Genomic DNA, 44,974 nt, shown 5'->3' with positions numbered 1-44,974 from the left:
CAAGGTCAGGAGCAAGTCCTGCCTTCAGGAGCGATCGGTCTCCCCCAGAAACACATCTTCGTATGTCCGCACCAGCGAGCTTAGATCTCAATTGACTGGTGTGAGGGCAACATACAAGGAGCTGCCGAAGGCTGCGATCTTTTGATTTTGCATTTAAAAGCGAAGATCAAAAGATCGCAGCCTTCGGCAGCTCCTACAGTGGGGGTTAATTTAACGCACGGATTGGATGACCAGCCGACCAAGCCTGAATATCCTCGATCATCTGCGAAAAGAACTGCTCATAGTTCTGCCGGCTGACATACCCGACATGCGGCGTCGCCAAGACATTGTCCAGCGTTCGAAACGGGTGCATCGCGGGCAGCGGTTCCTGTTCGAACACGTCCAGCGCCGCCCCGGCGATCTGCTGTTTCTGCAACGCCTTGATCAGCGCTGCCTCATCGACAATCGGCCCGCGGGCGGTGTTGACCAGCAGGGCCGTCGGCTTCATCCAGCCCAGTGCCTGTGCATCGACCAGCCCGCGACTGCGCTCGCTGAGCACCAGATGCACCGACAACACATCGGACTGTTCGAACAGTTCCTGCTTGCTCACGTACATCACGCCAGCCTGTTCAGCGCGTTCGGCGGTGAGGTTTTCGCTCCAGGCAATCACCCGCATGCCGAACACCTGACCAAACTGCGCCACGCGTTGGCCGATGCTGCCCAGACCGAGAATGCCGAGGGTCTTGCCGTGCAGGTCACCGCCCAGCCCTTGCTGCCAGTGACCGTCGCGCAGGGCATTGGCTTCGTTCACCAGATTGCGCGTGGCCGCCATGATCAGCGCCCAGGTCAATTCCGGCGCGGCATGCTTGTAACTGTCGGTGCCGCAAACCTTGATCCCCAGCCTGGCGGCCGCTTGCATATCCAGCGCTGCGTTGCGCATGCCGCCGGTGACCAGCAACTTCAGATGAGGCAAACGCTTGAGCAAATCCTCATCGAAGCGCGTGCGCTCGCGCATCACGCAGATCACCTGGTAGCGGCCCAGTCGCTCGGCCAGTGTGGCATTGTCCGCCGGGTAATCGTGTTCGAACGTCACTTCACCGAGGCCATCGAGCACCGACCAGTCGACCACGTCGCGGGCTACGTCCTGCCAGTCATCGATCACTGCAATCTGCACCGCCATCAGCCTTACCTCATCAACGAACGGGATTGGTTGTATTCAGCCAGCCGAGCAAGGCCTTGTGGAACTGCGCCGGCTCTTCCATTTGCGGCGCGTGGCCCATGCCGGGAAATTCCACCAGCGTCGACTGCGGGATTAGCTTGGCCACTTGTTTGCCGAGCACGTCGTAATGGCCGATTTTCGCTTTCACCTCAGGCGGCGCGAGATCCTTGCCGATGGCCGTGGTGTCGGAGGTGCCGATCAGCAGCAGGGTCGGCATCTTCAGGTCCTTGAACTCGTAATACACCGGCTGGGTGAAAATCATGTCGTAGATCAGCGCTGAGTTCCATGCGACCTGAGTCTTGCCCGGGCCTTTGCTCAGCCCGGCGAGCATGTCCACCCAACGGTCGAATTCCGGTTTCCAGCGGCCGTCGTAGTAAGTGGTGCGTTCGTAATCACGGATGCCTTGGGCGCTGACTTTCAGCTCACGCTGATACCACTGATCCACGGTGCGATACGGCACGCCGAGGGCTTTCCAGTCTTCCAGGCCGATCGGGTTGACCAGCGCCAGTTGCTCGACCTGCTCGGGGAACAGCAAGGCATAACGCGTGGCGAGCATGCCGCCGGTGGAATGACCGAGCAGCGTGGCTTTTTGAATGCCCAGCGCTTTGAGCAACTGCTGAGTGTTGGTCGCCAGTTGCTGAAAGCTGTATTGATAGTTGTCGGGTTTACTGGAGGTGCAGAAGCCGATCTGGTCCGGTGCGATCACCCGGTAACCGGATTCGCTCAAGGCCTTGATCGAACTGTCCCAGGTGGCTGCGCAAAAATTCTTGCCGTGCATCAGCACCACAGTGCGGCCGTTGGCCTTGCCGTGAGCGGCGACGTCCATGTAACCCATCTGCAGGGATTTGCCCTGGGACTGAAAGGCAAAGTGTTTAAGGGTGTAGGGATAATCGAAGCCTTGCAGTTCCGGGCCATAGGCCGGGCCTTCCGGCGTCGCTTCGCTTGGCGTCGCAGCCTGCGCCGACAGGGGCAGGGCGGCGCAAAGAAACAGGCTAGGCAGCCAACGGGAAAACATGACAGACATAAGGTCAAACTCCGTTTGAAATCGGCCGATGCTGGAACGAGCGGATTACGCCGACGTTAAACACAGGCAATGCCCGCGCCTGAACGTTCAACCCAGCCACCCCAGCGTCAGCAGGGTCAGCACGCCGTAACGTACACCTTTGGACAGGGTGACGATCAACAGAAAGCGCCCTAGCGGTTCGCGCATCACGCCGGCAATCAACGTCAGTGGGTCGCCAATGATCGGCAACCAGCTCAGCAGCAACGACCAGTGACCGTAGCGCTCATAGTGTTTGCGCGCCCTCGCCATGTGCGCGGCGCTGACCGGAAACCAGCGCCGATCCTGAAAACGCTCGATCCCGCGCCCCAGCCACCAGTTGACCAGCGAGCCGAGTACGTTGCCCAGGGTCGCCACCGCCAGCAGCCCCCACAGCCAGTAACGCTCGCTGACGATCAGGCCGACCAGTAACGCCTCGGATTGCAGCGGCAACAAGGTCGCCGCGCCGAAAGCGGCGAGAAACAGGCCGCCGTACGCTGCGGTGATCAATGGGCCGGGTAATCCGCCACGACCACGTCAGCCCCGTCTTTCTTCAGGCCGATAACCTGATAAGCATCACTCATGCCGTCCATTTCCATGCCCGGCGAGCCCATTGGCATGCCCGGTGCGGCGACGCCGAGCAGATCGTCACGCTTGCTCAGGGCCAGAACCTGTTCCGCGGGCACATGGCCTTCGACGAATTTGCCGCTGATGATCGCGGTGTGGCACGAGGCCAGACGCGGCGGTACGCCATGTTGCTGCTTGAAGCTGCTCATGTCGCTTTCGACGTGATCTTCGACTTTGAAGCCATTGGCTTCGAGGTGGCTGATCCATTTTTTGCAGCAGCCGCAATTGGCATCGCGATGGACTTCGATCGGAATCAGGTCGGCGGCCTGGGCCATTGCGGAGATGAACAGGGCGCTCAGGGCGAGCAGACGCAGGTGGGTTCGCATAACGGATTCTCGGCTCGGGTGACAATCGGAAAGCACGCATTTTGACCGGTTTTTGCCGCCGGGCATCAACGCAATGTTTCCAGTTGTTGCAAAGCGCAGCACCAACCTGTGAGAGCGAGCCTGCTCGCGCATGCGGTAGTTCAAACACTGAAGCGGGGACTGAAAGATCGCTTTCGCGAGCAGGCTCGCTCCCACAAGGGTTATCTGTTGAGCAGAAAACCCTTGTGGTACGCAGGGATCAGCGCACTTTGAAACGCCCCATGATCGCGCTCACCCGGCTGTTGGCTTCGAGCAACTGGTGAGTATTGAGTTCGCTGGCTTTGCCACTCTGCACCAGCTCATCGACCATGTGGCGGATCTGCACCATGCTGCGGTTGATCTCTTCGGTCACGGCGCTTTGCTGCTCGGCGGCAGTGGCGATCTGGGTGCTGAGGCTGTTGATGTGGCTGACCGAACCGGCCATTTCGTCCAGACCGGAGTTGACCCGTGCGGTCGCGTCGGCGGCGGACTGGCAACTGGCCTGGGTGTTTTCCATGGCGCTGACCGATGAGCTCACGCCCTGAGTCAGACGCGTCAACATCTCGTTGATTTCCGAGGTGCTGGCCTGGGTGCGCGCGGCGAGGGCACGCACTTCATCGGCAACCACGGCAAAACCACGGCCCTGTTCACCGGCGCGTGCTGCTTCGATGGCCGCGTTGAGCGCCAACAGGTTGGTCTGCCCGGCAATCGCGCCGATCACCCCGAGAATTTCGGTGATGCGCTGGGCGTCCTGCTGCATGTTTTCAACTTTGTGTGTAGCGCTGGCCACTTCATCGATCAACGCGACCACGCTGTTGGTCGCTTCGCCCACCACCACCCGCGAACGGTCGGCATTTTCATTGGCGCGCTGGGTAAACGCGGCGGTTTCGGCGGCGTTCTGCGCAACGCTTTCTGCCGTCGAACTCATTTCGGTGATGGCGGTAACGGTCTGATCGGTTTCCGAAGCATGGCGCAACAGAATCTGGCTGGTCTGCGCCGAGGTGCGTTGCAGGTTATCCAGGCTGGAGGCCATGGCGCCGGTGGCCTGGGTGACTTCGCCGATCATGTTTTGCAAGTAGGCAATAAAGGTGTTGACCGAATGACCGATGGCGCCGAGTTCATCTTCGGCGCGAATGGTGATGCGCCGGGTCAGGTCGGCATCGCCGCTGGACAGCAAATCGATGTTGGCTTTCAAGGCTTTCATGCGTTGCACCAACTGGCGAATCGCGTAGACCTGCAACAGCACCAGCAGGATCACCAGCGGAATCTGCAACAGGCTCAAGGTGCTGAGGACGTCATCACGCTGGGCGGTGAGCATTTTCGTCGGCAGCGCCGTGGCGAGGAACCACGGCGTGCCTTCGATAGGACGCATGAAGAAAGTGCTGGCTTCACCGTTGTTATCGAATTCGATGCGCTGCGCCTGATCGCGGTTCTGCAACCCGGCTTTGACCTGGCTGGCGAAGGTCGACGTACCGGCCAGTTCGCTGATGTTCTTCAGCACGATCGGGCCACTGATGCGCGAGCTGTTACTGATGACCTTGCCGTCGGCTTCAACGATCAGCATCTCGGCGTTGAGGTCTTTTTCCTTGCGCGCCACCAGGTCGTTGAAGAAGCCAAGGGTGACGTCAATGGTCGACACGCCCCACGCATTGCCGTTTTTCTGGATGGCCATGGCGCAGTTGGTGCGCGGCTCGGCGCTGGCGTCATCTTTATAGGCCGCCGCCCAGGCGCATTGACCGCGCGGTGTGGCCATGCCGCCCTTGTACCAGCTCTGGTCGTAGTAGTTGGGCGCCGCGTCGCTGTTCCAGAAGGTGTTGACGGCGAGTTTGCCCGAAGCGTCGCGGTGCCAGAACGTACTGAATTTGTTGCGCCCGGCTTCACGTTGCCCCGGCAAAGGCCAGATCCCGCCGCCGAATACTTTCAGCTCGCCGTATTGATCGACCAGACCTGGCAGCACCGTGTCGATGGCAGCGCTGTCGAGCAGCGGGATGGTCTGGGTGATGCTGCGCTGTTGCGCCTGCACTTTGTTCAGCTCGCCCTGAATCTGCTCGGCGACTTCGGCGATGCGGTTGAGGACGACTTGTTCTTCGGTGTGACGCAGCTTGGGGGCGACCAGTTGGCTGATGCCGACCACGGTCAACACCGACAACAACAGGATGAACAGAACCAGAAACAGCGTGTAGCGAGCCTGAATAGTGCGGAATGCGGGCATGGAGTCCGGTCCTTGAGCAGCGTTTCTTATTAGGGGCAGGGATAAAACAGTGCGGGTATCTCCAGCGTATCGTCGTGGTGCCCGGAAGCTTTAGGTACTCGCGTCCTAAAAAGCAGCAATACCGATGACCGGCCGGTATCGAGATCGATACACAGGTGTTGATCAGCGCGCGTCGATAAGCAAAAAAGTGATTTTCGTTACCTTGTCATGACAACTTTGGATCAGTGAACGCGGGCCATTGGGCTTTTGTATCGAGAATGTACAAGAATTGTAAAAAAGTGCAGAAATAGGTTGGTGCCATCAATTCGCCCGCCGATACTCGCGGCCATTATTGCCGTTCAACACGGATATTTTTTTGTTCATTTCACAGGGAGTCTTCTCATGACGATCGGTATTGTCGGCGGCTGGGAGAGCAAAGCAGGCGTTATGGTTCGTAACACCGGCGCGAAAAAACAAGTGGCCCAGAGCATCAAAGTGCAGCAGATGCTGACCAAGGTCGGTACCAATCCCACCGCGCTGAATACCGCTGAAATGGACAAGCAGGGCCTGCGCAAGGCCATCAAGGGCTTTGATCCTGCAAATGTTTCAGTAAAACAATTGGGAAATCTGAGCGAGATGCTGCGCAGCCGTGGCCTGATCTCCGAGATCACGTCGTTTACCTTGAAGAACGCCGGTGACAAGTTCGACCGTTTTGGCGTGACCAAAGATATCGATGCCAAATTCAACGCCCTGGAGTATTTCGCGACCCAGCTCGACGCCATTCAGAACAATGGCCTCAATGGCAACGCTTACGGCCAGAGTCTGATTCCCGAGTTCAAGAAAGCGATCTATGTCCTGCAGAACCTCAAGACCTACGGTGAAGGCAACGCCGCGAAACCGGTCGATGAAGGTGTCAAAGCCAAAGCATGAGGCTGACCGTTTAGCCCGCTCAACGCTTGAACGGGCTGGTTGATGTGCAAGAACCCGGCAACGCCTCGCTTCAGCGTGCCGCGACGCGTTGTTGAGCCTGATCATGCAGTCGTTGCAGGTGTGGGCAGCGCAGCTCCAGCGATCGCGCGCGATAGCCCCGATGAAACAACGCCAACCATCCAGCGCCCCGTTCATTCGGGGCAATCCCGGTGAAGACGAAGCCCATTGCCGACAGGCTATCCACGGCATTGGCGAAGCCTGTTGCCAGTCTTAGCCTGATCGAGATCAACCAGTGTTCGGGCAGTCGTCGTAGCTGTTGAAGCAAGCCGGCGTCGAGTTTTTTCAGCACCACGTCATAACGCCCTGAGTATTGTTCAACCTGCATCGGCTCTCCCACCCAACGCGCTTCTTTGTCTTGTGTTCCGTATACGCCGCACAAATGCGCCATGAAATCGTGACAGCTTTGCGGCCAGGACAATGCCGGGAGCGGGCGGCGATAGCCTTCGACGGGGGTGTAGCCGATGACGATGGACTCCGGCAGTGGCTCGCCAAACGGTGAGGGGACGTAGTCGAGCAACAACCCGGTGCTGCAAAAACCGAGTCGGTCAGCCATGCGTTGGGTGTAGAGATGCTGCGTCACCTGTTTGATGGTCACGCCGTGGCAACCGAGTGCCTGGGCATGGATCAACAGCCGCATGCCCAACTGCGTCGCGATGTTCTGCCCGCGTGTTGACGGATGGACCACGCTCAACGCCAGTTCCGCCGTAGACGATCCCGCGTTTCTGCACAACGTGGCGTGGCCGAGGATTTTTTTCCCGGATTCCGCCACCAGCGAATGCCAGCGACCCTCGCCATGGTTCTGATTGATCATCAACGGCAAATACACGTGCGGCTGCACGTAGTGGTCACCATAGATTTCCCGAAACAGATGGCTGATGGCCCTGGCGTCGGAACGGCGATAACTGCGCAGCGTCAAGTTGTCCATGGACGTTGCTCCGGTCCGGGCGTGGCGTAGACACGCAGATCGACGACGCGTTGGCGCTTGCCGGAACGCGGATGGCGAGCGAGTTCATCGGGTGTGCAATGGGTAATCTGCAACTCGATCAAGCGCTCAGCGCAGAGTTGCTTGATCAGCGGGTATTGCTCGATCAGTGCGCGCTGCAAGGTCGTGTTGGCGTCAGCGGTCTCGGCCTTAAGCGCGTTGGGGAGCCATTTCAGGCACACGATATCGATGTTGGCCGATTGGCTGATGACCAGTTGCCAGTCGTCGCTGGCGGTGATGCGTGCGACGATTGCGGCAATGTCTTCGATCAACAGAGTCAGGCTGCTCACGCGCACCCGCTGACTGCTGGCGCTGCGGCCCATCAAGGCGAACTTGCGCATCGACGCGGTAGCCGGCTCTCGCCAGCAAGCGAGATCACCCACGGGGTAGCGGATCAGCGGCATCAGTCGGCGGGTGAGGTTGGTGATCAACAGTCGTCCGGTTCGGTCGCATTCTTCGATCACTTCACCGGTGTGTTCATCGACGATTTCCAGCACGCTGTGGCTGGCCAGCATCCGGTGCTCGCCGAGTGCGCAATCGCGGCTTGCGGCGCCGATGAAACCGGCATCGACACTGGCGTAACCGATCGAGGCAATCCGCGCGTTGGGAAACACCCGGTGCAACACCTGCAATTGTCCGGTGAACAGGCTTTCTCCGCCGTAAAGGATTGTCTCGACTTCACCCAGGGTTAGCGCCTGACGCTCCAGCACGGCGGCGAAGGCCAGCAATTGCGCGGGCACGCCGGCCAGCACATTGATCCGGTGTTGGCGGATCGAGTCGGCCAGCACCGCAGGGTCGACGTCGCCGGTAAACGGGTATTCGGTAACACCCGCCGGTTCGTGCGCCAGGGCGTCGTGGATAAAAATGAAACTGGCATACAGGTCGCCGACGAAAAACAGGTTCGCCACCCGGTCGCCGGGATTGAGTTGACCGGCGAGATGGCTGCCGAAGTCCCGCACAAGTGTCTGCCATTCTTCGCGGGTAAATACTGAAAGTTTACCGGCGCTGGTTGTTCCACCGGTCTTGAATACCAGGGCGCGTTCGACCGTTGAGGTCAGTACCGGCCATTGTTTCAGATGCTCGCTACTTGCCCAGTATTGTTGAGGATCGATTACCGGAAGTTCATCCAGGGTATTTGTCTGCCGCGCGACGTTTTGCAAGTGTCTGGCGTAATACGCTGAATGTTCGCGGGCAAAAGCGAACAACTTGCCAAGTTCTGTTGTTGTATTCATGTTGTTCTCGTTAATTGTTTTGGCCGTGGCTGACGATCGCTGTTAACGGCGCGAGTCGATTACGGGCGGAATCTTTCCGCTGTGTTTGTTTCTGTCGAAATGTTGCGGCTCGCAGGTTTGCGCCTGCACGGTGAGAAGCCCGGTGCGCACGAGTGTCGCCAGCGTCGCGTAGCCCTCGAGTCGGCAGAGAATGTCTGCGGGTTCGCCAGGGCTGTGAATCAGCAGGCGCTCGAGGCCATCGGGGGCGTGATCGAGGTGTAACTGAAATGGCGTTTGCAGGTGCCGGGCGAGTTCGTTCAGACAGATGAAATCGCTGCCGATGCGCAGCAGTCGGCCGTGTCGTTGCAGCAATTCGAAACGTGGCGAACTCAGCGCGCACGGGCAGTCGCCGGGCAGCCAGCGGCCGGTGTCGCCGACTTCATAGCGCTGCACCTGTTGGCCTTCACGTGCTTTGGAGGTGAACAGCAAACGGCCGACTTCAGCGCCAACGACCGGCTTGTCCTGCTCCAGTGCGACGATTTCCAGATGCTGGATAGCGTCCATCAAATGGAACACACCGTCGCCAGTGGCGGCGCAGGCATGCCCGAATGGCCCCGCATCGACACTGCCGTACACCGCCGAACGGATACTGGCGACGCCGCAGCGATGCAGTAATTCGCGGCACTGATCGCTGATGTGCTCTCCGCCGAGGAAAACCTTTTCAATCACCCCATAACGACTCAGACGCGGCCCCTCGTTGAGGAACAGTCGATGCAGGGTGCTGGGCATGCCGATCAGCACGGTCACGCGCTGCTCGATGATCACTTGCGCAATATCGCGGTAATCATCGTCGGCCGGTGCGCCCATGGGCAGGTGCGTCGCACCGAGCAATTCCAGGACTTTGGCAAAACTGAAGAAGCCGCCGTACAAGCCGCCACTGAAGAACAGGTTCATCACCTTGTCGCGCCGCGGATCAAGGCCCGCCGCGAACAACCCATCGGCCGTCGCGCGCATTTGCCGTTGAAAATCGCGGTAACTGAAGCCCGACAGCGCCGGTGTGCCGCTGCTGCCGCCGGAGCGGAAAAACAGCTGCGCCGCCGCTGTCGTCGGTCGCGCGATAAACGCTGCTTTGTCGGTGATCGGCAGACCTGTCAGTGTCAGTGCGCAAGGTGGCTGGTCGAGGTTCATGTGGGTGGGCAACTGCGTTGGCGCGAGGCTGACCGACACGCGGCGGCTCAGGCGTTGCAGTGCGTAAACGCCGTCGTGGGGCTCGCCGTCGTAGCCGTCGTGGATCGCGTTGATCGGCGTAATTCGGCTGACGCCCGCTGCAATCAATGTGCGTGCGAGCTCATTGATCTGCGCCTCACCGCAGACCAGCGCGCAACTCTGTAACACGTTGCGCCAAGGCAGCAGTGTTTGCGTCAGTCGCGCCCGTGGCAGTGGTTTGAGCAGCAACGTGCGAAACAGCGGCGAAGGCGCCAGCGACTGATCATGGCTCCAGATCACCCGCCAGCCCGGCGCGCGCCAGACCTGCCCGGTGTTACCGGAAAAGCTCTGGCCCAGACGCGCCATCAGGGTGTGGCTGGTGATCTCGCTGGCTTCCTGAACCGTCGGAGTCAGCGCCGGCCATTGCCCGACGCGACGCTCGAATGCCTCGGCCAGTGCGCTGCCGATGCCTTGCACAACGGCGGGATCGTCGCTGTCGACCAGCAACCATTGCGGGCTGGAGCAAGCTTGTTGGTCCAGTCGGCAGACCTCATCGACAATCGCGTCCAGTGCTGGCGGCGAGGCCGCGTCTGACGTCAGGTAGGCGAAACTGATGCGGTGCCCCCAGTCGATCCAACGGCATCCGGGTGGCAACTGTTGGCGGATGGCTTGCAGCGCGGTTTCGCCTCCCCACGCCGATACGCCATTGGCCATTTTGCACAAGCGGCCGATCTGCTCCGTCGCTACGGGTAACACCGCGACGTAATAGCGGAGTTGACCGCTGGGGTCGCATTGCACCAATGCGTGCAGCAGGCGTGCGGTCAGGCCTTGGTCGCTGCGGCTAGGGCGTAGCCAGTTGAGGTTACCGGCCAACAGGCTTTCGAGCATGGCGCAGCAGGCCAGCAGTGGTGCGTTGGCCGGGGTGACGTGAACCACCAGGCCCAAAGGGCTCCAGCGCTCAAAGCGCGATTGCTGATAATCAACACGCCGCAGTGAATCGGCCTGATCACCCAGTTCGCGTTCAAGTTTGGTTTGCAGGGCGTGAGGCTGACAGAAGTCAATCAGCGCCAGGCGTTGTTCCTCATCCAGCGGCAGTTCGGCGCTGTGCAGATGCTGCGCAAAGTTGCCCGCGGCGGTCAGAACGACGGCGCTATCCAGCGGTGTGCTGAGGTGGTGCGGCAAGGTCTGATGCAGTTGCGCCAGTGCGTTGACGAGGTCGATTTCGGCGCAAAGCTCTCCGTTGAGCAGGTACATGTCAGTGCCTCCCCAATAATTCGGAGGCGGCCATCGCGCAGCTCCTGCCGGCGGTGGTGCCTGCACGGCCATGCAGTTCGAACCAGTCGCTGGCGAGGCCGCAGCCGCAACTTGAGCCCGGGTGCAGCGTCGCCAGATCGCTCATCACCACCGCATGCGCCGGGCTGGACGAAATGTAGGGCGAGACGAATCCCAGCAAGCCTTGCTGGCCGTAGGGCTGGATGGAAAAATCCTGCGGATTGCGCACGTACGCCTTGGCGTAAACCGGCACATGAAAATGATGCCGGTCACATTCGATGTACGGCACCGCGTGCTCGACTGCACCGTAACCGTCGCGGCACCGTGCGGTTTCGATGCCCAGTTGCCGGGCGATGCGTCCATACAATTGCTGTTTGGGAATTTCCTCGCTGGCCCGGGTTTTCCAGCCACCGCCAAAAAATGCCAGCGAACCTGCCGGCAGTTTCAGCTCAGGCACGCCGGTGGCCTGCATGTGTTGCAGGGTCTGCCAAAGGAACGCCGGGAAACCGAAAATGCGCACGGGCAGGCCTTCTTCGGCGAACGATTGCAGGGCCGTGATGACGCCGAACACATCGAATTGATGGCCGTCGCCGTTACTGCGTAACGCGTAGGCGACGCGGTTGACGGGAGCAAAGCGGCACAGGAACTGATCGGTATACGACGTTCCCAAGGTGATCGCACCTTGCGGTTCGTAGCTCAGCAGCAGGTAATTGCAAGGCGTATCTGGTGAGTGCCAGCCGTAATGGCTGAAGATCCGCTCGACCATGAACTGAGCGCCCGCGAGGCTGCGCGGGTCATAGCGCATACGGCTTTTCTGGCCGCTGGTGCCGGACGATGTCAGTTCCAGGGCGCGCGCTCCGGTCGGACTGAGCAGCAATTGCTGTTTGAAGAAGTTCGCCAGAATCGGCGGCAGACGGGCCCAGTCATCAAGACTGTCCAGGTCCTGTTCGTCGAGGCCGTTGGCGTTCAGCCAATGGGCGTAGCCGGGGGTGTGCCGGCAATGAAACCGACTGATCTCGGTCATGGCCTGATCGAACAGGCCCACCGGCACGGAATCCGGGCAATAGGGGTGTGGCAACGCGCAAAGCGCATCGCTGGCGGGGAAGTGATGCATTCAATATTCCTTTACTGAGCAGAGGCGGAGTCGGGAGGGGTGCGTTGCAACAAACCCTGCAACAGAGGGAGACACATCAAGCCGCTGAAAGCGGCGCAAAGCGCGAAAAGCTCGAGCCTTGCGCCACCGCCGATGGCAGCAATCAGCAAGCCGCCGAGGCCCATCACGGCAATCGAAATCATCCCGATCAGTGCCGATACCAGACCTTTACTGTCATCACTGGCAAACAGCGCCAATCGATACAGCGCGGCATTGCTCATGCCCAATCCGACTGCGTACAACGCCAGACTGGCGACCACCGGCCCGAGTCCGGCGCCAGCCAGTGCGCAGACGATCAGGGCCAGAAGCCCCAGGCAAAACGGCCAGAGCGCCAAGCGGATCAGTTGCGGCAAGGCGTGCGTGATCAGCAACCGGTCAAGGATCAGATTGCCGACAATCACCGCAGAGAAAATCGGGATTTGCCAGACGCCGTATTCAAGCGGCGTCAGCCCGAGCAACTCGATCAGCAGCAACGGCGCCAGGCCGATCCAGGCGATCAGCGGCAGGCTCATCAGCCCCAGCGCCAGGCTGGCGGCGAGGAATCGGCAATTACCCAACAGGGCGCGGTAACGTCGGCAGGTTTGCTCCCAGGAAAAGCGCACGGCAGGTTGCATCTGTCCGTCTCGACGGGCGACGCCAACCGTTTCCGGCATCCATGCGAATAGCCCCAGCCAGACCATAGACGCGGCAAGGCCCAGGCCCAGAAACACTTCGCGCCACGACAGCCATTGCAACAGCAGAATGCCCATCAGCGGCCCCATCAAGGGGGAAAGCAGGGCGATATTGCCGAGCAGCGCCATCAAACGCACCGCATCGGCTTCACAGAACACTTCCTGGAGGGCCGGATAACTGACCGCCACAACAAAACCCAGGCCCATGCCCTGCAGCAGTCGCAGTAGATTGAAGGCTTCAATGCTTTCGGTGCTGTAGGCCCCCGCGCAGGCGGCCGCAAATAACGCGCAGCCGATCAACAATACCCGCCTTCGACCCCATTGATCGGACAGCGGGCCAATCAGCCATTGCAGGCAGACACCGCCAAGCAGATAAAGATTGAAAGCGTTCGGTACGTGCCGCACATCGGCATCAAGTTCGGTGGTAACGCTTAACATCGCAGGCATGATCAAGTCGCTGGCCATATACGTCAGAAGTTCAAACGCGCTGATCACCAAACAAAATCCGAGCGCTTTTTGCGGCTGGATCTGTATAAGAGTTCTCTGCATAAACGTTCCTGTTAGTGAGTGAAAGGAAGTTGCCAGAGACTAGTTGCAGAGGTGCGCCCGGCCTATTGTTTTGCTGCGACATTAGATTTCAAATGCTTGCAACTTATTTAGTGATCGGGTTTTGCGCAGAGCACGAGTTAGAGCGATTTAAGGAAGCATTTGGCAAAAACAGAAAAGCCCGCAACGGGGCGGGCTTTGTTTGAAGTTGATCGGACTTGTTGATTTCCTGCCACGGTCTGTTCATTGGCAAGCGGGCAGGGCGAACAATCCTGTTCTAGCGATGTTGGTAATAACCAGGGCCACCCTGGTAGTAACGGTGGTGATCGTCATGCCAGCCGCCGTGGGGGAAGATGATGCAGCCACTCAGGGTCAGCAGGGCAAGAACGGGAATCAGCCAGGTGATTCGACGCAGCATTTTGAAAATTCCTCATGGTTACGCCGTCATGAAGCCAAAACTCTTCATCGGCTGTAACATGAGACCCCGATTGCAGCGGCGCATCCCCGTAGAACGGTAAGTGCATGGCATGCAAACGGATACAAACCGGATACATTTCAAAGTTTCAGGAAGCCGCAATGACCCACAAGCAACGCTTGATTTATTCGATTCTGATCGCCGTGTCGGTCCTGGCCATCATGCTCGGCCTGTCCTGGCTGCAAAATGCCGGCATGATTTCGGAGAAGATGTTTCAGTTCGTCGCCATCGGTGTGGCGGTGATCGTGGTGGTGATCAACGGCGTGATGCGCCGCAAGGTCAAGCCTTGACGGCGATGGCTGCACGCTTCAATCGTGGTTGAGGACAGCTGCAGCCTGTGGATGCAGGCTGTAGCTCTTGTCGTCATTGAAGGTGATCACACCTTCGGCGCACAGGCGCTTGAGCACCTCACGCACACTGAGGAAGGACAGCGGAATATCGAGGTCGAGCAATTGGCTGTGGACACCGCGAACGCCCAGGCGCCGTTCGCTTTGTGCGGCGACCAGTAAGGCGTCGATGACTTTCAGACGAATCAGGCTGGTGCGCAGCCCGAAACTTTTCAGCAGCAAGCGGATGCGTTCGTTACCGTGACGCTCGACGCGTTGCCCGAAATCGCTCGCGTGAGGGCTCATGGAAACTCCTTTGGGTGCCTGGCTACCGTCCGTTGGTAGTTGCGAGTTGTACATGCGATTACTCCTTTTCAGAGTCTGATCGGGGTGGTTTTTTTGCGCTCTCTAGAACAAGACGTATCAGCACGACAAATCATGAAAGAAAAAATGTAGAAATTTTGTCGGGGATTTGTCTTTTCCTTGTGATTGTGGGGTGGCCTTGGCGGCCTTTGGGCCGACCAGGTTCTTTGGGTTTTGTGTGTATATCCGTTTTTTTGGGGGTTGCGGCTGGCGGTTTCGCTCTTACAGCGACTCACTTTTCCAGACGCCGAAAAGTAAGCAAAAGGCTGGGCCCCGGCGTTCGGCCCGCTCGCTGGGGCTCGGGGTTCCTTCGCTCCGGGATCGGTCCGGGCGCAGCGCCTACGGTTTGCTTCGCTGCACCTCCTCTCGCTGTGTTTGGCTTCGCCAAACGGTCGCTGCGCTCCCACCCCCGGATCAATCCCTCCACTCAGCCTACCGAAGGGGCCAGCACGGCAAGATCAAGAGCTGCAGCCGAGCTAACGCTCATCCTGTGGAGTGGTGAGGGGCGGGGGGTGGTTGGGTTTGGTCACCTCAGATCAGTTCCCTCTCCCTCAGGGAGAGGGCTAGTGAGGGGCTTTTGATCTGCTTTTGGATTTGAGTTCGGCTCGGTATTTCACGTCGGCGTAGCTCTGGCAATCACCTCGATCAGTTCCCTCTCCCTCCGGGAGAGGGCTAGGGTGAGGGGGTTTTGATCTACGTCTGAATTTCAGTTCGGCTCGGTATTCCACGTCGGCGCAACTCTGGCAATCACCTCGGTCAGTTCCCTCTCCCTCCGGGAGAGGGCTAGGGTGAGGGGCTTTTGATCTGCTTCTGGATTTGCGTTCGGCTCGGTATTCCACGTCGGCGCAACTCTGGCAATCACCTCGGTCAGTTCCCTCTCCCTCCGGGAGAGGGCTAGGGTGAGGGGCTTTTGATCTGCTTCTGGATTTGAGTTCGGCTTGGTATTTCACGTCGGCGTAACTCTGGCAGTCACCTCGGTCAGTTCCTTCTCCCTCCGGGAGAGGGCTAGGGTGAGGGGCTTTTGATTCTGCTTCGGGGATTGCGTGGAGAGCCTAAATTTTTTCCTCTGACTTCGTTTCTTGGACAGGCTCATTGCGCGTGGACGCGTGGGTGTTTCCAGAGCGGATCCGTGCCAGCGCCGGGTTCGCTCTTTGGCATGTCGATCAGGAGCGAGCGTGATAATTTCCAGACAGTTAACGGGACTGACCTTGGCCGGCGTGGCTTTCGGGCTGAGTTGTTCGGCCTATGCGTTCAGTCCGACCACGGATGTCAGCGCCGATATTCGCCGTACCGCTTTTGGTGTGCCGCATATTCGTGCGCAGGACGAGCGCGGGCTTGGTTTCGGCATCGGGTATGCCTATGCGCAGGACAACCTCTGTCTGCTGGCCAATGAGATCGTGACGGTCAATGGTCAACGTTCACGCTACTTCGGCCCGGACCAGTTCACCGTCGAGCAGCGTGAAAACCGTGTCAGCGATGTGTTCTTTACCTGGCTCAACACGCCGGAAGCGGTCAAGGCGTTCTGGCAGGCGCAACCTGCGCAGGTGCGTGATCTGGTCGAAGGCTATGCCGCGGGCTTTAACCGCTATCTGGGCGAGCGCCGTCAGCAAGGCTTGCCGCCACAGTGTCAGGGCGAGTGGGTGCGTGAAATTGCACCGCAAGATCTGGTGAAGCTGACCCGCCGTCTGCTGGTCGAGGGTGGCGTCGGGCAGTTCGCCGAGGCGCTGGCCGGGGCTACGCCGCCGCAGGCGAGCGCGGTGATCGAACACAATGTGCAGGCCTATCAGTTGGCCGATGCGCGTCAGCAACGCTTCGCTCTGGACCGTGGCAGTAACGCTGTCGCGGTGGGTCGCGAGCGCTCGTTCAACGGGCGTGGGATGCTGCTCGCCAACCCGCATTTCCCGTGGGTCGGTGGCATGCGCTTCTATCAAATGCATCTGACCATCCCCGGCAAGCTCGACGTCATGGGCGCTGCCTTGCCAGGCTTGCCGATGATCAATATCGGCTTCAATCAGCATCTGGCGTGGACGCACACGGTCGATTCGTCGAAACACTTCACCTTGTATCGTCTGCAACTCGATCCAAAGGATTCCACACGCTATATGCTCGATGGCCAATCCTTGCCGCTGAACAAGCAGACCGTGACCTTGCAGGTCAAACAGGCCGACGGCCAGGTGGTGCCGGTTTCGCGTGATGTCTACAGCTCGCAGTTTGGCCCTATCGTGCAGTGGCCGGGCAAGCTCGACTGGGACAATCAGTTCGCCTACAGCCTGCGCGATGCCAATATCGACAATGATCGCGTGCTGAACCAGTGGTACGCGATGAATCAGGCGTCCACGCTTCAGGAACTGCAGAATTCGGTACACAAGATCCAGGGCATTCCGTGGGTCAACACCCTGGCCGTGGATGACAAAGGCCAGACGCTGTACATGAACCTGTCGGTGGTGCCGAACGTCAATGCCGAGAAACTGGCCAAGTGCAGTGATCCGCGTATCGGTACGCAGATGATCGTGCTGGATGGCTCCAACAGTGCGTGCGCATGGGACATTGATCCGCAAGCGGCGCAGCAGGGTATTTATGCTTCCAGCCAATTGCCGCAATTGCTGCGCAAGGACTTCGTTCAGCACTCCAACGACTCGGCGTGGCTGGCCAACCCGGCGCAACCGCTGACCGGTTTCTCGCCGCTGATTAGTCAGGATGGCCAACCATTGGGCTTGCGCTCCCGGTTTGCTCTGGATCGCTTGAGCACGCTGAGTAAAAAAGGCCCGCTGGCAGTGAAGGATCTGCAGCAAATGGTGATGGACGATCAGGTGTACCTGGCGACTCAGGTGGTGCCGGATCTGTTGAAGTTCTGTGCTTCTGACCTCGGTGTCGATGCGCCAGCGCTGAAGCCGGTTTGCACCAGCCTCAAGGCATGGGATGGCCGCGCTAATCTTGATTCGGGTATGGGCCTGATGCATTTCCACAACATCATGCAGGCCTTGCAGGCTTCGCCGGATGTCTGGCGTGTCGCGTTCGATCCCAAAGATGCGCAACACACGCCGCGTGGTCTGGCGATCGAGCAGCCAACCGTGGCCAAGGCACTGCGTGAGGCCATGTTGGCATCGGTCGAGTCGAGCACAAAAATGGGCCTCAAGCCGCAGACCCGCTGGGGGGATATCCAGGTCGTCAGCAGCGGCGGGCAACAGACGCCAATTCACGGTGGGCCGGGCACGTTGGGCATCTACAACGCTATCCAGAGCGTGCCGCGTGAAGACGGCAAACTCGAAGTGGTCAGCGGCACCAGCTACCTGCAAGTCGTGACCTTCGACGAAAAGGGCCCGCACGCCCAAGGGCTGCTGGCGTTCTCGCTGTCGAGCGATCCAGCGTCGAAGTATTCGCGGGATCAGACCGAGGCGTTCTCGAAGAAACAGTGGAGTGTCCTGCCGTTTACCGAACAGCAGATTCAGGCTGACCCACAGTATCAGGTGCAGACTGTGCGCCAGACACTGGACAAAGCGGGGAAGGTCGCCGCTCAGTAACCCCGAGCGTCAATTGCGTTGAGCCAGAGGGCCGCATCCTGCAAGGGGTGCGGCCTTCAGCTTTTTGGCGGTTGTTGCGGTATCGAGTTGATCACCGGGTTACCTTCCTTGTTACGGGTGAGGTAGACCGGCAGCGCCTTGGGCAGGCTGTTCGCGAGATTGTTCAGCTCTTTGATGTTGTAGATGCCACCCACGCGAATCGTACCGGTGCTGTTGTCCGCCAGCTCCAATGGATTGCTCAGATAGCGGTTGATCAGTGGCAGCGCTTCGCTCAACGCGAGGTTATCCAGCACCAGTTTGCCATTGCGCCAGGCCAGCGAGGTGTCACCAGGGTAAGTCTGGCTGATCTGGGGCATGTAATCGCCCTGTTTGTAGCGCGCCTGCATCGACGGGCCGAGGCGCAAACCATCGCCCGGCAACGAGCGATTGCTGGTGACCAGCACCGAACCTTCGATCAGGTTCACACGCACTTGGTCCTGATACATCCAGACATTGAAACGTGTCCCGGTGACGCGAATCCTGCCTTCGCCTGCGCGGACGACAAACGGGTGGGCCATGTCGTGGCTGACCGTAAAGAACGCTTCACCTTTTTTCAGGGTAACGCGGCGTTCGTCCTTGTAATTGCTGAAGGTCAGATCAGTGTTCAGGTTCAGTTCGAGTTGGCTGCCGTCACTCAGCGTGACCTGGCGGACAGTATCGGTAGCGGCGAAATGCTGATAGCTGTTGGGCAGCCAGCCCAGATTCCAGCCGGTGTAAGCCGCCAGCGGCAGGGCGAGCGCACAGACGCCGGCCGCTACGGCGAGTTGACGCCACGAGCGCGGTGCCTGACGGGCCGGCATGACCGGAACGGATTGTGGGCGTGGCAAATGTTCGGCCACCTCCCAGACTTCCAGCATGGCCTCGTACTCGAATGCATGCAGGGGATGAGCGTCGTGCCATTGCTTGAATGCGCGACGCTCTTCGTCCGTGCAGTCATCGGCGTGCACCCGCATGCACCAATGCGCGGCGGCATCGGTGATCGCATCGTATTCGGCTTCCGAGAGAGTGTCTTGGGTCATTGACTCGTCCTGATTTCGCCCATTCTAACCTTGTCGGGAAGTGACCGAGAACAACCGTCATGGCATTTACCCATCAAAGTGGAACTTATTTTTCCCTCAGACACCCAAAAAGCAGGACGACCAAGACCACTATCCACAAATGGAGAAAACAAATGATCAAGAAGACATTCGCAGCGTTGATCGCCACGGCCGGTTTGCTCAGTGCTGGCGCAGCGTTGGCCGATCGCCCCGGCGCTGGCTGGGTCACCATCGAAAAAGCCATCGAGATCGTCAAGACCAAGGCCGGTTACGTCGAAGTCTATGAGATCGAAGCCGACAACGACGGCTACTGGAAAGGTGAAGGACGCAAGGCTGACGGCGTGGTTTACGAGTTCCGCATCGACGGCGCATCGGGCAATATTTTGCGCGACCAGAAGGATTGATCACACGGTAAATACTCAGTGTGTTCCTGAAAAATGCGCCGGCCTCAGACCGGCGCATTTTTTCTCCCGTGGTCACGGTGACGCTTGCACGGAATCCGCCTGGCTTGAAGTTGGCGCCGGCAACGGTATCGGCGCCGTTCGCGGATCCAGTTGTCTGCCCATTTCGCTGATGAGTAAGGCGATCGAGTCGGCGTTGGCCATCAGCACTTCGATGCGCGCTTCATCAGCGAGCGGATTGCGAAAGGCTTTACGTGCCTCTGCAAGGTTTCTGGTTTTGGTCAGACTGAGGACTTTTTTGTAGACATCGGCCTGCTCCGGCAACTTATCCAGATCTACCCACAGCCCTTGCTCATTCCTGGTCGCGAATAACTGTTCGGGCGCAGCGGAGCGTGACAAGGATTTACGATAACGTTCCAGACTCGTTTTGAGCTGTTGCCCGTCCGCGGTGGTGGTATCGATAAGGTCGGGGTAGGGACTCATCGCCTCTACGGAGACGAAATCTTCGCTATCGTTGATCAGGTGCGAAAGTTCGTGCAGCAGCGTGATCGCGCGAGCATGGGAATCAACATTGAACCTGGGTGGCAAAAAGGCGGTGTAGACATCCAGTTTCGGATTGAAAAAATGCTCGGTGAAGTGCACGACTTTTCGCCGGTCTTCCTTGAAGACAAAGGCAACCGTGTCATCGTCGTAGCGCGCATTGAGGCCAGCGAAAAAGCGCTCTGTGTAAAGCAAGTCATCCTTTGGGTCCGTCAGTTCGCGGCAAATCGGCAGGATCACCTTCTCGATTTTCTTCAGCAGCATCGGCGTGATCTGTCGCACGTCGAAAAAATCTCTGAGGACCGTTTCCACACGAGTGCCCCCGAGGTTGTCGCGATGTTCGACGAAGTTATACAGGCAATACAACGCGTAGTTTCTTGCCCGGGTAACCGCTTGCTGAATCACGAAGGCTCTGGCGGGGTATCGGCGGTTGATCTCTGCCATCCCTCGCGCCTGGATCAGCATCAGAATTGAACAGTGCTGCTCCACTTTGGTTTGCAGAGCCAGGGGCCTCCTCGATCGACAGCGATGCACGGCCTGACTGGCGCGGGCAAGCACCAGTCGTGAGTTTTTCTGTTCAAGCGCCGGCCCACGGCCTCCGTCTTTTTCGCGCAAGTACCAGGCTTTTTCGGCCTGGATCACCGGATATACCTTGCCGGCAATCGCTGCATATTTGTGCGTGCTGGATGAATCCCCGTAAACCAGTTTATTGCTATCAAGTGTGAGGTTGTCGAGTGCGGTGGTCGTTTCATAAGACTGCAAGTTCGCGCGCGAGGTGCTAACCGGTGGGACTTTTGACCAGCGAGCGGCGGTTTTTTCCGTGGTGTTCGCGCCGGTTTCGGCAACCTTTGCTCCAGTGGTCTGCGTCTCGGAGGCAAATTCAGCTGTTTGCGCCTCTGCCTCTGTTTCCCAGGACAGCCGACCCAGACTAAACAGAGATAACGCCCCGGCGATAAAGCCTTTCAGAGCGTTGGCCCAATGATGATCCTGAAGGTCTTCGGCGGACTCCTTGAACTCGTTGTAGCTTTTCCAGAGAAAAAACAACGAGGCGATTTTCCCCGACAAGAGATGGGGAACCAGGCGCACACCGTGACTGAACAGAGACTTCGCGGTTTCCCAATCGGCTTGTGCGTTGATCTGCGGCTGGCACGCGAGCAGTTGCGGTAGAAGGCTGAGCGTGTCCTTGTGCAAATGCTCCAGCAGATTGCCGGTGATGGGCGTGCGGTGAAGTTTGATTTCACTGGTCTTGCCAATCGTCGTGTTCAGCAGATTTTTGAAGACGGCTTGTTGCCCGGAAGGCAGGCGCCGGATGATCAGGTCCTGAAAATGCCCCGGTGTATTCAAGGCCTCGATCAATAGCGCTTCGTCCTCGAATTCACGAAATACGAACCGCGAGTAGGGTGCGTAGAGCACGCGTGGCCCTGTATGTCCCGCCCCGGGGCCAATGACATAAAGTCCGAGGGCGTCGACGAAATCGCTACCGGGGGTCTTGATCAATGACAGCGGGCAAGCACTGGCGTGAGCACCCTCTACGGTGGCGCGCGCTACCCCGTCGGGCATGTCCAGAACCTGGCAAACGTAGTCGAAACCGCTTTGCGACAACTGTTGTTGCAACTTCAAGGCGTGCGCGTGCTGCATCAACTGCCAGGGCAACTGACGAAGGAACCGTGCTTTGCTGGTGCGTGCCGGCTCAGTGTCGGATGAGAGCGCCTCGGTGACTTTCCGGGTGTAGGCGGTGGTGATGTCGAGGGATTGCAGCAGTTGCTGAACCGCAGACTGATTGAGCGTTGCTGGCAAAGCGCTGGCGATGGTCGAGGCGACCTTGAACCCGGTGTCCTGCACGATGTTGTAGTGATGCAAGGCAAAATCGAGCAGGTTGCAGGGCGGGCCTGCCAGCGTGAGATTCGGGGTGATCTGGATCTGCTTTGGTTTGAGATCGGTGCCAGGGAATCGGGCGTCGAGCAGTGTTTTCAGCGTCTGCTCCACATGGCTGGCTAACGCGGGGACGTCGTGGAGAAAATCCTTGCCATCGATAACGCTGCGCCGCACTTCATCCAGCAGTGCCAGTTGTGTGCGTTGTTCCGTGACCGGCGCTATGCGTAACCAGTCAGGGAAATCCTGCTGGCGGACGAAAGCCCGGGCCAGGTCGATGGCCCGGCGCAAGTTGGTATCGATGGCGGTGTTTGTTATTCGAGTAAGGAAACTGGCGAGTACATCCTTGTCCGTGATGCAAACGCGTAACGCCTCACAATGGGCCAGGAAGTGTTCAATGGCCGATTGCATGCGATCGTTCAACACGTTGCCTTCAATCAACTGGAACGGGCCCAGTGTGTATTGTTGATCCAGCTGATAGTGCGCCGTTGACAGATTTTCCAGCAGTGTCTGAGACTGGTTATTGTCGTCCAGGCGCTGTTGCAGTTGCTTCTGCGCGATGGCGATGTCGTCGAACGATTCCAGACCCATGGCCGGCGTCCACAGGATCGCACGCCCGGAATGCTCGACGTCCATGCCTCCGCGCTCGGTCAACAGTACGCAATGCGCAAGCGACAGTGCATCGGCTTTGCCTGCGCAGGTAACGCTGAGCGACCAGGCATCCGGCCGGAAGCCATTGAGCGACTGACGATCCCTGCGTTTGGCGTGTTTTGCATCGAACACGGCGTCGACAATCTTTCGTTCGGCCGTCAGCCAGGAACCGCTGAGATTCCTTATGTGTGCCTCAGCGCGCACGCCATCCTCAAAGGCCTGTGCCAGTTTCCATCGAATACCTTCGAGAAACACGCGTTGTTCGGCGTTGCTGGTGGTCGGCTGATCCTTGAAGTGACTGCCAAGATTCTCCTCGGCGCGTTCAAGCTGTATCGCCAGTTGCCTGGCCTTGTCGGTCTGCACCCGTGACGACAGCGGTGCACTGGAAAACAACGGTCGGGTACTCCAGCGCTCGTTGACGTCGAGCTTGAGCAGACGCTCATGAATCATCGAACGGATATCCAGCGCTTTGTCGAAAAGCGCATGGATGTCGGTGGTGCGTTCACTCTGGCGGAAGAGCTGCAAGACGAATTCAATGTTTTGCCGTTGTTTGGTGAGGACCGCTTCAAACAGCGTGCTGATGATGTCGCCGCCGATGTTTTCCCCGGACACTTGCGCGTGGACAAATCCGAGATAGCGATTGCGCTCTTCCAGGTTCATCAGTCCGTACAGCTCGTCTTCATGGCCGGCGGCATTGAGTTTGGCGGTCAGCGTCTGTTTGAGATCGGCGTAGTTGGTGAGGACTTGCAAGCCTTGGGTAGGGGTGTAGAGATAAGCCTTGTCATGGTTGATCATCAGCGACCCGGCCAGTTCGATGTAGGCGGTGTCCTCGCGCAAACACACGGTTTCGAAGTTGGGCCGCCGGGACGCCACATTCGGTTCGCGGATCACGCTGTGCAGGGCGTCGAATTCAGTGGCAGACAGGATTTCCGCTTCGCGCTTGAGCATCAGATCTGCACGCATTTGATCCTTTAACGTCTGGCTGAAGTACGTGCGCCTGGGCGAGCCCTCGAATGCAGCGGCATTCCAGTAGGCCTCCAGCTGTCGAAACAACAGCATGGTCAGTCGTCCCGATGCGGACTTGATCGCATCGCCCCAGGCGGTCTGGTCAGCCGCCTGGCTTGCGCGGGCCGGGTGGGAGAATTCCACGGTGTGGCCGCGCGGCCAGCCCTGACGGCGAAAGTGCAGCAGCAGCGCTTCACTCAATGACAGCGAACTGACCCATTGCCTTATCTCCGCGGACATCGGGGCGCTGTCGAGGTAAAAACCGACGCGGGTGCGCGACTGCGGCAAATCGGCAAAATGCGGCTCGAGCAGTTCGTCGAGAATGTTCTCCAGCAAGGTGGCGAGCGACGGCAGACGTTTCAGCTCATCCAGCACATCGCGGGCGCAGGTGTCCTGAGACTGGCTGATCGCCGCTTTTTGATCGTCAAACACATCACCTTCGATGGTTTCGCGGGTGAGGGTGATGCCGCGTTTCTCTACCAGTTCCTTGCGCAGCAAGACACTGAGAAAGGCCAACAGATCATCGGTTTCTTCAGCGTTATCGAGGCGTGTTTGCAGCGCGTCCATCAGCGTCTGGTAATCGCTGTATTTTTTCAGACCGTCGTAAGGTGTGTACAAAAACACGCCATGGTCATCCGGCCCGGTGCCGAGAATAAAACTGCCGGGCAGGGGGATGGCGAGTTGCTTGTCGGCGTTTAGCAGAATGCGTTCGGCCAGCATGGGTGGGGTTTGTTCGCTGCGCAGGGCGTGGGTCGCCAGTTGCACATGCGCGAGCCAGCTGAAATCTTTGCTGTTGAGGCCGTGGGTCGGACCCAGGCTGGCATGCCGGCCCGGGGATTTGAGTATCTCGGGGAATAGCAGGAGGCTGGACATCATTGGAACTCTGAACGGGGCGCCGTGGGCGGGGAGTTCAAGAGTAGGTACGCAGGTCGCTGTGCAGGCGGTACATAGTTACCGCACACGTCGAGTTGAAATGTGCCATGAGCCAATGCCCGTCATCGCCAATACAAGGGTTGACAGCCGACAGCTGTGGCATGGTTAATCGGCGGGCAAGTCGTCCGTACGCTGTTGTTCCCTCCAATAATCATTCTGGAGCTTCAGATGTCTGCGCCACACGATCATGTGTCCTCTGCTGTCTCGTCCTCGTTGTCTCTTGAAGCGCTGACGCAACTGCTTGAAACGATTTTTCTGCGCCACGGCACTTCCGCCGAAGTCGCCCGAGTGCTGGCCGCCAACTGCGCCGGCGCCGAGCGCGATGGTGCCCACAGCCATGGCGTGTTCCGCATACCCGGGTATGTCTCGACCCTGAACAGCGGCTGGGTCAACGGCCACGCGGTGCCGCAAGTCGAAGATGTCGCTTCCGGTTTTGTGCGTGTCGATGCCGGTAACGGTTTCGCCCAACCGGCACTGGCCGCCGCCCGGTCGTTGCTGGTGGAGAAGGCGCGTAGCGCCGGGATTGCCGTGTTGGCGATTCGCAACTCGCATCATTTCGCCGCGTTGTGGCCGGACGTCGAGCCATTTGCCGACGAGGGGCTGGTGGCGCTGAGCGTGGTCAACAGCATGACCTGCGTGGTGCCGCACGGCGCCGACCGGCCGCTGTTCGGCACCAATCCGATTGCGTTCGCCGCGCCACGGGTCGGCGCCGCGCCGATTGTCTTCGACCTGGCCACCAGCGCAATCGCCCATGGCGACGTGCAGATCGCTGCGCGCAAAGGCGAGCGGTTGCCCGCCGGAATGGGCGTGGACAGCCTTGGTCAGCCGACTCAGGATCCCAAGGCGATTCTCGAGGGCGGGGCGTTGCTGCCGTTCGGTGGGCATAAAGGTTCGGCGCTGTCGATGATGGTTGAGCTGCTGGCGGCCGCATTAACGGGAGGGAATTTTTCTTTCGAGTTCGATTGGGCCAATCATCCCGGGGCGAAAACGCCGTGGACCGGGCAATTGTTGATCGTCATCGACCCGAGCAAAGCCGCCGGGCAGAGTTTCGCCGAGCGCAGTGGTGAGCTGGTGCGGCAGATGCACAGTGTCGGCCTCAAGCGGTTGCCGGGCGATCGCAGGCATTGGCAGCGCAGCAAGTCGCTGGCTGAGGGCATCGTGCTGGATGCACAGACGCTGGCGCAGTTGCGTGAGCTGGCGGGGACGTGATCAAAGATCAAAAGCCCCTCACCCTAGCCCTCTCCCCGAGGGAGAGGGGACTGATCGCGGTGAATGGGGGATGTGCGCCGATGTGAAAGATCGAGTTGAGTTTAGGTTCTGAAAGCCCGGAACTGGGTCAAAGCCGGTAAAAACACGCAGGCATAAAAAAGGCGAACCCAGTGGGTTCGCCTTTTTTGTGTGCCTTGACTCAGCGACGGCCGAGCAGCAAGCCAACCACCAGACCGAAACCGGCGGAGATCGCCACGGTCTGCCACGGATGACCGCCGATGTAGCTTTCGGTGGCATCAACCGCCGGTTTGGTGCGATCACGTACGCTCGATACCGAATCCAGTGCCTGTTGCAGTTTCAGGGCGATTTGTCCGCGCAGCGTCTCCGCTTCTTCGCCGACCAGTGAGGCGCTGCTCTTGAGCAGTTTGTCGGACTCTTGGATCAGAGCCTGAAGTTCGCTGAAGGCCTGATCCTTGATTTGATCTTCGGCGGCTTGCACGGCGGATTTGCGGGCCATTGGGTGACTCCTTGCAGTTGAATGGACAGTGATCAATGGAGTGTGGCGCTTGCTGAAAAGTTGCACTGAATTTAGGTCAGAAATAAAAACCTGCGCGGGAGATTTCCGTCGAGCGTGTAAGATGTCGCCATTTTACGCAGCAGGATAATTCCCCATGAGTTTCAATCTGGCCGACAAATCACTCGCAGAGCGCGCTGCGCTGGAAGACGAGAAATCCCGTCTGTTCGAACTCTGGCAAAACAATCTGGGCAAAGCCAAAGGCGAAGCCGCGCGTTTGTTCGGCGAGCGCGGCAAGCGCAAAGGCAAATGGGCCGAGTGGGTCCGCGCGGAACTGGACGGCATGTCGCCACCAGAATTCGCCAACATGGTGCGCAGTGAAGTCAATCGCCTGATGGCCGCAAACAAGTAACGCTTCAGGTGAACGTCGCGGCAATCGCTTCGCGGACTTTGACCACCACCGGATCGATCTGCGTGCTGGTACGCCAGCCCAGTTCGATCGGATAACGCGGCAGTTTCAGCGGGCAGGGCAGCAGCGCCAGGCCGCTGAGCTCAGCAATACTTTCGGCGGCATGCGTCGGAATTGTCGCCACCGCCCGACTGCCCTTGAGCAAATACGGCAGCGCGGCGAAATGCGTGGTCGACGCGCACACCCGTCGAGTCAGGCCCAGCGTCGCCAAGCCCTCATCGGTGATCCCGATAAAGCCGCCGGACGACACCAGAATGTGCTCGCGGTCGACAAACTCCTCAAGATCGATCTGCTGCTGACCGGGCGCAAGGCTCGCCGGATCGATCAGACATGCATAACCGCCTTCGCCCAACACCTGACGGCTGAGCAAGCGCTCGGCAAAGCCTCCGGCGGTAATCGCCAGATCGATGCTGCGCTCCATCAGCGCGCGGGCGACGATCTGGCTATGGGTCTGACGAAAGATCAGGCGCAACTTCGGAGCGCTGCGGGCAATTTCCTCGATCAGGCGGCGACCGTAGGCAATTTCGAAATCATCCGACAGTCCTACGGTGACCGAGCGGCCGTCGTACTGGTTGGCCGCCGGGTCGACCATCGCCAGGCTTTGCCGGCACTTGTTCAGCGCTTCGCTGATCACCGGTTTCAATTGATTGGCCTTGAGCGTTGGCGCCAGGCCGCGCCCGGTACGCACAAACAATTGATCGCCGTAGACCTCGCGCAAGCGGCGCAGCGCCGCACTGACCGCCGATTGTGTCACCCCCAGTCGCAATGCCGCGCGGCTGGCACTCGACTCTTCATGCAGGGCTTCCAAGACTTTCAGCAGGTTGAGGTCGACCGTGGCGATATTCATTTGGGTCATATCATTCAGCAGTGAATGGGGCTTTATTCATGATCGCGTGGCGCCGCAGAATCGGCAACCACTGAATCTGATGGAGTTATCGCGATGGCCAAATCAATTGTTGCTGCGCTGCAAATCGGCGCTTTGCCCGAAGGCAAAAGCGCGACCCTGGAGCAGATTCTGAGTTGGGAGGGCGCGATCATCGAGGCGGGCGCGGCACTGGTGGTGATGCCGGAAGCGCTGTTGGGTGGTTATCCGAAAGGCGAGGGCTTCGGCACGCAATTGGGTTATCGCCTGCCCGAGGGGCGCGAAGCCTATGCCCGATATTTTGCCAATGCGATCGATGTGCCGGGTGCCGAAACGCAAGCGCTCGCTGGTCTGTCGGCGCGCACCGGGGCCAACCTGGTGATCGGCGTGATTGAACGGGCTGGCAGCACGTTGTATTGCGCGGCGCTGTATTTCGATCCGCAGGCCGGGCTTGTCGGCAAACACCGCAAACTGATGCCCACCGGCACCGAACGGCTGATCTGGGGCAAGGGCGACGGCTCGACCTTGCCGGTGTTCGACAGTCAGGTTGGCAAGCTCGGCGCGGTGGTGTGCTGGGAAAACATGATGCCTCTGCTGCGCACGGCGATGTACGCCAAAGGCATCGAAGTCTGGTGCGCACCGACCGTCGACGAGCGCGAGATGTGGCAGGTCAGCATGCGCCACATCGCTCATGAAGGCCGTTGCTTTGTGGTCAGCGCCTGTCAGGTGCAGGCGTCACCGAATGAACTGGGCGTGGAGATTGCCAACTGGCCGGCAGACCGCCCGTTGATTGCCGGGGGGAGCGTGATTGTCGGGCCGATGGGCGATGTGCTGGCCGGGCCGTTACGGGGCGAGGCGGGGTTGCTCACGGCGCAAATTGACACCGATGAACTGGTGCGGGCGCGGTATGACTACGATGTGGTCGGGCACTACGCGCGGCCGGATGTGTTTGAGTTGAGTGTGGATGAGCGCGCCAAACCGGGTGTGCGATTCAACACTTAGGGTACTGCCTGACACCGAACCCTGTAGGAGTGAGCCTGCTCGCGATAGCGGTGTGTCATTAACAGAGATGCCGGCTGATCCGCCGCTATCGCGAGCAGGCTCACTCCTACAATGGATCGGTGGTGTGTCTGGAAATCAGTGGCGTTGCTGCCATTCTTCCCGGGAAATTTCCCAGATTTCTCGTGGAAAACGCCCACCGACGAAATCATCTTCATCGGTCCGGATCAAGCGCATCCCGGCGCGTTCCGAGAGTTTGCGCGAGCCGGTATTCGGCGCCGCTTTCGGCACACGCATCAGTGGGCGTTGAAGTACGTTGAACCAGTAATCGGTCACCACTGCGCTCGCTTCAGTCATAAAGCCCTGACCTTGCCACGCCGGTGTCAGCCAGAATCCACGGTGGTTGTCAGTTTGATCCATCAGGCTGATGTTGCCGATCAACTGTTCGGGCGCGGACTTGCGGCGAATCGACCAGTGCCATTCCTTGCCCGCCGCCACGGCCGGCAAGGCAACATCGCGCAAATAGGTGAGGGCGCCGTCCTCGGGATACGGCCATGGCACCGCCGCGTTCAGATAACGCACCACATCCCAGTGGGGAAACAGTTGCTGCACGGCGTCGGCATCGGCCAGTTGCAACGGGCGCAGGATCAGCCGTTCGGTGTACAGCGTCGGTGTGTCTTCCATAAACCTGCAGCCTCCCTGAATGCCTTTAATGAACGGAGCAGGCTAACGCATTTTTACCAGGTCGCGGCAGTGGCCTTGGGCAGGCTGAGCTTGCCGCTGTCGACAAAACGCATGGTGCCAAACAGGCCGCCGGCTAGCTTGCCGCGCAGCACATAGGGCAGGTTGTCGAGGGTTTGCGTCTGGCTCAGGCCCAAGGTCTGGCGCAGTACCGAGAACGCCGAGATGCTGACCGGAACGCTGACAATGGTTTCGGAGAAGCGTGGGATCGAACCGCTCTGATCGCTGACACCCGAGGCCAGTGAATGACCGTTGACCTCCAGATCCAGCGCGATGCCGTTGTAGTCGATGGCCGTCTCATTGGGGTTCTGTACGCGAATCTTGATGGCGAAGCGCACTTCCAGATCCTGGCTTGGCAACGGTTCGAGGCCGACTACGTTGATGTTCACCGGATCACGGTTGGGGAATAGCGCACAGGCGCTGAGGGACAGCAGAAGCAGTGACAGAATGACGGCTTGAAAACGGCGCATAAACGGTCTCTCAACAAAAAAGGGCTGAACCGTCGCCGGCTCAGCCCTTTCTATTGAAGGCCAGACGTTAGCGGTTCAACTGTGCGACAGCCGCCGCTGGGGCAGGTTCACCTTTGGCCGGCATGTCCGGGTTTTCCATGACCTGAAGAATAGAAGCTTCCGGGTCGAAATCGTCTTCTTCCAGCTCAATGAATTCTTCCGGCAGGAAGATGTTCAGCACGATAGCGCACAACGCGCCGACAGTGATCGGTGATTCGAAGATGTTGCGCAGCGCTTGCGGCAGTTCGCGCAACACTTCCGGCACCGCCGCGATGCCCAGGCCCATGCCCAGCGAAATCGCCACGATCAGCATGTTGCGCCGATGCAGACCGGCTTCGGCGAGGATCTTGATCCCGGCCACCGCCACAGTGCCAAACATCACCAGTTCGGCGCCGCCGAGTACCGGTTTCGGCATCAGTTGCAACACCGCGCCGATCATCGGGAACAGTCCCAGCAGCACCAGCAGACCGGCAATGAAGAAGGCCACGTAACGGCTGGCCACGCCGGTGAGCTGAATCACGCCGTTGTTCTGCGCGAAGGTCACCATTGGCATGCTGTTGAACACGGCGGCCATGGCCGAGTTGAGGCCGTCGGCGAGCAGGCCGGACTTGATCCGCCGGATGTACAGCGGGCCTTTGACTGGTTGCCGGGAAATCATCGAGTTGGCGGTCAGGTCACCCGCAGCCTCCAGCGGCGACACGAGGAAAATCACCGCCACTGGCACGAACGCCACCCAGTCGAAGTTGAAACCGTACTTGAACGGCACTGGCACGCTGACCAGTGGCACCTCTGGCATCGAGGCGAAATCCACGGTGCCCATCAGCCATGCGACTACGTAGCCAAGGGTCAGGCCGATAACGATCGCGCCCAAGCGCAGAAACGGCACGTCGACGCGGTTCAACACGACGATGGTTCCGATCACCAGCGCCGCCAGAAACACATGGCTGGCTGCGCCCAAGTCAGGCGCGCCGAAACCGCCGGCGATGTCGGTCATCGCCACTTTGATCAGCGACAGCCCCATCAGCGTGATGATGGTGCCGGTGACCACCGGGGTGATCAACATGCGCAGTTTGCCGATGAACTGGCTCAGCACCACCTCAATGAACGCGGCAAAAAAGCACACACCGAAGATCGTCGAGAGGATTTCATCGGTGCCGCCACCGCGCGCCTTGACCATGAACCCGGCGCTGAGAATCACGCTGATAAAGGAAAAACTGGTGCCTTGCAGACACAACAACCCCGAACCGACCGGGCCGAAACGCTTGGCTTGCACAAAGGTGCCAAGCCCGGAAACGAACAGCGCCATGCTGATCAGGTAGGGAATTTCACTTTGCAGACCGAGGGCGCCGCCCATGATCAGGGTCGGGGTGATGATGCCGACGAAGCTAGCCAGCACGTGTTGCAGTGCGGCAAACACTGTGGCGGTCAGGTGCGGACGATCGTTGAGGCCGTAAATCAGGTCGTTGTTGCGCGGGGCTTTTTCAGAGGCGGTCATGGTGTTTTGCGCGCCGCGAGGCGGGGCCGGGTCAGAAAATGGAGGCGCAGAATGCCGGAAGAGGGCGGTAAGGGCAACGAGCAATAACTGCCTGAAAGGTCAGGTTTTATGGGTCGCTATCAGCAAACTCCCCTGTAGGAGCTGTCGAGTGAAACGAGGCTGCGATCTTTTAAGATCAAAAGATCGTCCGATCGCGGCCCGAGCCTGCGGCAGCTCCTACGGATAGATGTATCAGGAGAAAGCGCTGAGCAAATCTTCTTCAAAAGCTTTTTGCGCATCCCCCGGCACCTGCGCCCGATGCCGGGCCAGATGAAAGTCGACTTCGAAACTCAACTCGCCCTCACGGATCGGCTTCAGTAGGCCCTTCGCTTGCCAGCTCCGCGCATAGTGATCCGGCAGATACCCCACGTGTTTACCCGACAAAATGAAGGTCAGCGTGCCTTCCACCTGTTCCGAGCGCGCCGAGCAGACCTTGCCCTGAAACGGCTCGTCACTGCGAAAAAATCGATAGGGGTGATCGACTCGGTCGCAGGCCTGCAACGCGGCATCGCTGGGTGCGTAATCAGTGAACAATGGATGGCCGGCAGCGCAGTACAAATGCTGGGTTTCGCTGAACAACTGGCGATAGTCGAAGGCACTTTGCACCTGCGAAAAATAGCCGATCGCCAAGTCCAGCCGCTGTTGCAACAGCAGCCGTTCCATTTCGCCGGGCATGGCGCTGATCAGTTCGATGCGCACCGACTCATCACGCTCGCGAAAACGCCGGATCGCCGCCGCCACCCGCTGCAGCACCGATTGATCCACCGACTCGGAAATCCCCAGGCGCACTTCACCGATCAAGCGCCCGGCGACGCCGTTGGATTGATGGCGGAACGTTTCAATCGATTCAAACAGCGTGCGCACCGCGATCAGCAACTGCTCGCCCTTGGGCGTGACACTGAAACCGCCCTTGCCACGGCTGCACAGACGATAGCCGAGGCGAGTTTCGAGTTTGGCCATTTGCTGGCTGATGCTCGACTGGCTCAGGCCCAGATCACCCTGGGCTGCACTGAAACCACCGCACTCGACCACCCGCACAAACAGGCGCAACAACTGCAAGTCCACGTCGTGGAGTTGGCCCAACATCACATTACTCCGGGGTAAAGTCAGGATAATTATTCGGCTATTTTTCTAATGTATCCGACGGCGCATCCTGCAACCACTTCCTCCGGTCAGGTGTTCGTCATGGCTCCCGTGTTCAAGCTGTGTTTCCCCGCGCTTTTGTTGTCGGTGGCTGTTCAGGCTCAGGCCGAGGACAAGACACTCAATCTCTACAGCTGGGCCGATTACGTGCCACCGCAAACCCTGCAACGGTTTGAGGAGGAAACCGGTATTCATGTGCGTTACGACACCTTCGATACTTCCGAGGTGCTGGAAACCAAGTTGCTCACCGGCGGCAGTGGTTACGACGTGGTGGTGCCGTCGTCCAGCGTTCTGGCGCGGGGACTCGCGGCCGGCGCGTTGAAGGAAATCCCTCACGAGGGCCTTAAGGGCTACGCCAATCTTGATCCGGATTTGCTGGAGAAAATGGCCGCTGTCGACCCCGGCAATCGCTATGGCGTGCCGTACACCTGGGGCACGCTGGGTCTGGGCATGAACGTCGAGGCCGTGAAGCAGCGGCTGCCTGATGTGCCGCTGAACAGCCTCGATCTGCTGTTCAAACCGGAGAACGCCAGCGAGCTCAAGGACTGCGGCATCGCGATCCTCGATTCGCCGCAGGAGGTCATCGGTCTGGCCCTGCATTACTTGGGCAAGGATCCCTACAGCACCGACAAAAACGACCTGGCCGCCGCCGAGGCGTTGTTGCAGAAACTCCAGCCGTCGGTGCTCTATGTCGCCAGCGGCCGGCAGATCAATGACCTGGCCAGCGGCAACGTGTGCCTCGCGCTGACCTACAACGGCGACGCGAGCATGGCCGCTGATCAGGCGCACAAGGCCAATAAACCGTACGAAGTGGCCTACCGCATTCCCAAGGAAGGCACGCTGGTGTGGCAGGACAATCTGGCCATCCCCAAAGACGCGCCGCACCCCGAAGCCGCGCGGGCGTTCATCGAGTTCATGCTGCGCCCCGATTCCGTGGCCGAACTGACCAATACACTGTTTTTTGCCACCGCCAACCAGGCCGCCACGCCGTTGGTGGATGAGGCCGTGCGTAACGATCCCGACATCTATCCGCCGAGCGAAGTTCGCGCGCGGCTGTATGCCGATCGCAGCATGAGCCTCAAAGACATGCGTCAGCGCACGCGTCTGTGGACCACTTTCCGTAGTCATCAATAACAACAGGAGCCCCACGATGGATGTGCCTATGCAAAACGATCAGGCCATGACCCGAGACAGCCTCTACGGCACCGCCGCCGAAAGTACTTACGCCGGCATTACCAGTTTCATGCGTCGGCGCTACAGCCGTGACTTGCGCGGCGTCGATGTCGCGGTCAGCGGCGTGCCGTTCGACACCGCCACCAGTAACCGTCCCGGCGCCCGCTTCGGACCACGCGGGATTCGGGCCGCTTCCACCGGGATTGCCTGGGAACGCCACTGGCCGTGGACGTTTGACCCGTTCGATCATCTGGCGGTCATCGATTATGGCGACTGCGATTTCGATTTCGGCGCACCACACAGCATTCCGCAAAGCATCGAAGCTCACGCCGAGCACATTCTGACCGCTGGCAGCGCGATGCTGACGTTTGGCGGTGACCACTTCATCAGCTACCCGCTGCTCAAGGCCCACGCGCGCAAACATGGGACGTTGTCGCTGATTCACTTCGATGCGCACAGTGACACCTGGCCGGACGAAGAGGACAAACGGGTCGATCATGGCACCATGTTCTGGCACGCCGCTCGGGAAGGGCTGGTGGATCCGGCAAGCTCGGTGCAGATCGGCTTGCGCACGACCAATGACGATCACATGGGGTTTCAGGTACTCGATGCACGGCAGGTGCATCGACGTGGTTGCGACGCCATTGTCGAAGCCATCCGCGCGCGGGTTGGCGATAACCCGGTGTACCTGACATTCGATATTGATTGCCTCGATCCAGCGTTTGCACCGGGCACCGGCACGCCGGTGTGCGGCGGCTTGAGCACCGCGCAAGCGCTGGAGATTCTTGGCGGTTTACGCGGCATCAATCTGGTCGGGATGGACGTAGTGGAAGTCGCCCCGGCTTACGATCACGCCGACGTCACCTCACTGGCCGCTGCCACACTGGCGATGGAAATGCTCTGCCTCTACGCCGCCCGCCACAAGGTTGATATTTAACCCGCACACCATAACCCCTGTGAGAGCGAGCCTGCTCGCGAAGGCGTCAGATCAACCAACATCTTTGTTGCCTGACCCGCCGCTTTCGCGAGCAGGCTCGCTCCCACATTTTCAGCCAAGGCTCCTGCCAGTTTCTGACACCAGCCTCTGCTAAGCTCGAACATCTTTGCCCTCCAGAGCCTGCCCACCGTGTCGCGTACCACTCGTCTTTTGACTTTGCTGCAAGTGCTGCGCGGCAAGAAGCGCCCGGTGACGGCGGCGACCCTGGCTGCCGAGCTGGAAGTGTCCGAGCGCACGCTTTATCGCGATATCGCGGAATTGACCGCCCTCGGCGCGCCGATCCATGGCGAAGCGGGGATCGGTTATGTGTTGCGCAGCGGCTTGTTTCTGCCGCCGCTGATGCTCAATGCCGACGAAACCGAAGCCATCGTCCTCGGTTTGCGTTACGTCGATCAGCGCGGTGACGAAGTCCTCGGCAAAGCCGCGGCGGATGCGCTGGCGAAAATTGCTGCCGTGCTCGATCCGCAGGCCCAGGAAGCGCTGCGCAATCCCACGGTGATGGCGGGCCCGCCGGGTTATGGTTTTCCGCAAAACGCCGTGCCGTTGAACGTGTTTCGCCATGCCATCCGCGACCAGGCCAAACTGCACATCGATTACGCCGACGCGCAACAGGTGCCCAGCCAGCGGTTGATCTGGCCCTTGGCGCTGGGCTTCCTCAATGAGGTGCGAATCATCGTTGCGTGGTGCGAATTGCGCAGCGCCTATCGTACGTTTCGTACCGACCGCATCAGCGCGGCCAGCCGCCAGGGCGAGGGTTATCCGGGACGGCGCAGCGATCTGTTGCGCACATGGCGCGAGCAGATGCAACTGGATGAAAGCGGACGTTTCACTCCTGACAAAAACTGACGCAACGCTGTTTTAGGATGGTCGCAGAACCAAACAAAAAGGAGCCGCAATCATGTCTCATCCCGTCTCTGCACTGGCCCCGGCGATTGCTGCGTATATCGATGCGGCCAACGCACGCGATACTTCCAGGGTCGCCAGTTTTTTTGCCGAGGATGCCAACGTGTTCGACGAGGGCCAACATCAGGTCGGCCCGCAAGCCATCGCACAATGGATGCACGACACCGGGCAGCGCTATCAGCCACGGGTCGAAGTGCTGGACGTGCAGCAGCGCACCGGCAAAGTGCTGGTAAACGGGCTGATTTCCGGAACTTTCCCCGGCAGCCCGGCGCAGCTGCGCTACACGTTTCGCTTGAACGAGCAGGGGAAAATCGCCCGACTGGATATTTCCCTGTAACCATCGTGGCATACTGCCGCGCATGACTTTCGACTCTCCTCTCAGCGCCTGGCAACACGCCGTGCAACACAAGGGCTTCATCCAAGATGAAGCCCAGGAACACGCGGTCTGGGCGTTGCAAAAATGCCATGAAGCGCTGCACGCCGGGGCCGCTTCGGTCAGCGGCGTTTATTTGTGGGGGCCGGTCGGGCGCGGCAAGACCTGGCTGATGGATCAGTTCTATCAGTGCCTGCGGGTGCCGGCGCGACGCCAACACTTTCATCACTTCATGGGCTGGGTCCATCAGCGTTCATTCCAGCTGACCGGGATTGCCGATCCGTTGCGTGCGCTGGCCAGGGAGCTGGCGGCCGAGGTGCGGGTGCTGTGTTTCGATGAGTTGTTCGTCAACGACATCGGTGACGCGATCATTCTTGGTCGGTTGTTTCAGGTGATGTTCGACGAAGGCGTGGTGATCGTCTGTACGTCCAATCTGCCGCCGGATGATCTTTACGCCGATGGCTTCAATCGCGACCGGTTTGTGCCGGCGATTGCCGCGATCAAGGCGCATATGCAGGTGGTTGCGGTGAATGGCGCCGAGGATCATCGCTTGCATCCGGGAACGGGCCTGCAACGCTACTTTGTCGCCACGTCTGCAGTCAGTGCGCTGAACGAAGTCTTTCAGGCATTGACCGCCGGCCAAGCAGCCAGCGCCGAACCGGTGGCGGTCGGTCATCGCCAGTTGAACGTAGTCCAGGCCAGTGAAACGGTGTTGTGGTGCCGCTACGCCGATCTCTGCGAGCAGCCGTTCGCCGCCATGGATTTCATCGCGCTGTGCGACCGCTACACGGCTATTCTGTTGAGCGAAGTACCCAATCTCAGTGGGCAGAAACGCGAAGGGCGCATTGCGCGCGGCACCGAAGACGCCGCGCAGCGGGTAGTTGCGGGCGACCGTGAGTTGCCGCAATTGTCGGTTCACGACGACGGCGTGCGGCGTTTCATTGCGCTGGTCGACGAGTGCTACGACCGCAAGGTGCCGCTGTACATCGAAGCGCAAGTACCCATGGACGCACTGTACACCGAGGGTTATCTGGAATTTCCGTTCCGCCGCACCCTCAGTCGCTTGCAGGAGATGCAGCTGCAGCGTTTTGCCGAAGCTTGAATGGAAGAGGGCGCCGACATGAGCCAAGCGTTATCCCATCATTTGCTGACCATGGCCTACCAGAATGCCTGGGCCAATCATCGCCTGGCCAAGGCCTGGACGCAGCTGAGTGCGCCGGATCTGGCGGCGCCTCGGGTGAGTTTTTTTCCGAGCATTCGTCTGACCCTCAATCACATCCTCACCTGCGACTGGTTCTACGTCGATGCACTGGAACGCGAGCTACGCGGGGCCGAGCCGCATCCTGACTGTTATGTGTTTTTCAATGTGGACGAGCCGTTTACCGACGCCACGCATTTGCGCGAAGAGCAGGCTCATGTTGATCGGCGGCTGATCGCCTATTGCGAACAATTGCGCGATGCCGATCTGCCCCGGATCGTCACTATCGCCCGTGATACGCCGCAGCACGACAGCCGCTTGCGCATGCTTTCGCACCTGTTCGAGCATCAGCTTCATCACCGGGGGCAGGTGCATGCGATGCTCAGCGATACCGTGGTGAAACCGCCGCAACTGGATGAGTTTTTCTGCGTCGGCGAGAGCAGTCTACGCGCCGAGGACTTTGCCGAACTGGGCTGGACCGAAGAGTTGATCTGGGGGCACTGACGGGTAAAAAGCAAAAGTCTTTTGCATTTGTCGGTTGCCCGCCCGATCACCCCCGCGCTAATGTCAGGCAGCCTTTCAGTACGCACTTTGCGCGCCGGGGCTTTTGTGTTCGGGGATGGAAATGGATTCCGCAGAAATTCTTGTACTTCAGGCCAGCTACAGCAATCCAACGCACGCCGAGGCCATCGGTATCGTGCTCAACCACTATGCAGAAGACCCGATGGGCGGCGGTCATTCGCTCGACCCTGAGCTGCTGCGTCGCCTGCCCGAAGAACTGTCCCGGCGCCCGCATGCGTTCAGCGTGCTGGCCTTCGTCGGTGGTGAACCGGCGGGGCTGGTGAACTGCTTTGAAGGGTTTTCCACGTTTGCCTGCAAGCCGCTGGTCAACGTCCATGACGTGGCGGTGGTGGGCCGCTTTCGCGGTCTCGGCCTGAGCCAGAAAATGCTGCAGAAAGTCGAAGAAATTTCTCGCCAGCGCGGTTGCTGCAAAATCACCCTCGAAGTGCTGGAAGGCAACGCCGTGGCGCAGAATGCCTACAGCAAGTTCGGCTTTGCGCCGGGCATGTTCGACCCGGATCACGGGCGTATGCTGTTCTGGATCAAGAATCTGCAAGCCTGAAAGCCTGAAATGCCCCTCACCCTAACCCTCCCGAAACGTCGGACCGCCCAGAGGGAGAGGGGACTGACCGAGGTGTTTGGGCAAGATACGCCGACCTGAGACATCGAGCCGAACTCAGGTTTTGAAAAGCATGAAAATCGGCTCCCTTTCCCCCTCGCCCCTTTGGGGAGAGGGCTGGGGTGAGGGGGTTGGATCTTGCTGACCCAACCCCATCTGCGAACTCGCGACAGCATAAGGTCGAACATCCCGCTCATTGCCCATAAAAAAGGCGCCCCATTCAGGGCGCCAAACTGTCTTCTTCCAGGCCAGAGCGGAGCCACGGAAGGTCCATCGGTTGCTCGGTCAATCTCAGTCGCGATACGACTCGGTCACTTGCGCCGTCTGATCGGCGGGAACGCGAATTTCCTTCGCGTTGGCGTCGCTCTTCTGCTCGCTCTGGGCCTGGTGAACCGGGAAATTGTCGTAGTAATAACGCATACGCTCAGCGCCGCCCTCGGCAAAAACGCTGGCAGAACCCATGGCAAATAGCCCGGCAAGGATTGCGGTAGTGATTTTCATGGTGCCTCCTACTAAACAAGTGGGAGCCGTTCGTCCATGAAGCAGATCTCGGAAGAGAGTCTGGGAGGCCTGAATTAACGCGGGGTTAACGCCCGTTCAGTGGAGTTTTTGCAGCATGTTGCAGAACATTTGATAGTCGGGAACGGGGGGCACCTGTCAGAGCTGACCGTGGCGACGCATTGGATGGGGCAGAGGTAACAAGCGAAATTCGAGGCCGGCTGGATGAGTTTTCTGCGGACATGAAAAAGGGGCCGGTTTCGGCCCCTTCTGGTGTTACTTCTGCGCGACATCCGCCGGCGCGGCGTCGGGTTTCTTCGGCTTCATCAAACTGAAGTCGATCAGCGCACGCTGCTCGGTCTGGTACGGATCGCCGATCAGCAGAGGGCGAGCCTTGAAGCTGTCGCTGACCAGGCTCTTGCTGTGATCGAGTTCATCGAAGCTCAAACCGGCCAGGTCAGCCCAGGTGTGGATCAGATGCGAGCTGCTGTACGGACGATCGAGGTCGGCGGCGAAGTTCCAGTCGTGGTTGGCTTTCCACTTCGGCGACGCCCAGGCCATGAACGGGATGGTGTACATCGGCGCGGTCGGTTTGTTTTCGTTGCGGCCCAGAGTCTTGTGGCCCACTGAGTCGAACACGTCTTCACCGTGGTCCGAGAGGTACAGCAGGAAGCCGTTCGGATCGGATTTGGCGTAATCCTTGATCAGGCTCGACACCACGAAGTCGTTGTACAGCACGGCATTGTCGTAGCTGTTGTAGGTCGGGACCTGGTCGTCACGCACGCCGGTTGGTACGCCGGTGCGGTCCTGGAACTTGTCGAACGTCGGCGGATAGCGGTACTGATAGCTCATGTGCGTGCCGAGCAAATGCACAACGATCAGCTTGCGTGGCGCCGCGTCAGCCAGGGCCTTGTTGAACGGCTCGATCACATCACCATCGTACTGCGCGGCGTTCTGATTGCGGTTGTTGTTCAGGTACACCTGCTCGTCGGCCTGTTCGGAGAACGTGGTGAGCATGGTGTTGCGCTTGGTCATGGTCTGCTGGTTGGTGATCCAGAAGGTCTTGTAGCCGGCCTGTTTCATCATGCTGACCAGCGACGGTGTCGACAGGTACAGGTCGGGGTGCTCTTCGTCAGCGAAGGTCAGCACCTGCTGCAACGCCTCAATGGTGTACGGACGCGGAGTGACGACGTTGTCGAAAACCGCCAGTTGATCCTTGAGCTTGTCCAGTTCCGGCGTGGTGTTGCGCTGATAGCCATAAAGGCTCATGCGCTGACGGTTGGTCGATTCGCCGATCACCAGCACCAGGGTCTTCGGCTGGTCGGCCGAGGCGTCCTTGAGGTTTTTCAGCGGCGGGATCTTGCTCACGTTGTGCAGCATGCCCTGCATGTCGGCGAGGGTTTCCTGGTAACGGTGATAGGCCACGACCATCTGCCATGGCACCGCCGGCTCGATGCGGGTTTCGAATTTCTCGAAGCCTTGGGCGAAGGTGCCCATGCGCATTGTCTGTTTGACCAGCGGATAACCGATCACCGCAATGAGGATTGCCATCGCCGCGACGAATGCGCGGCCACGGGGCATGTATACCGGACGCAGACGCGTCCACAGGAAGTAAGCGAAGGCGGTGTGTGCGAGGAACGCTGGCACCATCCACCAGGCAAAGTACTGGGTCATGTACTCGCCGGCTTCAGAGATGTTCGACTCGAACATGATGAAGATGACGCTCTGGGAGAACTCCTGCTCATAGATGAAAAAGTAGCCCAGGCTGGCCATCGAGCAGGCCCACAGCACCACGCCAATGATGGCAGCGAGCAGTTTGGTGCGTTTGGGGAACAGCAACATCGGTGCTAGCCAGATCGCGCTCATGACGAACGCCTGACGGAACCCGGTGAAGCCGGAGGTGCCGGTCAGCTGGATCAGCAGTTGGGTGATACCCGAGAAGTACCAGAAGAATACAAACAGCCAGAGAAATCCGGCCCAATCGAAACCTGTCGCAGTCGTTTTGCTGCGTTTGAACAATGCCATTCGGCGCTCCAGCTCACTCGTTACAACCACCGCCGGAACATCCATGAAGCCGACGAACGGAGGCCGTACACGCAGGTACGGCCAGAATGGGGCGGAGTATTACGAAGAGAATGTGAAAAGTTTGTGAGTTGCCGCTTTGCTCTATAGAGAGGAGGGCAGCGATGGATCATGTCGGGAACAGCGGCGGCCGTTCCCGAAACAGGCGGGGATCAGGCGTGGGGGTGACGCTGAACGACCGGCAAAGGTTGCGGCTGCACACCTTGGGTCAACAGGCGCAGCTGCGCCAGCTCCTGTTTCAACTGGTCGCGTTCGTCTTTCAACTGGCGCAATTCATCGCGACGGATTGTCACGTACAGGGTTTGTGGCGGCATTGCTGTGTGTACTGTGCCCATTGCTCACCTCGCAAATGGCGTGCATCAACTGTAGGTCGTCCCCGCTTTGGGGTACTGACTTACTATCGGCGCCGATTTTGATTTCTTTTGCCTGTGAATGGAACTTTTTTATTTTTCATGGTCGGTGTGTCTTCGGCAGGATTCGGGGCGTTATCAGTCTGGATCGGGCACAATGCCCGGAAACTTCATCGCAACGCTCTGGACTAACCTCCATCAGTCGCGTTGGGCTATAACCAATGACACACATTTATTTGTAGTAAGGAGCATCAGCACATGCAACTCGGGATTATTGGACTGGGCCGCATGGGCGGCAATATTGCGCGACGTCTGATGCTCAACGGTCACACCACCGTTGTTTACGACCGCAATACCGCTTTCATCGAGAACCTGGTCGCCGAGGGCTCCACCGGCGTCGCCGACTTGCCGGCAATGGTTGCCGGCCTGGCCAAACCGCGTGCGGTCTGGGTCATGTTGCCGGCCGGCGCGCCGACCGAAGACACCATCAACACCCTGAGCACTTTGCTCGAAGCCGGCGATACCATCATCGACGGCGGCAACACCAACTATAAGGATGACATCCGCCGGGCCAAAACTCTGGCCGAGAAAGGCCTGCACTACATCGACGTCGGTACCTCCGGCGGCGTCTGGGGCCTGGAGCGTGGCTATTGCATGATGATCGGCGGTGACGCCGAAACCGTGCAGCGCCTCGACCCGCTGTTCGCTGCTCTGGCGCCGGGCATGGGTGATATCCCGCGCACCAAGGATCGCCAGTCCGACGACCACCGCGCCGAACACGGCTACATCCACGCCGGTCCCGCCGGTGCCGGGCACTTCGTGAAGATGATTCACAACGGTATCGAGTACGGCATGATGGCCGCGTTCGCCGAGGGCTTCGACATCCTCAAGACCAAGTCCAGTGAGCGCCTGCCGGAAGATCAGCGTTTCGACCTCAATGTGGCCGACATCGCTGAAGTGTGGCGCCGTGGCAGCGTGGTGTCGTCGTGGTTGCTCGACCTGACCGCCGATGCACTGGCCAGCGATCCGAAGCTCGACGGCTTCTCCGGTTCGGTTGCCGACAGCGGTGAAGGTCAATGGACCATCGAAGCGGCCATGGAACAAGCGGTGCCGGTACCGGTGCTGTCGAACTCGCTGTTCTCGCGCTACCGCTCGCGCGGTCAGGGCACCTTTGGCGACAAGATTCTTTCGGCCCAGCGCTTCGGCTTCGGCGGCCACGTGGAGACACCGAAGAAATGACCCATACGATCCGCAGAAAATCCAAGGCAGAACCCGCACCACCGACCACGCTGTTTTTGTTCGGTGCCCACGGCGACCTGGTCAAGCGCTTGCTGATGCCGGCGCTGTACAACCTCAGTCGCGACGGCTTGCTTGACGACAATCTGCGGATCGTCGGCGTTGACCACAACGCCATTACCGATGAAGCCTTCGCGCAGAAGCTCGAAGACTTCATCCGCACCGAAGTGGCGGCGAAGGTCGGCAAGGGCGATCAGATGCTTGATCCGGCTTTGTGGGCCAAGCTCGCCAAAGGTATCAGCTACGTCCAGGGTGATTTTCTGGACGACAGCACTTATTCCGCGCTGGCGGAGAAAATCGCCGACAGCGGCACCGGCAATGCGGTGTTCTACCTGGCCACCGCGCCGCGTTTCTTCAGTGAAGTGGTGCGCCGTCTCGGCGCGGCCAAATTGCTCGAAGAAACTCCCGAAGCGTTCAGAAGGGTGGTGATCGAGAAGCCGTTCGGCTCCGATCTGCAAACCGCCGAAGCGTTGAACGCCTGTTTGCTCAAGGTGATGTCCGAGAAGCAGATCTATCGGATCGACCATTATCTGGGCAAGGAAACCGTGCAGAACATTCTCGTCAGCCGGTTCTCCAACAGCCTCTTCGAAGCCTTCTGGAACAATCACTACATCGACCACGTGCAGATCACCGCCGCTGAAACCGTCGGCGTCGAAACCCGTGGCAGTTTTTACGAACACACCGGCGCCCTGCGTGACATGGTGCCCAATCACCTGTTCCAGTTGCTGGCCATGGTCGCCATGGAACCGCCGGCCGCGTTTGGCGCCGATGCGGTGCGCGGCGAGAAGGCCAAGGTTGTGGGGGCAATTCGTCCGTGGACCACTGAAGAGGCGCGGGCCAACTCGGTGCGCGGTCAGTACAGCGCCGGTGAGGTCGACGGCAAGTCGCTGAGCGGTTATCGCCAGGAGCCCAACGTCTCGCCTGAGAGCAACACCGAAACCTACGTGGCGCTGAAGGTGATGATCGACAACTGGCGCTGGGTCGGCGTGCCGTTCTACCTGCGCACCGGCAAACGCATGAGCGTGCGCGACACCGAGATCGTCATCTGCTTCAAACCGGCGCCGTACGCGCAGTTCCGTGACACCGAAGTCGACGAATTGCAGCCGACTTACCTGCGCATCCAGATCCAGCCCAACGAAGGCATGTGGTTCGACCTGCTGGCCAAACGGCCGGGGCCGGCGTTGAACATGGCCAACATCGAGCTGGGTTTTGCCTACAAAGACTTTTTCGAGATGCAGCCGTCGACCGGGTACGAAACCCTGATCTATGACTGCCTGACCGGCGATCAGACGTTATTCCAGCGCGCCGACAACATCGAAAACGGCTGGCGTGCCGTGCAGCCGTTCCTCGACGCCTGGCAGCAGGATGCGAGCGTGCAGACTTATGCCGCTGGTGAGGACGGCCCGCAGGCTGCTGAAGACCTGCTGACTCGCGATGGTCGCGTCTGGCATGGCCTCGGATGAGTGACTTTCCGCAACAACCTATCCGTTTTCTGCTCAGTGACATGGACGGCACGCTGCTGTTGCCCGATCACACGCTGAGCCAGCGCACCATCGAAGCAGTGCGTTCGCTGCGTGAGGCGGGCGTGTTGTTCAGCCTCGCCACCGGTCGACCGCCGAAAGCCATGTTGCAGCAGATCGAAGCCTTGGGTGTCGATTTGCCGACGGCGGCGTTCAACGGCGGCACTATCGTCAATCCTGACGGCAGTCTTTTGGTCGCGCATTACCTGCCGGCCAGCACCGCGCTGATTGCGCTGGCCACGTTTGCTGATCAGCCGGAAGTCGAGATATGGGTGTTCAGCGGCGGCGACTGGCTGCTCAAGGATCCGCACGGGCCAATGGTGCCGCGCGAGCAGCATGGCCTCGGTTATCCGCCGGTGGTGGTGGAGAGTTTCGAGCCGTATCTTGAGCGCATCGACAAGATCGTCGCGACCAGTAACAACACTGAGCTGTTGATCGAACTGGAGGCGCGCCTGTTGCCCAAGGTCAATGGCATGGCACAAGTGTCGCGTTCGCAACCGGTGTATCTCGACGTCACGGCGCAGGAAGCCAACAAAGGCACCGCGCTGGCGACGCTGGCCGAACATCTCGGTATTCCATTGGAGCAGACAGCGGCCATCGGCGATGGCGGCAACGACCCGGCGATGTTCCATTGTGCAGGCTTTTCGATAGCCATGGCCCAGGCGGAGGACGCGGTAAAGCGCCAAGCCGACGTGGTCACTGCGCCGAACACTGAAGACGGCGTGGCGCAAGCGATCGAGAAATACATCCTCCCTCGCTGAAAGCACGCAAAACCAAATGTAGGAGTGAGCCTGCTCGCGATAGCAATGTATCAGTCACCATTTCCTGGGC

General features: G+C 59.5%; 39 protein-coding genes and 2 pseudogenes. 17 read left to right on the top strand and 24 right to left on the bottom strand.

Going from position 1 to position 44,974, the window contains the following annotated elements:
* Positions 1-205: 205 nt before the first annotated feature.
* The 6 genes and pseudogenes from AC0ZWN_RS26610 to AC0ZWN_RS26585 form a co-directional block, all read right to left on the bottom strand.
* Complete coding sequence (locus AC0ZWN_RS26610) at positions 206-1,159, bottom strand: D-2-hydroxyacid dehydrogenase family protein (RefSeq protein WP_476337330.1); 954 nt, start codon at positions 1,157-1,159, stop codon at positions 206-208.
* Positions 1,160-1,172: 13 nt separating this feature from the next.
* The gene (locus tag AC0ZWN_RS26605; RefSeq protein ID WP_476337328.1) at positions 1,173-2,222 is read right to left on the bottom strand and encodes an alpha/beta fold hydrolase; all 1,050 of its coding nucleotides are present in this window, start codon (positions 2,220-2,222) and stop codon (positions 1,173-1,175) included.
* Positions 2,223-2,309: 87 nt separating this feature from the next.
* The gene (locus AC0ZWN_RS26600; protein ID WP_476337332.1) at positions 2,310-2,744 is read right to left on the bottom strand and encodes a YqaA family protein; all 435 of its coding nucleotides are present in this window, start codon (positions 2,742-2,744) and stop codon (positions 2,310-2,312) included.
* Complete coding sequence (locus tag AC0ZWN_RS26595; RefSeq protein WP_476337326.1) at positions 2,744-3,190, bottom strand: DUF411 domain-containing protein; 447 nt, start codon at positions 3,188-3,190, stop codon at positions 2,744-2,746. The genes AC0ZWN_RS26600 and AC0ZWN_RS26595 overlap by 1 nt, the downstream gene beginning before the upstream one ends.
* Positions 3,191-3,428: 238 nt before the next feature.
* A pseudogene (locus tag AC0ZWN_RS26590) lies at positions 3,429-3,956 on the bottom strand (methyl-accepting chemotaxis protein); the annotation flags it as partial.
* A gap of 333 nt (positions 3,957-4,289) precedes the next feature.
* A pseudogene (locus tag AC0ZWN_RS26585) lies at positions 4,290-5,420 on the bottom strand (HAMP domain-containing protein); the annotation flags it as partial.
* 381 nt (positions 5,421-5,801) lie between these two features.
* Here AC0ZWN_RS26585 and AC0ZWN_RS26580 point away from each other — a divergent pair.
* The gene (locus tag AC0ZWN_RS26580; protein ID WP_093432901.1) at positions 5,802-6,329 is read left to right on the top strand and encodes a hypothetical protein; all 528 of its coding nucleotides are present in this window, start codon (positions 5,802-5,804) and stop codon (positions 6,327-6,329) included.
* A 70-nt stretch (positions 6,330-6,399) separates the two neighbouring features.
* Here AC0ZWN_RS26580 and AC0ZWN_RS26575 read toward each other — a convergent pair whose 3' ends face one another.
* From AC0ZWN_RS26575 to AC0ZWN_RS26550, 6 genes are all read right to left on the bottom strand, one after another.
* Complete coding sequence (locus AC0ZWN_RS26575) at positions 6,400-7,314, bottom strand: GNAT family N-acetyltransferase (protein WP_257354963.1); 915 nt, start codon at positions 7,312-7,314, stop codon at positions 6,400-6,402.
* Positions 7,302-8,603 carry a phenylacetate--CoA ligase family protein gene (locus AC0ZWN_RS26570; protein ID WP_476337323.1) on the bottom strand — a complete coding sequence of 434 codons (1,302 nt, stop codon included), beginning with the start codon at positions 8,601-8,603 and terminating at the stop codon, positions 7,302-7,304. Before AC0ZWN_RS26570 ends, AC0ZWN_RS26575 begins: the two co-directional genes overlap by 13 nt.
* 42 nt (positions 8,604-8,645) lie before the next feature.
* Positions 8,646-11,042, bottom strand: coding sequence for an acyl-CoA reductase (locus AC0ZWN_RS26565; protein ID WP_476337321.1), 2,397 nt, complete (start codon positions 11,040-11,042; stop codon positions 8,646-8,648).
* Between the two features lies 1 nt (position 11,043).
* A complete protein-coding gene (locus AC0ZWN_RS26560; protein ID WP_476337319.1) occupies positions 11,044-12,174 on the bottom strand; it encodes a LuxE/PaaK family acyltransferase in 1,131 nt (376 codons plus the stop codon).
* Positions 12,175-12,185: 11 nt separating this feature from the next.
* Positions 12,186-13,433, bottom strand: coding sequence for an MFS transporter (locus AC0ZWN_RS26555; protein ID WP_476337317.1), 1,248 nt, complete (start codon positions 13,431-13,433; stop codon positions 12,186-12,188).
* 274 nt (positions 13,434-13,707) lie between these two features.
* Positions 13,708-13,848: a hypothetical protein gene (locus tag AC0ZWN_RS26550; RefSeq protein ID WP_007918111.1), complete on the bottom strand. Its 141-nt coding sequence runs from the start codon at positions 13,846-13,848 to the stop codon at positions 13,708-13,710.
* A 158-nt stretch (positions 13,849-14,006) separates the two neighbouring features.
* Between AC0ZWN_RS26550 and AC0ZWN_RS26545 the strand changes: the two genes are divergently transcribed.
* A complete protein-coding gene (locus AC0ZWN_RS26545) occupies positions 14,007-14,195 on the top strand; it encodes a hypothetical protein (RefSeq protein WP_476337315.1) in 189 nt (62 codons plus the stop codon).
* 18 nt (positions 14,196-14,213) lie between these two features.
* Here AC0ZWN_RS26545 and AC0ZWN_RS26540 read toward each other — a convergent pair whose 3' ends face one another.
* Complete coding sequence (locus AC0ZWN_RS26540; protein WP_093432884.1) at positions 14,214-14,591, bottom strand: fe2+ zn2+ uptake regulation protein; 378 nt, start codon at positions 14,589-14,591, stop codon at positions 14,214-14,216.
* A 1,178-nt stretch (positions 14,592-15,769) separates the two neighbouring features.
* Between AC0ZWN_RS26540 and pvdQ the strand changes: the two genes are divergently transcribed.
* Positions 15,770-18,115, top strand: coding sequence for a bifunctional acylase PvdQ (pvdQ, locus tag AC0ZWN_RS26535; RefSeq protein WP_476337313.1), 2,346 nt, complete (start codon positions 15,770-15,772; stop codon positions 18,113-18,115).
* A 56-nt stretch (positions 18,116-18,171) separates the two neighbouring features.
* Here the strand turns inward: pvdQ and AC0ZWN_RS26530 are convergent, their stop codons facing one another.
* Positions 18,172-19,173, bottom strand: coding sequence for a FecR family protein (locus AC0ZWN_RS26530; protein WP_476337311.1), 1,002 nt, complete (start codon positions 19,171-19,173; stop codon positions 18,172-18,174).
* A gap of 152 nt (positions 19,174-19,325) precedes the next feature.
* Between AC0ZWN_RS26530 and AC0ZWN_RS26525 the strand changes: the two genes are divergently transcribed.
* Positions 19,326-19,595 carry a PepSY domain-containing protein gene (locus AC0ZWN_RS26525; RefSeq protein WP_093432877.1) on the top strand — a complete coding sequence of 90 codons (270 nt, stop codon included), beginning with the start codon at positions 19,326-19,328 and terminating at the stop codon, positions 19,593-19,595.
* Positions 19,596-19,667: 72 nt separating this feature from the next.
* On the opposite strand, the gene AC0ZWN_RS26520 is transcribed toward AC0ZWN_RS26525, so the two are convergent.
* Positions 19,668-24,533: a dermonecrotic toxin domain-containing protein gene (locus AC0ZWN_RS26520; protein WP_476337310.1), complete on the bottom strand. Its 4,866-nt coding sequence runs from the start codon at positions 24,531-24,533 to the stop codon at positions 19,668-19,670.
* Positions 24,534-24,761: 228 nt separating this feature from the next.
* Between AC0ZWN_RS26520 and AC0ZWN_RS26515 the strand changes: the two genes are divergently transcribed.
* On the top strand, positions 24,762-25,802 hold the full coding sequence (locus AC0ZWN_RS26515) for an Ldh family oxidoreductase (RefSeq protein WP_116256229.1): 1,041 nt from the start codon (positions 24,762-24,764) through the stop codon (positions 25,800-25,802).
* A 199-nt stretch (positions 25,803-26,001) separates the two neighbouring features.
* Here AC0ZWN_RS26515 and AC0ZWN_RS26510 read toward each other — a convergent pair whose 3' ends face one another.
* A complete protein-coding gene (locus AC0ZWN_RS26510) occupies positions 26,002-26,319 on the bottom strand; it encodes an ElaB/YgaM/YqjD family protein (RefSeq protein ID WP_007917413.1) in 318 nt (105 codons plus the stop codon).
* Between the two features lie 154 nt (positions 26,320-26,473).
* On the opposite strand from AC0ZWN_RS26510, the gene AC0ZWN_RS26505 reads away from it, so the two are divergent.
* Entirely contained in the window at positions 26,474-26,728 is a 255-nt protein-coding gene (locus tag AC0ZWN_RS26505; RefSeq protein WP_007917411.1) for a hypothetical protein, read from the top strand.
* Positions 26,729-26,732: 4 nt separating this feature from the next.
* Here AC0ZWN_RS26505 and AC0ZWN_RS26500 read toward each other — a convergent pair whose 3' ends face one another.
* Positions 26,733-27,641, bottom strand: a complete 909-nt coding sequence (locus AC0ZWN_RS26500) for a LysR family transcriptional regulator (protein ID WP_476337307.1) — start codon at positions 27,639-27,641, stop codon at positions 26,733-26,735.
* 84 nt (positions 27,642-27,725) lie between these two features.
* Here AC0ZWN_RS26500 and AC0ZWN_RS26495 point away from each other — a divergent pair, with 84 nt between their 5' ends.
* Positions 27,726-28,649, top strand: coding sequence for a carbon-nitrogen hydrolase family protein (locus AC0ZWN_RS26495; RefSeq protein WP_476337305.1), 924 nt, complete (start codon positions 27,726-27,728; stop codon positions 28,647-28,649).
* Positions 28,650-28,784: 135 nt separating this feature from the next.
* Here the strand turns inward: AC0ZWN_RS26495 and AC0ZWN_RS26490 are convergent, their stop codons facing one another.
* The 4 genes from AC0ZWN_RS26490 to AC0ZWN_RS26475 form a co-directional block, all read right to left on the bottom strand.
* Positions 28,785-29,330, bottom strand: a complete 546-nt coding sequence (locus tag AC0ZWN_RS26490; protein ID WP_476337303.1) for a GNAT family N-acetyltransferase — start codon at positions 29,328-29,330, stop codon at positions 28,785-28,787.
* 53 nt (positions 29,331-29,383) lie between these two features.
* Complete coding sequence (locus AC0ZWN_RS26485; protein ID WP_093432857.1) at positions 29,384-29,857, bottom strand: LEA/WHy family protein; 474 nt, start codon at positions 29,855-29,857, stop codon at positions 29,384-29,386.
* A gap of 67 nt (positions 29,858-29,924) precedes the next feature.
* Positions 29,925-31,391: a nucleobase:cation symporter-2 family protein gene (locus tag AC0ZWN_RS26480; protein WP_034156004.1), complete on the bottom strand. Its 1,467-nt coding sequence runs from the start codon at positions 31,389-31,391 to the stop codon at positions 29,925-29,927.
* Between the two features lie 231 nt (positions 31,392-31,622).
* A complete protein-coding gene (locus AC0ZWN_RS26475) occupies positions 31,623-32,516 on the bottom strand; it encodes a LysR family transcriptional regulator (protein ID WP_476337300.1) in 894 nt (297 codons plus the stop codon).
* A 99-nt stretch (positions 32,517-32,615) separates the two neighbouring features.
* On the opposite strand from AC0ZWN_RS26475, the gene AC0ZWN_RS26470 reads away from it, so the two are divergent.
* From AC0ZWN_RS26470 to AC0ZWN_RS26440, 7 genes are all read left to right on the top strand, one after another.
* Positions 32,616-33,707, top strand: a complete 1,092-nt coding sequence (locus AC0ZWN_RS26470; RefSeq protein WP_476337298.1) for a polyamine ABC transporter substrate-binding protein — start codon at positions 32,616-32,618, stop codon at positions 33,705-33,707.
* Positions 33,708-33,723: 16 nt separating this feature from the next.
* On the top strand, positions 33,724-34,683 hold the full coding sequence (speB, locus tag AC0ZWN_RS26465) for an agmatinase (protein ID WP_476337296.1): 960 nt from the start codon (positions 33,724-33,726) through the stop codon (positions 34,681-34,683).
* Between the two features lie 189 nt (positions 34,684-34,872).
* Positions 34,873-35,589, top strand: a complete 717-nt coding sequence (locus AC0ZWN_RS26460; protein WP_116256222.1) for a helix-turn-helix transcriptional regulator — start codon at positions 34,873-34,875, stop codon at positions 35,587-35,589.
* A gap of 52 nt (positions 35,590-35,641) precedes the next feature.
* Complete coding sequence (locus tag AC0ZWN_RS26455; RefSeq protein ID WP_099759073.1) at positions 35,642-35,983, top strand: nuclear transport factor 2 family protein; 342 nt, start codon at positions 35,642-35,644, stop codon at positions 35,981-35,983.
* Positions 35,984-36,005: 22 nt separating this feature from the next.
* Entirely contained in the window at positions 36,006-37,121 is a 1,116-nt protein-coding gene (gene zapE, locus AC0ZWN_RS26450) for a cell division protein ZapE (RefSeq protein WP_476337293.1), read from the top strand.
* 18 nt (positions 37,122-37,139) lie between these two features.
* Positions 37,140-37,721, top strand: a complete 582-nt coding sequence (locus AC0ZWN_RS26445) for a DinB family protein (protein ID WP_476337291.1) — start codon at positions 37,140-37,142, stop codon at positions 37,719-37,721.
* A 121-nt stretch (positions 37,722-37,842) separates the two neighbouring features.
* Entirely contained in the window at positions 37,843-38,340 is a 498-nt protein-coding gene (locus AC0ZWN_RS26440) for a GNAT family N-acetyltransferase (RefSeq protein WP_476337289.1), read from the top strand.
* Between the two features lie 348 nt (positions 38,341-38,688).
* On the opposite strand, the gene AC0ZWN_RS26435 is transcribed toward AC0ZWN_RS26440, so the two are convergent.
* The 3 genes from AC0ZWN_RS26435 to AC0ZWN_RS26425 form a co-directional block, all read right to left on the bottom strand.
* Positions 38,689-38,898: a hypothetical protein gene (locus AC0ZWN_RS26435; RefSeq protein ID WP_476337287.1), complete on the bottom strand. Its 210-nt coding sequence runs from the start codon at positions 38,896-38,898 to the stop codon at positions 38,689-38,691.
* A gap of 273 nt (positions 38,899-39,171) precedes the next feature.
* Positions 39,172-40,920, bottom strand: a complete 1,749-nt coding sequence (locus tag AC0ZWN_RS26430) for a phosphoethanolamine transferase CptA (protein ID WP_476337285.1) — start codon at positions 40,918-40,920, stop codon at positions 39,172-39,174.
* A 209-nt stretch (positions 40,921-41,129) separates the two neighbouring features.
* Complete coding sequence (locus tag AC0ZWN_RS26425; protein ID WP_007914840.1) at positions 41,130-41,312, bottom strand: DUF6026 family protein; 183 nt, start codon at positions 41,310-41,312, stop codon at positions 41,130-41,132.
* Positions 41,313-41,585: 273 nt separating this feature from the next.
* Between AC0ZWN_RS26425 and gnd the strand changes: the two genes are divergently transcribed.
* From gnd to AC0ZWN_RS26410, 3 genes are read left to right on the top strand one after another with little or no spacing between them, the layout of a single operon-like run.
* Positions 41,586-42,566: a phosphogluconate dehydrogenase (NAD(+)-dependent, decarboxylating) gene (gene gnd / locus AC0ZWN_RS26420; RefSeq protein ID WP_093432832.1), complete on the top strand. Its 981-nt coding sequence runs from the start codon at positions 41,586-41,588 to the stop codon at positions 42,564-42,566.
* Positions 42,563-44,086, top strand: a complete 1,524-nt coding sequence (zwf, locus tag AC0ZWN_RS26415; protein WP_476337282.1) for a glucose-6-phosphate dehydrogenase — start codon at positions 42,563-42,565, stop codon at positions 44,084-44,086. Before gnd ends, zwf begins: the two co-directional genes overlap by 4 nt.
* Complete coding sequence (locus AC0ZWN_RS26410) at positions 44,083-44,904, top strand: HAD family hydrolase (protein ID WP_476337280.1); 822 nt, start codon at positions 44,083-44,085, stop codon at positions 44,902-44,904. The genes zwf and AC0ZWN_RS26410 overlap by 4 nt, the downstream gene beginning before the upstream one ends.
* Positions 44,905-44,974 lie beyond the last annotated feature (70 nt).

The organism is Pseudomonas sp. 3B-A001-10F, assembly GCF_056313565.1.
The sequence above is the reverse complement of the archived record's forward strand: the minus strand, read 5'-3'. Positions and strand labels throughout refer to the sequence as shown.

Excerpts from the sequence above, each read along its gene's own strand:
- AC0ZWN_RS26610 (WP_476337330.1), bottom strand. The coding sequence starts at position 1,159 with ATGGCGGTGCAGATTGCAGTGATCGATGACTGGCAGGACGTAGCCCGC.
- AC0ZWN_RS26605 (WP_476337328.1), bottom strand. The coding sequence starts at position 2,222 with ATGTCTGTCATGTTTTCCCGTTGGCTGCCTAGCCTGTTTCTTTGCGCC.
- AC0ZWN_RS26595 (WP_476337326.1), bottom strand. The coding sequence starts at position 3,190 with ATGCGAACCCACCTGCGTCTGCTCGCCCTGAGCGCCCTGTTCATCTCC.
- AC0ZWN_RS26580 (WP_093432901.1), top strand. The coding sequence starts at position 5,802 with ATGACGATCGGTATTGTCGGCGGCTGGGAGAGCAAAGCAGGCGTTATG.
- AC0ZWN_RS26575 (WP_257354963.1), bottom strand. The coding sequence starts at position 7,314 with ATGGACAACTTGACGCTGCGCAGTTATCGCCGTTCCGACGCCAGGGCC.
- AC0ZWN_RS26570 (WP_476337323.1), bottom strand. The coding sequence starts at position 8,603 with ATGAATACAACAACAGAACTTGGCAAGTTGTTCGCTTTTGCCCGCGAA.
- AC0ZWN_RS26565 (WP_476337321.1), bottom strand. The coding sequence starts at position 11,042 with ATGTACCTGCTCAACGGAGAGCTTTGCGCCGAAATCGACCTCGTCAAC.
- AC0ZWN_RS26560 (WP_476337319.1), bottom strand. The coding sequence starts at position 12,174 with ATGCATCACTTCCCCGCCAGCGATGCGCTTTGCGCGTTGCCACACCCC.
- AC0ZWN_RS26555 (WP_476337317.1), bottom strand. The coding sequence starts at position 13,433 with ATGCAGAGAACTCTTATACAGATCCAGCCGCAAAAAGCGCTCGGATTT.
- AC0ZWN_RS26550 (WP_007918111.1), bottom strand. The coding sequence starts at position 13,848 with ATGCTGCGTCGAATCACCTGGCTGATTCCCGTTCTTGCCCTGCTGACC.
- AC0ZWN_RS26545 (WP_476337315.1), top strand. The coding sequence starts at position 14,007 with ATGACCCACAAGCAACGCTTGATTTATTCGATTCTGATCGCCGTGTCG.
- AC0ZWN_RS26540 (WP_093432884.1), bottom strand. The coding sequence starts at position 14,591 with ATGTACAACTCGCAACTACCAACGGACGGTAGCCAGGCACCCAAAGGA.
- AC0ZWN_RS26530 (WP_476337311.1), bottom strand. The coding sequence starts at position 19,173 with ATGACCCAAGACACTCTCTCGGAAGCCGAATACGATGCGATCACCGAT.
- AC0ZWN_RS26525 (WP_093432877.1), top strand. The coding sequence starts at position 19,326 with ATGATCAAGAAGACATTCGCAGCGTTGATCGCCACGGCCGGTTTGCTC.
- AC0ZWN_RS26520 (WP_476337310.1), bottom strand. The coding sequence starts at position 24,533 with ATGTCCAGCCTCCTGCTATTCCCCGAGATACTCAAATCCCCGGGCCGG.
- AC0ZWN_RS26515 (WP_116256229.1), top strand. The coding sequence starts at position 24,762 with ATGTCTGCGCCACACGATCATGTGTCCTCTGCTGTCTCGTCCTCGTTG.
- AC0ZWN_RS26510 (WP_007917413.1), bottom strand. The coding sequence starts at position 26,319 with ATGGCCCGCAAATCCGCCGTGCAAGCCGCCGAAGATCAAATCAAGGAT.
- AC0ZWN_RS26505 (WP_007917411.1), top strand. The coding sequence starts at position 26,474 with ATGAGTTTCAATCTGGCCGACAAATCACTCGCAGAGCGCGCTGCGCTG.
- AC0ZWN_RS26500 (WP_476337307.1), bottom strand. The coding sequence starts at position 27,641 with ATGACCCAAATGAATATCGCCACGGTCGACCTCAACCTGCTGAAAGTC.
- AC0ZWN_RS26495 (WP_476337305.1), top strand. The coding sequence starts at position 27,726 with ATGGCCAAATCAATTGTTGCTGCGCTGCAAATCGGCGCTTTGCCCGAA.
- AC0ZWN_RS26490 (WP_476337303.1), bottom strand. The coding sequence starts at position 29,330 with ATGGAAGACACACCGACGCTGTACACCGAACGGCTGATCCTGCGCCCG.
- AC0ZWN_RS26485 (WP_093432857.1), bottom strand. The coding sequence starts at position 29,857 with ATGCGCCGTTTTCAAGCCGTCATTCTGTCACTGCTTCTGCTGTCCCTC.
- AC0ZWN_RS26480 (WP_034156004.1), bottom strand. The coding sequence starts at position 31,391 with ATGACCGCCTCTGAAAAAGCCCCGCGCAACAACGACCTGATTTACGGC.
- AC0ZWN_RS26475 (WP_476337300.1), bottom strand. The coding sequence starts at position 32,516 with ATGTTGGGCCAACTCCACGACGTGGACTTGCAGTTGTTGCGCCTGTTT.
- AC0ZWN_RS26470 (WP_476337298.1), top strand. The coding sequence starts at position 32,616 with ATGGCTCCCGTGTTCAAGCTGTGTTTCCCCGCGCTTTTGTTGTCGGTG.
- speB (WP_476337296.1), top strand. The coding sequence starts at position 33,724 with ATGGATGTGCCTATGCAAAACGATCAGGCCATGACCCGAGACAGCCTC.
- AC0ZWN_RS26455 (WP_099759073.1), top strand. The coding sequence starts at position 35,642 with ATGTCTCATCCCGTCTCTGCACTGGCCCCGGCGATTGCTGCGTATATC.
- zapE (WP_476337293.1), top strand. The coding sequence starts at position 36,006 with ATGACTTTCGACTCTCCTCTCAGCGCCTGGCAACACGCCGTGCAACAC.
- AC0ZWN_RS26445 (WP_476337291.1), top strand. The coding sequence starts at position 37,140 with ATGAGCCAAGCGTTATCCCATCATTTGCTGACCATGGCCTACCAGAAT.
- AC0ZWN_RS26440 (WP_476337289.1), top strand. The coding sequence starts at position 37,843 with ATGGATTCCGCAGAAATTCTTGTACTTCAGGCCAGCTACAGCAATCCA.
- AC0ZWN_RS26435 (WP_476337287.1), bottom strand. The coding sequence starts at position 38,898 with ATGAAAATCACTACCGCAATCCTTGCCGGGCTATTTGCCATGGGTTCT.
- AC0ZWN_RS26430 (WP_476337285.1), bottom strand. The coding sequence starts at position 40,920 with ATGGCATTGTTCAAACGCAGCAAAACGACTGCGACAGGTTTCGATTGG.
- AC0ZWN_RS26425 (WP_007914840.1), bottom strand. The coding sequence starts at position 41,312 with ATGGGCACAGTACACACAGCAATGCCGCCACAAACCCTGTACGTGACA.
- gnd (WP_093432832.1), top strand. The coding sequence starts at position 41,586 with ATGCAACTCGGGATTATTGGACTGGGCCGCATGGGCGGCAATATTGCG.
- zwf (WP_476337282.1), top strand. The coding sequence starts at position 42,563 with ATGACCCATACGATCCGCAGAAAATCCAAGGCAGAACCCGCACCACCG.
- AC0ZWN_RS26410 (WP_476337280.1), top strand. The coding sequence starts at position 44,083 with ATGAGTGACTTTCCGCAACAACCTATCCGTTTTCTGCTCAGTGACATG.